This is a genomic window from Streptomyces sp. NPDC059002, from assembly GCF_042740435.1.
GTDB lineage: Bacteria > Actinomycetota > Actinomycetes > Streptomycetales > Streptomycetaceae > Streptomyces.
On sequence record NZ_JBHYJI010000010.1, the window covers coordinates 1 to 54,814 of the forward strand.

Annotated in this window: 54 protein-coding genes and 1 tRNA gene (1 of these 55 cut by a window edge); 17 read left to right on the plus strand and 38 right to left on the minus strand. The window is 71.9% G+C overall.

All coding sequences use genetic code 11. The annotated features are described in order from the left end of the window. Positions 1-92: 92 nt before the first annotated feature. The 6 genes from ACFWZ2_RS11630 to ACFWZ2_RS11655 form a co-directional block, all read right to left on the minus strand. The gene (locus tag ACFWZ2_RS11630) at positions 93-947 is read right to left on the minus strand and encodes an oxidoreductase (protein WP_384544873.1); all 855 of its coding nucleotides are present in this window, start codon (positions 945-947) and stop codon (positions 93-95) included. Further along, positions 944-1,894, minus strand: a complete 951-nt coding sequence (locus ACFWZ2_RS11635; protein ID WP_384544874.1) for an aromatase/cyclase — start codon at positions 1,892-1,894, stop codon at positions 944-946. The genes ACFWZ2_RS11630 and ACFWZ2_RS11635 overlap by 4 nt, the downstream gene beginning before the upstream one ends. A gap of 50 nt (positions 1,895-1,944) precedes the next feature. Further along, positions 1,945-2,730 (minus strand): 3-oxoacyl-ACP reductase FabG, encoded by a 786-nt coding sequence (gene fabG / locus ACFWZ2_RS11640; RefSeq protein ID WP_384544875.1) that lies wholly within the window; start codon positions 2,728-2,730, stop codon positions 1,945-1,947. Between the two features lie 333 nt (positions 2,731-3,063). Beyond that, complete coding sequence (locus ACFWZ2_RS11645) at positions 3,064-3,435, minus strand: hypothetical protein (RefSeq protein ID WP_384544876.1); 372 nt, start codon at positions 3,433-3,435, stop codon at positions 3,064-3,066. A 344-nt stretch (positions 3,436-3,779) separates the two neighbouring features. Next, entirely contained in the window at positions 3,780-4,634 is an 855-nt protein-coding gene (locus ACFWZ2_RS11650; protein WP_384544877.1) for a helix-turn-helix domain-containing protein, read from the minus strand. Between the two features lie 10 nt (positions 4,635-4,644). Continuing rightward, on the minus strand, positions 4,645-5,397 hold the full coding sequence (locus ACFWZ2_RS11655; RefSeq protein ID WP_384544878.1) for a DUF6879 family protein: 753 nt from the start codon (positions 5,395-5,397) through the stop codon (positions 4,645-4,647). Positions 5,398-5,565: 168 nt separating this feature from the next. On the opposite strand from ACFWZ2_RS11655, the gene ACFWZ2_RS11660 reads away from it, so the two are divergent. The 3 genes from ACFWZ2_RS11660 (at position 5,566) to ACFWZ2_RS11670 (ending at position 7,689) form a co-directional block, all read left to right on the plus strand. Beyond that, the gene (locus ACFWZ2_RS11660) at positions 5,566-5,787 is read left to right on the plus strand and encodes a hypothetical protein (protein ID WP_384544879.1); all 222 of its coding nucleotides are present in this window, start codon (positions 5,566-5,568) and stop codon (positions 5,785-5,787) included. 61 nt (positions 5,788-5,848) lie between these two features. Next, positions 5,849-6,232, plus strand: a complete 384-nt coding sequence (locus tag ACFWZ2_RS11665) for a hypothetical protein (RefSeq protein ID WP_384545055.1) — start codon at positions 5,849-5,851, stop codon at positions 6,230-6,232. Positions 6,233-6,549: 317 nt separating this feature from the next. Beyond that, the gene (locus ACFWZ2_RS11670; protein ID WP_384544880.1) at positions 6,550-7,689 is read left to right on the plus strand and encodes a recombinase family protein; all 1,140 of its coding nucleotides are present in this window, start codon (positions 6,550-6,552) and stop codon (positions 7,687-7,689) included. Positions 7,690-8,187: 498 nt separating this feature from the next. Here ACFWZ2_RS11670 and ACFWZ2_RS11675 read toward each other — a convergent pair. Beyond that, positions 8,188-8,272, minus strand: a tRNA-Leu gene (locus tag ACFWZ2_RS11675). A gap of 187 nt (positions 8,273-8,459) precedes the next feature. On the opposite strand from ACFWZ2_RS11675, the gene ACFWZ2_RS11680 reads away from it, so the two are divergent. The 3 genes from ACFWZ2_RS11680 (at position 8,460) to ACFWZ2_RS11690 (ending at position 11,134) form a co-directional block, all read left to right on the plus strand. After that, complete coding sequence (locus tag ACFWZ2_RS11680; protein WP_384544881.1) at positions 8,460-9,785, plus strand: M20/M25/M40 family metallo-hydrolase; 1,326 nt, start codon at positions 8,460-8,462, stop codon at positions 9,783-9,785. 169 nt (positions 9,786-9,954) lie between these two features. Further along, positions 9,955-10,188 carry a chaplin ChpH gene (gene chpH, locus ACFWZ2_RS11685; RefSeq protein ID WP_384544882.1) on the plus strand — a complete coding sequence of 78 codons (234 nt, stop codon included), beginning with the start codon at positions 9,955-9,957 and terminating at the stop codon, positions 10,186-10,188. A 139-nt stretch (positions 10,189-10,327) separates the two neighbouring features. Beyond that, positions 10,328-11,134: a chaplin family protein gene (locus tag ACFWZ2_RS11690; RefSeq protein ID WP_384544883.1), complete on the plus strand. Its 807-nt coding sequence runs from the start codon at positions 10,328-10,330 to the stop codon at positions 11,132-11,134. Positions 11,135-11,221: 87 nt separating this feature from the next. On the opposite strand, the gene ACFWZ2_RS11695 is transcribed toward ACFWZ2_RS11690, so the two are convergent. After that, positions 11,222-11,410, minus strand: coding sequence for a DUF5703 family protein (locus ACFWZ2_RS11695; protein ID WP_127911640.1), 189 nt, complete (start codon positions 11,408-11,410; stop codon positions 11,222-11,224). Between the two features lie 47 nt (positions 11,411-11,457). On the opposite strand from ACFWZ2_RS11695, the gene ACFWZ2_RS11700 reads away from it, so the two are divergent. Beyond that, positions 11,458-12,228, plus strand: a complete 771-nt coding sequence (locus ACFWZ2_RS11700) for a hypothetical protein (protein ID WP_384544884.1) — start codon at positions 11,458-11,460, stop codon at positions 12,226-12,228. A gap of 78 nt (positions 12,229-12,306) precedes the next feature. On the opposite strand, the gene ACFWZ2_RS11705 is transcribed toward ACFWZ2_RS11700, so the two are convergent. Both ACFWZ2_RS11705 and ACFWZ2_RS11710 read right to left on the minus strand, forming a co-directional pair. Beyond that, the gene (locus ACFWZ2_RS11705; RefSeq protein ID WP_384544885.1) at positions 12,307-14,556 is read right to left on the minus strand and encodes a helix-hairpin-helix domain-containing protein; all 2,250 of its coding nucleotides are present in this window, start codon (positions 14,554-14,556) and stop codon (positions 12,307-12,309) included. Further along, a complete protein-coding gene (locus ACFWZ2_RS11710; protein ID WP_384544886.1) occupies positions 14,553-15,533 on the minus strand; it encodes an aldo/keto reductase in 981 nt (326 codons plus the stop codon). Before ACFWZ2_RS11710 ends, ACFWZ2_RS11705 begins: the two co-directional genes overlap by 4 nt. 141 nt (positions 15,534-15,674) lie before the next feature. Here ACFWZ2_RS11710 and ACFWZ2_RS11715 point away from each other — a divergent pair, with 141 nt between their 5' ends. Beyond that, a complete protein-coding gene (locus ACFWZ2_RS11715; protein WP_384544887.1) occupies positions 15,675-16,730 on the plus strand; it encodes an LLM class F420-dependent oxidoreductase in 1,056 nt (351 codons plus the stop codon). Positions 16,731-16,958: 228 nt separating this feature from the next. Further along, a complete protein-coding gene (locus tag ACFWZ2_RS11720) occupies positions 16,959-17,762 on the plus strand; it encodes a ferritin-like domain-containing protein (protein ID WP_384544888.1) in 804 nt (267 codons plus the stop codon). A gap of 5 nt (positions 17,763-17,767) precedes the next feature. Here the strand turns inward: ACFWZ2_RS11720 and corA are convergent, their stop codons facing one another. Next, positions 17,768-18,766, minus strand: coding sequence for a magnesium/cobalt transporter CorA (corA, locus tag ACFWZ2_RS11725; protein WP_384544889.1), 999 nt, complete (start codon positions 18,764-18,766; stop codon positions 17,768-17,770). Between the two features lie 60 nt (positions 18,767-18,826). On the opposite strand from corA, the gene ACFWZ2_RS11730 reads away from it, so the two are divergent. The 5 genes from ACFWZ2_RS11730 to ACFWZ2_RS11750 all read left to right on the plus strand — a co-directional run bounded on the left by ACFWZ2_RS11730 (position 18,827) and on the right by ACFWZ2_RS11750 (position 25,565). Beyond that, entirely contained in the window at positions 18,827-19,513 is a 687-nt protein-coding gene (locus tag ACFWZ2_RS11730; RefSeq protein ID WP_384544890.1) for a histidine phosphatase family protein, read from the plus strand. A gap of 103 nt (positions 19,514-19,616) precedes the next feature. Next, positions 19,617-20,207 (plus strand): DUF3090 domain-containing protein, encoded by a 591-nt coding sequence (locus ACFWZ2_RS11735; RefSeq protein ID WP_384544891.1) that lies wholly within the window; start codon positions 19,617-19,619, stop codon positions 20,205-20,207. Next, positions 20,171-21,001 (plus strand): SCO1664 family protein, encoded by an 831-nt coding sequence (locus ACFWZ2_RS11740; protein ID WP_384544892.1) that lies wholly within the window; start codon positions 20,171-20,173, stop codon positions 20,999-21,001. The genes ACFWZ2_RS11735 and ACFWZ2_RS11740 overlap by 37 nt, the downstream gene beginning before the upstream one ends. Before the next feature lie 92 nt (positions 21,002-21,093). Then, complete coding sequence (mshC, locus tag ACFWZ2_RS11745; protein WP_384544893.1) at positions 21,094-22,323, plus strand: cysteine--1-D-myo-inosityl 2-amino-2-deoxy-alpha-D-glucopyranoside ligase; 1,230 nt, start codon at positions 21,094-21,096, stop codon at positions 22,321-22,323. 146 nt (positions 22,324-22,469) lie between these two features. Continuing rightward, positions 22,470-25,565 carry an NPCBM/NEW2 domain-containing protein gene (locus tag ACFWZ2_RS11750; protein WP_384544894.1) on the plus strand — a complete coding sequence of 1,032 codons (3,096 nt, stop codon included), beginning with the start codon at positions 22,470-22,472 and terminating at the stop codon, positions 25,563-25,565. Positions 25,566-25,644: 79 nt separating this feature from the next. Here the strand turns inward: ACFWZ2_RS11750 and ACFWZ2_RS11755 are convergent, their stop codons facing one another. From ACFWZ2_RS11755 to ACFWZ2_RS11770, 4 genes are all read right to left on the minus strand, one after another. After that, positions 25,645-26,178, minus strand: a complete 534-nt coding sequence (locus ACFWZ2_RS11755; protein ID WP_384544895.1) for a hypothetical protein — start codon at positions 26,176-26,178, stop codon at positions 25,645-25,647. Positions 26,179-26,232: 54 nt separating this feature from the next. Continuing rightward, positions 26,233-27,990 (minus strand): S8 family peptidase, encoded by a 1,758-nt coding sequence (locus tag ACFWZ2_RS11760; RefSeq protein WP_384544896.1) that lies wholly within the window; start codon positions 27,988-27,990, stop codon positions 26,233-26,235. 312 nt (positions 27,991-28,302) lie between these two features. Next, positions 28,303-29,379: a PAC2 family protein gene (locus tag ACFWZ2_RS11765; RefSeq protein ID WP_384544897.1), complete on the minus strand. Its 1,077-nt coding sequence runs from the start codon at positions 29,377-29,379 to the stop codon at positions 28,303-28,305. 153 nt (positions 29,380-29,532) lie between these two features. Beyond that, a complete protein-coding gene (locus ACFWZ2_RS11770) occupies positions 29,533-30,204 on the minus strand; it encodes a FadR/GntR family transcriptional regulator (protein WP_384544898.1) in 672 nt (223 codons plus the stop codon). A 208-nt stretch (positions 30,205-30,412) separates the two neighbouring features. Between ACFWZ2_RS11770 and ACFWZ2_RS11775 the strand changes: the two genes are divergently transcribed. After that, positions 30,413-30,964, plus strand: coding sequence for a MarR family winged helix-turn-helix transcriptional regulator (locus tag ACFWZ2_RS11775; RefSeq protein WP_384544899.1), 552 nt, complete (start codon positions 30,413-30,415; stop codon positions 30,962-30,964). Here the strand turns inward: ACFWZ2_RS11775 and ACFWZ2_RS11780 are convergent. The 11 genes from ACFWZ2_RS11780 to ACFWZ2_RS11830 are packed head-to-tail and all read right to left on the minus strand — an operon-like array spanning position 30,934 to position 40,863. Further along, positions 30,934-31,959: a Rieske 2Fe-2S domain-containing protein gene (locus tag ACFWZ2_RS11780; RefSeq protein ID WP_384544900.1), complete on the minus strand. Its 1,026-nt coding sequence runs from the start codon at positions 31,957-31,959 to the stop codon at positions 30,934-30,936. The two genes, ACFWZ2_RS11775 and ACFWZ2_RS11780, sit on opposite strands and share 31 nt — an antisense overlap. Position 31,960: 1 nt before the next feature. After that, positions 31,961-32,185 (minus strand): recombinase-like helix-turn-helix domain-containing protein, encoded by a 225-nt coding sequence (locus tag ACFWZ2_RS11785; RefSeq protein ID WP_384544901.1) that lies wholly within the window; start codon positions 32,183-32,185, stop codon positions 31,961-31,963. 19 nt (positions 32,186-32,204) lie between these two features. Continuing rightward, entirely contained in the window at positions 32,205-33,143 is a 939-nt protein-coding gene (locus tag ACFWZ2_RS11790) for a PDR/VanB family oxidoreductase (protein WP_384544902.1), read from the minus strand. 12 nt (positions 33,144-33,155) lie between these two features. After that, the gene (locus ACFWZ2_RS11795) at positions 33,156-34,787 is read right to left on the minus strand and encodes a thiamine pyrophosphate-binding protein (protein WP_384544903.1); all 1,632 of its coding nucleotides are present in this window, start codon (positions 34,785-34,787) and stop codon (positions 33,156-33,158) included. A 9-nt stretch (positions 34,788-34,796) separates the two neighbouring features. After that, positions 34,797-35,582, minus strand: a complete 786-nt coding sequence (locus ACFWZ2_RS11800) for an SDR family oxidoreductase (protein ID WP_384544904.1) — start codon at positions 35,580-35,582, stop codon at positions 34,797-34,799. A gap of 19 nt (positions 35,583-35,601) precedes the next feature. Further along, entirely contained in the window at positions 35,602-36,351 is a 750-nt protein-coding gene (locus ACFWZ2_RS11805) for an SDR family oxidoreductase (protein WP_384544905.1), read from the minus strand. After that, positions 36,344-36,865 carry a cupin domain-containing protein gene (locus ACFWZ2_RS11810; protein ID WP_384544906.1) on the minus strand — a complete coding sequence of 174 codons (522 nt, stop codon included), beginning with the start codon at positions 36,863-36,865 and terminating at the stop codon, positions 36,344-36,346. The genes ACFWZ2_RS11805 and ACFWZ2_RS11810 overlap by 8 nt, the downstream gene beginning before the upstream one ends. After that, positions 36,856-37,659 (minus strand): alpha/beta fold hydrolase, encoded by an 804-nt coding sequence (locus tag ACFWZ2_RS11815; RefSeq protein ID WP_384544907.1) that lies wholly within the window; start codon positions 37,657-37,659, stop codon positions 36,856-36,858. Before ACFWZ2_RS11815 ends, ACFWZ2_RS11810 begins: the two co-directional genes overlap by 10 nt. Beyond that, positions 37,656-38,453 (minus strand): aspartate dehydrogenase domain-containing protein, encoded by a 798-nt coding sequence (locus tag ACFWZ2_RS11820; RefSeq protein ID WP_384544908.1) that lies wholly within the window; start codon positions 38,451-38,453, stop codon positions 37,656-37,658. Before ACFWZ2_RS11820 ends, ACFWZ2_RS11815 begins: the two co-directional genes overlap by 4 nt. Further along, positions 38,450-39,355, minus strand: a complete 906-nt coding sequence (locus ACFWZ2_RS11825) for a VOC family protein (RefSeq protein WP_384544909.1) — start codon at positions 39,353-39,355, stop codon at positions 38,450-38,452. The genes ACFWZ2_RS11820 and ACFWZ2_RS11825 overlap by 4 nt, the downstream gene beginning before the upstream one ends. Positions 39,356-39,375: 20 nt before the next feature. Beyond that, positions 39,376-40,863, minus strand: coding sequence for an aldehyde dehydrogenase family protein (locus tag ACFWZ2_RS11830; RefSeq protein WP_384544910.1), 1,488 nt, complete (start codon positions 40,861-40,863; stop codon positions 39,376-39,378). Positions 40,864-41,202: 339 nt separating this feature from the next. Here ACFWZ2_RS11830 and ACFWZ2_RS11835 point away from each other — a divergent pair, with 339 nt between their 5' ends. Continuing rightward, entirely contained in the window at positions 41,203-42,597 is a 1,395-nt protein-coding gene (locus ACFWZ2_RS11835) for an MFS transporter (RefSeq protein ID WP_384544911.1), read from the plus strand. Between the two features lie 24 nt (positions 42,598-42,621). Here the strand turns inward: ACFWZ2_RS11835 and ACFWZ2_RS11840 are convergent, their stop codons facing one another. The 8 genes from ACFWZ2_RS11840 to ACFWZ2_RS11875 are packed head-to-tail and all read right to left on the minus strand — an operon-like array spanning position 42,622 to position 50,839. After that, the gene (locus ACFWZ2_RS11840; RefSeq protein WP_384544912.1) at positions 42,622-43,389 is read right to left on the minus strand and encodes a ferredoxin reductase; all 768 of its coding nucleotides are present in this window, start codon (positions 43,387-43,389) and stop codon (positions 42,622-42,624) included. Continuing rightward, positions 43,382-43,999, minus strand: coding sequence for a sulfite oxidase-like oxidoreductase (locus ACFWZ2_RS11845; RefSeq protein ID WP_384544913.1), 618 nt, complete (start codon positions 43,997-43,999; stop codon positions 43,382-43,384). The genes ACFWZ2_RS11840 and ACFWZ2_RS11845 overlap by 8 nt, the downstream gene beginning before the upstream one ends. Next, the gene (locus tag ACFWZ2_RS11850; RefSeq protein ID WP_384544914.1) at positions 43,996-45,351 is read right to left on the minus strand and encodes an amidohydrolase; all 1,356 of its coding nucleotides are present in this window, start codon (positions 45,349-45,351) and stop codon (positions 43,996-43,998) included. Before ACFWZ2_RS11850 ends, ACFWZ2_RS11845 begins: the two co-directional genes overlap by 4 nt. 49 nt (positions 45,352-45,400) lie before the next feature. Beyond that, complete coding sequence (locus ACFWZ2_RS11855; RefSeq protein WP_384544915.1) at positions 45,401-46,171, minus strand: nucleoside phosphorylase; 771 nt, start codon at positions 46,169-46,171, stop codon at positions 45,401-45,403. Next, positions 46,168-47,106: an ABC transporter permease gene (locus ACFWZ2_RS11860; RefSeq protein ID WP_384544916.1), complete on the minus strand. Its 939-nt coding sequence runs from the start codon at positions 47,104-47,106 to the stop codon at positions 46,168-46,170. The genes ACFWZ2_RS11855 and ACFWZ2_RS11860 overlap by 4 nt, the downstream gene beginning before the upstream one ends. Next, positions 47,106-48,197, minus strand: coding sequence for an ABC transporter permease (locus ACFWZ2_RS11865; protein ID WP_384545050.1), 1,092 nt, complete (start codon positions 48,195-48,197; stop codon positions 47,106-47,108). Before ACFWZ2_RS11865 ends, ACFWZ2_RS11860 begins: the two co-directional genes overlap by 1 nt. Before the next feature lie 46 nt (positions 48,198-48,243). Beyond that, positions 48,244-49,797 carry an ABC transporter ATP-binding protein gene (locus ACFWZ2_RS11870; protein ID WP_384544917.1) on the minus strand — a complete coding sequence of 518 codons (1,554 nt, stop codon included), beginning with the start codon at positions 49,795-49,797 and terminating at the stop codon, positions 48,244-48,246. Continuing rightward, the gene (locus tag ACFWZ2_RS11875; RefSeq protein ID WP_384544918.1) at positions 49,781-50,839 is read right to left on the minus strand and encodes a BMP family ABC transporter substrate-binding protein; all 1,059 of its coding nucleotides are present in this window, start codon (positions 50,837-50,839) and stop codon (positions 49,781-49,783) included. Before ACFWZ2_RS11875 ends, ACFWZ2_RS11870 begins: the two co-directional genes overlap by 17 nt. A 325-nt stretch (positions 50,840-51,164) precedes the next feature. Between ACFWZ2_RS11875 and mtnA the strand changes: the two genes are divergently transcribed. After that, positions 51,165-52,232, plus strand: coding sequence for an S-methyl-5-thioribose-1-phosphate isomerase (gene mtnA / locus ACFWZ2_RS11880; protein WP_384544919.1), 1,068 nt, complete (start codon positions 51,165-51,167; stop codon positions 52,230-52,232). Between the two features lie 143 nt (positions 52,233-52,375). Here the strand turns inward: mtnA and mtnB are convergent, their stop codons facing one another. The 4 genes in view from mtnB to ACFWZ2_RS11900 are tightly spaced (at most 59 nt apart) and all read right to left on the minus strand, a layout consistent with a single transcriptional unit that may run on beyond the window. Beyond that, complete coding sequence (mtnB, locus tag ACFWZ2_RS11885; RefSeq protein ID WP_384544920.1) at positions 52,376-52,990, minus strand: methylthioribulose 1-phosphate dehydratase; 615 nt, start codon at positions 52,988-52,990, stop codon at positions 52,376-52,378. Beyond that, positions 52,987-53,715, minus strand: coding sequence for an acireductone synthase (gene mtnC, locus ACFWZ2_RS11890; protein ID WP_384544921.1), 729 nt, complete (start codon positions 53,713-53,715; stop codon positions 52,987-52,989). Before mtnC ends, mtnB begins: the two co-directional genes overlap by 4 nt. Next, complete coding sequence (locus ACFWZ2_RS11895) at positions 53,712-54,314, minus strand: acireductone dioxygenase (protein WP_384544922.1); 603 nt, start codon at positions 54,312-54,314, stop codon at positions 53,712-53,714. Before ACFWZ2_RS11895 ends, mtnC begins: the two co-directional genes overlap by 4 nt. Positions 54,315-54,373: 59 nt before the next feature. Next, positions 54,374-54,814, minus strand: the 3' portion of a protein-coding gene (locus ACFWZ2_RS11900; protein ID WP_384544923.1) for an LLM class flavin-dependent oxidoreductase. The gene runs 624 nt beyond the window's last position; 441 of the gene's 1,065 nt are visible here — the last part of the coding sequence; its start codon lies off the right edge, out of view; the stop codon is at positions 54,374-54,376.

Here is a 54,814-nt window from a genome sequence, read left to right on the forward strand (position 1 = left end):
GGGGGCGGGGGCCGGCGGGGGCCCCCGCGCCCCCGGGGGGCGGGGGGGGCCCCCCGGGGGGGGCCCCCCCCCCACGGCCGGGGGGACGACGGTCACCCGCCCTCCCCGGCAGGGAAGTCCGTCGACCGGGCGAGGGAGTCCCACTCCTCCCACTCGGCAAGGCGGTCCCGCAGCACGCCGGGTGCCAGGTTCGCCGCGTTGTCGCCCAGCAGGATCCGCAGCGGCGGCTTCTCCGCGGCGACCAGCTCCAGCAGGGCCGCGCCCGCCTTGCGCGGGTCGCCGGGCTGCAGGTGCGCGAAGGCACCGGACAGGCCGTGCCGCCGCTTGGCGAGCACGGAGTCGTAGGCGGACTTGGGGGTGGCGCGCACCATGCTTCCCGCGCTCCAGTCGGTGCGGAACTCGCCCGCCTCGACCAGGGTCACCCGGATCCCGAAGTGCGCGACCTCCTGCGCCAGCGTCTCGCCGACCGCCTCGAGGGCCCATTTGCTCGCGCAGTACATGCTGAGGTTGGGATACGTGGTGACACCGGCGATGCTGGACATCTGCAGCAGATGCCCGCTGCCCTGCCGCCGCATCACCGGCAGCACGGCCTGCGTCACCCACAGGGCGCCGAAGAAATTCACGTCGAACTGGTCGCGCAGCTGCCGCTCGCCGACCTCCTCGACGGCACCCGCCAGGCCGTAGCCCGCATTGTTCACCAGCACGTCGATCCGGCCCGCCCGCTCGGCGGCCTCCGCCACCACGGAGAACACCGCGGCCCGGTCGGTGACGTCGAGCGTCAGAGGCACGACCCGGTCGCCGAACCGCTCCACCAGGTCGTCCAGGGTCTCGCGGCGGCGTGCGGTCGCGACGACCGTCGCACCGGATTCGAGGACCACTTCGGTGATGGCCCGGCCCAGTCCTCTGGAGGCACCGGTGACGAACCACACCTTCCCTTCGGCGCTCATCGCCCCGCCCGCCGCTCGGCGTGGTTCTTGGCGTGGTTGAGGGTGGCGAGGCTGTTGGTGCTGAGCGCCGTGTGCACATACCGCCTGGCGTCCTCGACCGTGGCGTCCGCGCCGAGGATCCGGGCGATGTTGTCCGGATTGAGGGTCACGGTGTGCTGGGACGACGCGGTGACGCCCCGGTCGGTCTCGCTGAACGTCCAGTAGCCGGTGTGCAGGGTCATCAGCGCCGGCAGGGTGGTCTGTTTGTAGGCGATCTTCCCGTGCGGGAACGTCACCCGGTACGACTTGGTGGTGTGCACCGAGCCGTCCTTGGCGCGGGTGTCCATCTCCAGCTCCTGCAGCCCCGGCGTGTCCTCGGTCAGCCGGACCGTGGCGACGTGCGGCAGCCGCTCGGGCCACAGCTGCGCCTCGTTGACGAAGTCGTAGACCTCCTTGGCCGGTCCTTCGACGTCCACGGAGTCCTCGAAGGAGAACGTCAGGTCCTCGGTGGCGTGCGCGCGCTCGACGTTGGTCTTCAGGGCGGCAAGTTCCGAACGGGAGTTGCGGTCCACCGCCTCGTCGATCCACTCCAGGCTCTTCGGGTCGTCGTCGACGGCCCGGTAGTCGTGCAGCAGCCGCACCCGGGAGCTGGTCCCGGTCAGCGGCTCGATGACCCAGGTGCCGCCCATCGCGGCGACCGGCGGGGCGGGGATCTCCTGGCGGAAGGTGATGCGCAGCCGGTCCGGGTCCAGCGTGCGGCGGGACGTCCAGTTCTTCGCCTCGCCGTTGGCGGTGGCCCAGATGTGGATGCGCTCCTCGGTGCTGCTCTCGGCGGTCCGGTCGACATAGATCGTCGGCGGGAAGATCCGCGGCCAGTTCTCCACGTCGGCGATGAGCCGGTAGACGGCGGCGGCCGGCGCCGAGACGGTGATGTCGTGTTCCACTTCCCGCAGACCTGGCTGCGACATGCTGCTGCTCCTCGCGTTGCGCGACCCTCGGGTCGACTCATGGGGGTGGGTCAGAAGTTGCCGAGGCCGCCGCAGACGTTGAGGGCCTGGGAGGTGATCGAGGCGGCCGTGTCCGTGGCCAAGTAGCCGACGAGACCGGCCACTTCCTCGGGCGTCGAGTAGCGGCCGAGCGGGATCTTCGTCTGGAACTTCTCGAGGATGGCCTCCTCGGTGGTGTCGTACGCGGCGGCATAGCCCTGCCGCACGCGCTGCGCCATGGGCGTCTCGACGTATCCCGGGCAGACCGCGTTGACGGTGATGCCGGTGGGGGCGAGCTCGTTGCCCAGCGCCTTGGTGAAGCCGACCACGCCGTGCTTGGAGGCCGAGTACGGGGCGCCGAGCACCACGCCCTGCTTGCCCGCGGTGGAGGCGATGTTGATGATCCGGCCGCGGTTCTTGTCCCGCATGCCACCGGTGGTCAGCACCTCGCGCGTGACCCGGAAGACACCGTTGAGGTTGGTGTCGATCACCTCGTGCCACAGCTCGTCGGCGATGTCGGCGGTCACTCCGCCGCCGCTGCGGCCCGCGTTGTTGACGACCACGTCGACCGTCCCGAACCGCTCCACCGCCTGCCGCACCCAGGCCTGCACGGTCTCGGCGGACCGCACGTCGAGGACGGCGCCGTCGACCTCCAGGCCCTCTGCGGTCAACTCCTTGACCGTCACGGCCACGTTGTCGGCGTCCCGGGCGCCGATGAACACCCGGTGCCCCGAGGCACCCAGGACCCGGGCCACCTCCAGGCCGATACCGCTGGTCGCGCCCGTGACGAGGGCGACGCGTGTGTGCTGCTCAGGCATGAGAACTCCTCGACGTGTCGACTGATGCCGCACGCGGAGGATGTTTTCCGCCTCTGGAGTGGTGCTCGAAGACCCCTTGGAGCCGGAAAGAGGCCATGATCGCGGCCGGGTACGGGAGGGGATCGCCGCCCTGCACCCGGAAACGCAAAAGACCCCAGATGAACTGGGGTCTCAGCTGGTGTCCGAGGGGGGTCTGATTCAGTACACCAGCGCACTGACCAGGTGTTCTCGACTGAAGTTGGACACTGAAACTACGTGGTCTTGAGCATGCCGACTGCGAGTTGCATGAACCTACTGCTTGCCCGGAGCGCACCACCCCGCGCGGCCCGAGGGTCACTTGATGACAAAGTCTGCGAGGGCGACGATTGCTGACAACATTCCCGTCGCGACACCGAACGACGCACTCATCTGCTGCCGGTCAGCCGTGAGCACGGCACTGCGGTGCTGCCCACCTCCCCCCGCCCCGAACAGCACCTTCACCCCTTGCCACTTGTGCTCTCGTATCCAGCATCCGCGCAGCATCCCCTGCGCGTTGTTGCGGCACCTTCCCTGGCGGCCTATGGCGATGCACGTCAGTGGCGCCTGCAACAGGAAGTAGAGAACAGACACTACGGCCAACAGGATGAACAGCCCCGGCCCGATCACGCCTGCGGCCCAAGCCAGAATCCCGAGCACCAGGATCACTACACCCCAGCGCTTCTTCACGAACTCTCCAAGCCCGCCCATACCCATGGACGGTAGGACGTGCGCGGTGATGCTGGCAGAGCGTAACCGGGGGCTCGTTGAGTGGAGCAGTTGCGCCCGTGCGCTCATGGTGCGACGAATTCGAGCACCGGGAGCTTGGCGGGACATAACGAGGCCACCGGTAGCTGACCAGCGGGGCGTTCGCGAGATCGCCGCGCCCCGATCGCCGATCCCCCTGCCGTTCGGCCTACCTATCCCTCTTCCCGCTAGAGAGGTAGACCCCATGTAGTGGCTTGGCCCTGGCAGGGCAGCGGCTTGCCCCTTCCTGCGATTGCTGCGACTCGTACCGGTACAGCGGTACGCAGTTATCTGTGTGTACCGAGCGTGCGTCGCGCCGCGTTGATGACGTTGTGTGCATCGGCGCCGTAGACCGCGGAGTCTCGCATCGCCTTCCAGACGCGCAGATACGTTGCGATGCTGTCGGCGTCGTCGACCCACAGTTCTGCGTGCCAGGTCTCGGTGACCACCTGCCGGTCGTCGTAGATCCAGAAGCCCACGCCCGGCGGCTGCTTGAGCGAGGCGCCGAAGGGGACGATCCCCAGCTCTACGGTGTCCATTCCGATGATGCCGGTGAGGCGGTCGAGTTGGGCGGCGAGCACTGCTGGCGAGCAGATCAGAGCGTGCAGTACGCCCTCCCACATGATGATGTGGTAACGCCTGCCTGCACCGTAGAGGAGTTGCTGACGCTGCATGCGGGAGCGCACGGCGTCCTCGATGTCCCGTGGTGACTGGTGCCGTTCGGCGGAGCGAGTGAGGACCGCGCGTGCGTAGTCGGGAGTCTGGAGGATGCCGACCACCCAGGAGGATTCCCACGCACGCAGCACCCTGGCGTTGGTCTGGGCCTCATTGTGCGCGTCCTGGACGGCCCGGTGACCTGCCGCGAGTTGGCGACGCCAGGAGCGGATGTGTGACTCGAACCCTGCGAGGCGGGCCCGGAGTTCGTCGAAGGCACCAGGTTGGCCGGTTGCCTGAGCCCAGGCCTGGAGATCCTCGGCGGTGGCCGTCTGCTTGCCGTTCTCCAGCTTGCTGACCTTGGACTTGTGCCATCCAAGTTGTCGGGCCAGTTGGTCGCCGGTGAGTCGGCCTCCAGGGCGCGAGAGCCGTAGTTCGCGAAGCCGTGTCCCCAGGGCCTCTCGCGCCTGCTGAAAGTCGGTACTCACCGGTGCGCACTCACTCCCTTGTGGTCAGCCGTGCCGCGAATTCCTGGTATGGGATGGCGTAGTGCTGCGCAACATCGCGCAGCCGGTTGTACTGGTTGACGGCCGCTGGCTCGGTGATCAGCTCGGCACCCGTGAGGTTGTCATCGTCGTCGAAGATGCACCGGGCGACGATGTGGGAGTCGAAGATCCAGAAGTCCTCGTCCGGCAGATTGACGCGCTGGGCGTCGGTGCGCCACATGTTGCGGACGTCCTCGCCGAGCGCGGCGTTCTTCTCCGCGTGCGCCAGGAGGTACAGCTGCCCCGTGGTGGGAGGGCTGTCGACGATGCGGACGCGCCCAACCACCGCTCCGTCTGAGGTCTTTGGGCGGATGGTGCGGCCCCACCGGGAATCGAGATCCCATGTCGGGGTCTCGCCGCGTACGAACTGGGCGTAGGTTTCGGTTGCTTCGTCGACCGCGTAGCGCCTTCGCATCTCCAGGTGCCACGCGCTGTGCTGGAAGTTCTCGAAGAGCCGGGCGAACTGGTTCGGGTCGAGAACCCGTGGTGCGGAATCCCGGTCGCGCGGCCCGAAGTCGATCAGTGTGTTGCGCGGGACGACGATGGCCACCTCATCCTCGTCGAGGTGCTGAAGCTGGGCCAGGTCCTTGGGGTCGGTGAGTTGCGGTCCGTGAATGATGATCTGGCCGGTGTCGAGGTCTTCGTGGATCGCGGGGCAGCTCCCTTCGCCACTCCCTGTGCCGTTGAAGCGCAGTCGTCGCGCCATGATGTGCCCCTTTCGTCGGGCTGAATCACAGCTTCGCTCGCTGTTGCGCCGGTGAGCCATGGCACTCATGGCTCCCTGGAAGGAACTTCCCGCAACCTCAGAACCTCGTCAAGCAACTTCCAGCAACCTTCCTGGAGTGCCCAACCCCCTCTCCCTAGCGTCCTGTTCATGGCCACTATCCACGAGCCGCAGGATCACGAAGCACACGACGTCGATCCACATACGGCGGTTGAGGAGTTGAGGGCAGCACTGGCCGAGGCGGACATCGTCTTCCCCTCACTCGGGGTCGACCACGCGTCGCCGCGTCTGGGGCTGGTGAACCTGGGGCGTGCTCGCGCGGAGGTGGCGATACGCCTGGCTGACCGACTCCGGCGAGGGGGCCGTGAATGACATGTGTGTGCAACCCGTCGGCGCCTTGGTAGTCGACACCGAGAGAGACAGGCTCGGCCGCGTGATGGGGCATGAGGGCCCCTATGTTCAGCTTCGCCCTCCGGGGGGTGGCCGCGAGTGGGATGCCAAGCCCGAGAACGTACGGCTGGCGGACGAGAACGACCGCCTGCGTGCCAGCATCGTGGAAGTGAGGCTGAAGGCCGCGAGGACCGTCGGCATGAGCGAGGACGAGCCCGCGGTGCCCCTGCCGGACCCGGCCACGCTGAACAACCTGCAGCTCACCGAGCAGGCCTGTGTCCTGTGCGGCAAGCGGCTGTTCCGTGATCGCTTCCTCAGCACGGTGGCGTACATGGAGCGTGGCCGGAAGGTGACGGCCCAGCTGTGGGCGTGCGCCCCTGACTGCGATGCCAGCGCCACCACGCCAAGGCCGCCAACCAGCTCTTAAAGAACGCCTAACACGGTCAAAAATCCGCCTGAAAAACGGCCTTTCCCTGTGTGGCCCCCAGCTCCGAGCAACGCCCCGCGAACGCTCGGGCCGCACGGTTTGCGGGGCCGGAGGCTTGCCGTGGACCGGGCGCAGGACAACCCTCGAACTGCCCAGCAGCGTGCACCCGCCGGGCGCGAGAGTCTGAGTCTGACGGTGGCCGTGCCTGAGCATCCACCCCAGCTCACACCGCAGGTGGCCGCCGCGCTGTGGCGGCTGATCTCCAAGGTGCAACACACCTCATCCCCCAAGAGTGACGGCGAGAGGGAGGCAATCTGATGCTCCGCTTCGCGTTCTACGGGCGGGTCTCTACCGAGGATCAGCAGGACCCTGCCGCCTCCCGGGCTTGGCAGTTGACCCGTGCGGCGGCGCTGACGCAGGTGCACGGGCCAGTCGTGGCCGAATACTTCGACATCGGCCAGTCCCGCGCGATCCCGTGGAAGCGCCGCCCCCGCGCCGCCGCCCTGCTGGCCGCACTCGCCCGCCCCGGCCGGGATTTCGACGCCGTGGTGATCGGGGAGCCGCAGCGTGCCTTCTACGGCAACCAGTACGGCCTCACCTTCCCCCTCTTCGTCCACTACGGGGTGCAGTTGTGGGTGCCCGAGGTCGGCGGTCCCATCGACCCTGAATCCGAGGCACACGATCTGGTGATGTCGGTCTTCGGCGGCATGAGCAAGGCCGAACGCAGCCGCATCAAACTCCGCGTACGCACCGCCATGGCCACCCAGGCAAGGCTGGAGGGCCGCTATCTCGGCGGCCGCCCGCCCTACGGCTACCGCCTTGCGGACGCGGGCCCGCACCCCAACCCGGCCAAAGCCGCCCAGGGCATACGCGCCCACCGCCTTGAGACCGACCCGGCCACCGCCCCAGTGGTGCAGCGGATCTTCACCGACTACCTCACGGGCTACGGCATCTACGCCCTCGCCCAGCGCCTGACCGCCGAGGACATCCCCTGCCCTTCGGCCGCCGACCCGCAGCGCAACCACCACCGCTCCGGCACCGCCTGGTCCAAGAGCTCTGTCCGGACCATCCTCACCAACCCCCGCTACACCGGCCACCAGGCCTGGAACCGCCAGCGCAAACTGGAGACCTTGATCGACGTCAATGATGTCGGCCTGGGGCACACCACCACCCTGCGCTGGAACCCCAAAGACCAGTGGATCTACTCCGAACACCCCGCCCACCCGGCCCTGATCAGCCGCGAGCTCTTCGACGCAGTCCAGGACCGTCTGGCCTCCCGCGGGCCGCCTCCACCGGCCGTGAGGTCCGCACCCGCCACCCCTACGCCCTCAAGGGCCGGATCTTCCATGCCCAGTGCGAGCGGCGCATGCAGGGCAACTGGGTCCACGGGCGAGCCCACTACCGCTGCCGCTTCCCCGCCGAGTACGCCCTCGCCAACCGCCTGGACCACCCCATGAACGTCCAACTGCGCGAGGACGTCCTCCTGCCACCTCTGGACGCCTGGCTCGCCCAAGCCTTCGCCCCCGAACAGCTGGTCCAGTCCCTGGCTGCGCTCGAAGAAGCACAGCCCGCCACCGACCCCCGCACCGAAGCTCTGCACCGCGAGATCGCCACCTGCGACCGCAAGCTCACCCAGCACCGCGCCGCCCTGGAAGCCGGCGCCGACCCCGCCCTGATCGCCACCTGGTCTCGCGACGTCCAGGCCCGCCGCCTCACTGCCCAAGCCACTCTGGAGCGGCTCACCGCCGCCGAGGCGCAACCGCTCCCACGAATGACTCGCACTGAGATCAAGAACCTGGTCGACGCCCTTGGTGGCCTGTTCACCATCCTGGAATCCGCCGACCCGGCCGACAAAGCCGGGATCTACCGTCAGCTCGGTCTGCGCCTCACCTACGACCACCAAACACGAACGGTGCTGACCGAGAGTCGGCCAGCACCGGTTGGTGTACTGATTGTGTCCGAGGGGGGACTTGAACCCCCACGCCCGATAAAGGGCACTAGCACCTCAAGCTAGCGCGTCTGCCATTCCGCCACCCGGACTAGGTGTCTGTCTTCGCGGGGTGTTCCCCGCGGCGACAGAGAGAACATTACCAGGCTTCAGGAGGTACTCGATCACCCCTCCGTCCGCTGTGAACGGCTGATGACGACACCCGCCCGGCCTTGGGTGCGGAGCCCCGGAGAGAGAGGATGAGGGGGACCACCAGCAGCGAATGCGGGAGGAGCCAGCGTGAGCGGGTCCAGCACGGGCAAGGCCGTCACCGGTGAGGACGAGGTCGTCGACCTCTGTCGTGAACTGATCCAGATCGATACGAGCAACTACGGCGACCACTCGGGCCCGGGGGAGCGCAAGGCCGCCGAGTACGTGGCCGAGAAGCTCGCCGAGGTCGGGCTCGAACCGAAGATCTTCGAGTCCCACCCCGGCAGGGCCTCCACCGTCGCCAGGATCGAGGGCGAGGACCCGTCGCGGCCCGCGCTGCTCATCCACGGCCACACGGACGTCGTGCCGGCCAACGCCGCGGACTGGACGCACCACCCCTTCTCCGGGGAGATCGCGGACGGCTGTGTGTGGGGCCGTGGCGCCGTCGACATGAAGGACATGGACGCGATGACCCTCGCGGTCGTCCGTGAGCGGATGCGCAGCGGCCGCAAGCCTCCGCGCGACATCGTGCTCGCCTTCCTCGCGGACGAGGAGGCGGGCGGCACCTACGGCGCGCGGCACCTCGTCGACCACCACCCCGACCTCTTCGAAGGGTGCACGGAGGCGATCAGCGAGGTCGGCGGCTTCTCCTTCACCGTCAACGAGAACCTGCGGCTCTATCTCGTCGAGACGGCGCAGAAGGGCATGCACTGGATGAAGCTGACCGTGGACGGCACCGCCGGTCACGGTTCGATGATCCACAAGGACAACGCGATCACCGAGCTGTCCGAGGCCGTCGGGCGCCTGGGGCGGCACAAGTTCCCGGTGCGGGTCACCAAGACGCTGCGGCACTTCCTCGACGAGCTCGGCGACGCGCTCGGCACCGAGCTCGACCCGGAGAACATGGACGAGACGCTCGCCAAGCTCGGCGGCATCGCCAAGCTCATCGGCGCCTCGCTGCAGAACACCGCCAACCCGACGCAGCTCGGCGCCGGTTACAAGGTGAACGTGATCCCCGGGCAGGCCACCGCGCACGTCGACGGCCGCTATCTGCCGGGCTACGAGGAGGAGTTCCTCGCCGACCTGGACCGGATCCTCGGCCCGAACGTGCGGCGCGAGGACGTGCACGCGGACAAGGCCCTGGAGACCACCTTCGACGGCGCCCTGGTGGACGCCATGCAGACCGCGCTGCGGGCCGAGGACCCGATCGCGCGCGCCGTGCCGTACATGCTCTCCGCGGGCACGGACGCCAAGTCCTTCGACGACCTCGGCATCCGCGGCTTCGGTTTCGCACCGCTGAAACTGCCGCCCGAGCTGGACTTCGCGGGCATGTTCCACGGTGTCGACGAGCGGGTCCCGGTGGACGGCCTGAAGTTCGGGGTGCGGGTGCTCGACCGTTTCATCGACGCTTCCTGACGGGATCCATCCGCTTTGCACGCTGAAACGACACTCCAATAATCGTCAGCGCGTGCGTACTTGACTGAAAAGAGTGAAAGGAACCATAGGCTCGTAGCCCCATAACTTCCCCCTCGTTACAGGTGGTGCAGTCCGCGGCTGGGACTGCATTTGCCAACAAGGAGGAACAATGATCAAGAAGGTCGTCGCTGCTGCGGCTGCCACTGGTGGTCTCGTGCTCGCTGGTGCGGGCCTCGCCGCTGCCGACGCCGGTGCCCAGGGTGCCGCCGTGAAGTCCCCCGGTGTCGTCTCGGGCAATGTCGTCCAGGTGCCCGTGCACGTTCCGGTGAACGCCTGTGGCAACACCATCTCCGTGGTCGGGCTGCTGAACCCCACCTTCGGCAACACCTGCATCAACAAGTGACGTTGTTGTGCCTCACCCCTTGAGGGTCTGAGTCCGTCGGCCCCGGAGTGCGCGCCATGCACTCCGGGGCCGACGGGCATTCCGCGCCCGGGCGAGGACGCCCGGGTGTCTTCCGGAAGGTAAAAGGCAGGGAACAGCTATGCGACAGGTCACGCGCAAAGGCCTGATCACCGTGGCGGCCGCGACCGGCGTGCTCGCGGTGACCGGTGGCTACGCGCACGCGGACTCGAGTGCCAACGGCAGCAGTTCGCAATCCCCCGGCGTGCTGTCGGGCAATTCCGTTCAGCTCCCGGTTGACGTTCCGGTCAACGTGTGCGGCAACACGGTGAACGTCATCGGAGTCCTCAACCCCGCGGCGGGGAACAACTGCGCCAACACCTCCGGCCACGGAGGCGGCAGCGGTTCGCACAAGCCGACGGGCGGCGGGTCCCAGGCATCGGGTCACACCAGCGACTCACCCGGTGTCGCCTCGGGCAACGACGTACAGCTGCCGGTGAACGCACCGGTGAACGTCTGCGGCAACAGCGTCACCATCGGCGGCCTCGGCAACGCGACCGCGGGCAACGACTGCACCAACGACTCGGGCGAGGCGGTGACCCCGCCCGGCAACAAGCCGCCGGGGAAGCCCGAACAGCCCGGGAAGCCGGAGCAGCCGGGCAACCCGGAGCACCCCGGGAAGCCGGAACAGCCGGGCAACCCGGAGCACCCCGGAAAGCCGGAACACCCGGGCAAGCCCGAACGGCCCGGCAGCCCGGAGAAGCCGGAGAACCCGGTCGACCGGGGCACGCCGAACCACCCGGGCACGCAGATCGTCACGCCGCCCGAGGGAACCTCGCAGCTCGCGCAGACCGGCAGCTCCCTGCCGGTCGGCCTCGCGCTGCCGGTGGGCGCGGGCGCACTGCTCGCGGGCACCGTGCTGTACCGCAGGGCACGGGCCTCCGCCTGAGTCACCCTGCGTCCGAGCACGCCGAACGGAGCGGGCCCCGCCGTCGCGGGGCCCGCTCCGTGCGTCCTGCTCAGCGCACCTCTCAGCTCACCAGGTGGCCCTCACCTGGCGGATGATCCGCCGTTTCAGCCGCACTCTGCGGCTGCCGTCGGGGTGCAGACTCAGACGATCCAACTCCCAGTGTCCGTACTCTGCGTGGTCCGTCAGCAGACGTGTGGCTTCCTTGCGGGTGACCCCGCGCGGTACATACACGTCGACAAATTCGTATTCCGGCATCGCATCTATTGTGCGGGCATGGGCCCGGTACGGATAGCGTCTGCACTATGTCTGATGCTGCGCAGCCCACCGCTGCCGAGGTACGTGCCGCCGCCGAGGCGGTCAAGACCGCGCTCGACCGCCACCTGGCCGCGGTCGAACGCAGGTCGGGCGAGGACGATCCGGCCGTCTACGAGGCGTTCAACGAACTCGCCGCCGCGGCCGAGGAGTACGACGAACTCCTCTACGACCGCTACGACGAGGTCACGCCCTTCGAGATCCCCGGCACGGAGGACGCGCTGCCGCCGTACCAGGGCCCGGAGGAGGCGAACGCGCTGAGCGTGCTGATCCGCCGTGACTACGCGGTGGTGGAGCCGCAGCGGCTGCTCGCCCAGGCCCAGCGGGTCGCCGACCTCGACGCGGGCGGCGAAGCCGACGGCAGCGGCCCCGCCGACACCGTGCACGGGGCGCTCGGCGTCCTCTTCGGCGAGTTCGAACCGGACGAAATCGCCTCCCGGCACAAGGAGTTCGGCCTGGAGGAGGGCGACTCCACGCTCTGGGTCACGGCGGCGGACACCCCCGCGGAGCCGGGGGAGTGGCTCGACGCCCCCTTCGACCAGGCCGATCCGCACCGCGTGGTGTGCCGCTTCGACGTCAGCGCGGTCTTCGACGACGAACTGGACGACGACGCCCTGGACGGTGTCGACGTGGACGTGGACATCGACCCTGACCTGGCGGTGCCCCTCGACGAGGTCGACGACATCGACGAGCCGGACGACCCCGACGATTCGGATGAGCTGGACACGGAGGGCCGGGGCGCGCGCGACGCCGGCCGCTGACGCAGGCCACCATGCACAGGCGCGCCGCTCCGGCGGGGGAGCGGCGCGCCTGTGCGTCTCAGGGGAGAGCGGGCCGGATCAGACGGCCACCGACGGCACCTGCGGGCGCAGCAGCGTCTGCAGCCGCGTCGTACGGTCCTTCCACAGGCGCTCGGCCACCGCGCGCGGCAGCGCCTGCTCCACGCCCTGCACCACCGAGAGATGGCGCTCGGCGCGGCCGAACGCGGTGTAGACCCACGGCCTCGTCAGAACCTGCGCCGCGTCGCCCGGCAGCACCACGACCACCGCGGGCCAGCGCAGCCCCGTCGCCTGGTGCGCGGTGAGCGCCCACGCGTGCCGCACTTCCTGCTCCACCCGCTCCTTGCGTACGACGACGGGGGCGCCGTCGCACTCCAGGTGCAGCCCCTCCGCGTCGGCCCGCACCACCCGGCCGAGCGTCGTGCGGCCCGCCGCCGGGACGTGCGCGACCCGGTCGCCGGGGTCGAAGCCGCCGAACCGGCCGGGGCCCGGGTTCAGCCGCTCCTTCAGCGCGGCGTTGAGCGCGCGGGTGCCCGCGGCGCCGCCGTGCCCGGGCGTGATGACCTGCGTCTGCTCGGCGGGCACCCCGATCGCCCTCGGCACCGAGTCCGCGACGAGCTGCACGGTGCGGTGGATCGCCTCGGCGGCGTCGCGCACCGGGACGATCACGACCTCCTTGCCGGGCGCGTCGACCTGGTTCAGCTCGCCGATGCCGATGCCCGAGACCAGCTCGCCGACGGGGCCGGGGTCCGGGGTGCGCGAGACGATCTGGGGGCAGCAGCGCGCGGCGAGCAGATCCGCGAAGACCCGTCCGGGACCCGCCGACCACAGCACGCCCGGGTCGCCGCTGAGCACCAGGCGGGCGCCGTCGGGCAGGGACTCCACGAGCATCGCCGCGGTCTCCACGTCCAACTGCGGTGCGTCAAGGACCACGAGGAGGTCGAGGGCGAGCGCGCCGTCCGCGTCCCGCCCGGGACCCTGGGCCCCGGCGAGCAGCCCCGCCACGGTCACCACGGCCGCCTCGTCCACGCCCGGCGCCCGCGCGAGGCGGCGGCGTCCGTCGGCGCTGTGGGTGGCCGCGCACACCCGCAGGCCGAGCGCCGCGGCGGCCGCCACCAGGGCGGCGGGCTCGGCCCGTGCGCTCTCGCCGCCGCTGTGCAGCACGAGGCCGTGTCCGGCGGCGGCGCGGATCAGCTCGGCGGCGGAACCGGACGCCTCGGCGGCGGCGGTCTCCCAGCCGTCGGTCCCGGGGCCCGAAGTCTCGTCCTTGGAGAGGGAGTTGATCACTCGGGCGAGCCCGTCGGCCAGGCTCTCCTCCGCCAGTGCGTACCGCTCGAGGCCGATCAGGACACGGACCGGGCGCCCGGCCTCGCCGTCCTCGTCGCCCTCGCCGTCCTGTCCTTCCGCATCGTCCGAGCGCTGGACCGGCACGTCCGCGCCCTCGATGGCGTCCTGGAAGACCAGGGCGTCGCCCTCCGCGACGGCGCTCTGCACCGCAGCTTCGGGATCCGGCACCGCGCGCTGTCCGAGCGCGGCGGTCAGCGCCGCGGCGTCGAGTGCGGTGTGCCCCGCGGCCGCGGCCTGTTCGAGTAGCCAGACGGTGATCGCACGGCCCCTGCGCTCGTCGTCGGGCCCGCAGGCGGCGCCGAGCAGCGCCCGCGCGAACCCGTCGGCCTGCTCGGTGCGCACTCCGGGAACCCGCAGCAACTGCCACGGGTCCTCCCGCAGTCGGTCCTCCGCGCCCTCGCCGAGCGCGGCCGCCGTCGGCTCCGCGAGCGCGGCGGGCGCGCCTCCCTCGGCGAGCACGGCCCGCACCGCGTCGACGGACTCCGCGGCGGGCGCCGACGCGGGCGCGGGCTGCTGTGTGCGCACGGGTTCGGCCGCGGGGGAGGGGGCGGGCCTGCGCGGCGCGGGCTCCGGCTCCCGGAAGGCGCTGGCGACGGGCTTCTCGCCGCTCTCCACGGCACGCACGGCGGCCAGCAGGTCGGCGGCCGTCCCGCTCAGCTTCGCCCCGGCGTCGATCGGCCCTTCCTTCGACGCCTTGCGCTGCTCGATCCGCTCCCGGAGCTCACGCTGCGCGGCGATCTCGGCCTCGGTCTCCGACAGCTCGGCGCTCTTGCCCTCACCGTCAGCGCCGTCAGCGCCTGCTGGGCTGTCGGCGCCATCCGTGCTCTCCGCCGCGTCCGCGTCCGCGTCCCGCGTCTCCGCGTCTCCCGCGTCAGGGGCGGCGTCCGGCGTGCCCGGCCCGGCTTCGTCCGCGGCGGCGGTCTCCGCTTCCTCCGCGGCAGCGGCTTCGGGCTCCGTACTCACAGCGTGCTCCAGTCTTGATCGGGATAGCGGTGCACGGGCGCCGACACATCGTCGAGCGCCTGGCAGATCTCGTCAGGAAGACTAAGGGTCTCCACTGACAATGCGGCCGTGAGCTGCTGCGCGTTGCGCGCGCCGACGATCGGGGCCGTCACTCCGGGGCGGTCGCGCACCCAGGCGAGGGCGACCTGGAGCGGGGTCGCCGCGAGGCCGTCGGCGGCGGTGGCGACCGCGTCGACGATGCGGCTCGCCGTGTCGTCCAGATACGGCGCGACGAACGGCGCCAACTGGTCGGACCCGCCGCGCGAGTCGGCCGGGGTCGAGTGGCGGTACTTGCCCGTGAGCACGCCGCGGCCGAGCGGCGAGGAGGGCAGCAGTCCGACGCCGAGGTCGACGGCCGCGGGCAGCACCTCGCGCTCGATGCCGCGCTGCAGCAGGGAGTACTCCATCTGCGTACTGGCGAGGCGGGTGCGGGTGCCGGGCGCGGCGAGCTGCCATGTCGCGGCCTTGGCCAGCTGCCAGCCGCAGAAGTTGGAGACGCCCGCATAGCGGGCCCGGCCGCTGCTGACCGCGATGTCGAGGGCCTGCAGGGTCTCGTCCAGGGGGGTGTCCTGGTCGAAGGCGTGCACCTGCCACAGGTCGACGTGGTCCGTGCCGAGGCGGGCGAGCGAGGCGTCAAGGGCGTCGAGCAGATGGCCGCGCGAGCCGTCGACGCGCCGCTCGGGGTCGGGCACGCTGCCCGCCTTGGTCGCGATGACCAGGTCGTGCCGCGGGACGAGACGTTCCATCAGGCGTCCGAGCAGGTACTCGGCCTCCCCGTCGCCGTACACGTCGGCCGTGTCGACGAGGGTGCCGCCCGCCTCCCAGAACGCCTTCACCAGGTCGGCGGCGTCGTTCTCGTCGGTGTGCCCCCAGGTGAGGGTGCCGAGTCCGATGCGGGACACACGCAGGCCGGTCCGGCCGAGATGCCTCTGCTCCATGGGCGCTGAGATTACTGTCCTGGCCCGTGCGGCGGGCGGGCCTGTGGACAAAGAAGCGACTGTGGAGAACTCGGCCACCCGCGCGCTACAGTCCCGGGCACAGGGACGTTACTCACGAGTACAGCGGTAAGGGGATCGGCCATGCAGCTCGGGATCAACCTCGGCTACTGGGGCGCCGGGATGGACGCGGACAATCTCGCCGTCGCCAAGGAGGCCGACCGGCTCGGCTACGCGGTCTGCTGGGCGGCGGAGGCGTACGGCTCGGATGCCGCGACGGTGCTTTCCTGGGTCGCCGCGCAGACCGAACGCATCGACATCGGATCCGCGATCTTCCAGATCCCGGCCCGCCAGCCCGCGATGACCGCGATGACGGCGGCCACCCTCGACTCGCTCTCCGGCGGCCGCTTCCGCCTGGGCCTCGGCGTCTCGGGCCCGCAGGTCTCCGAGGGCTGGTACGGCGTGAAGTTCGACAAGCCGCTGGCCCGCACCCGCGAGTACGTCGAGATCGTCCGCAAGGCGATGACCCGCGAGCGCCTCTCCTACGAGGGCGAGCACTGGACGCTGCCGCTGCCGGGCGGCCCGGGCAAGCCCATCAAGCTGACCGTCCACCCGCAGCGCGAGCACATCCCGCTGTACGTCGCGGCGATCGGCCCCAAGAACCTGGAGCAGACCGGCGAGATCGCCGACGGCGCCCTGCTGATCTTCCCGGCCGCCGAGCACCTGGAGGAGACCGCGATCAAGCACCTGCGGGCCGGGCGCGCGAAGGCGGGCAGGACGATGGAGGGCTTCGACATCGTCCCGACGCTGCCGCTCGCCGTCGGCGACGACTCCCAGGTGGACGCCCTCGCGGACATGTTCCGGCCGTACACCGCGCTGTACGTCGGCGGCATGGGCAGCCGCAAGCAGAACTTCTACAACCAGCTCGCGCAGCGCATGGGGTACGAGAAGGAGGCCGCCGAGATCCAGGACAAGTACCTGGCGGGCGACAAGGACGGTGCGGCCGCCGCGGTGCCGCAGCAGCTGATCGATTCGACGACCCTGCTGGGTTCGGTGGACCGCATCGCCGAGCGGATGCAGGCGTACGCGGCGGCCGGGGTGACCACGCTGACGCTGGCGCCCGCGGGCTTCACGCTGGAGGAGCGGCTCACCGCGCTGCGGGCCGGCACGGAGGCCCTGGAGCGTGCCGGACTGGCATAAGGCGGGAGGCGGGGGAGTTTCTGCGGCCGTGGTGGGGGCTCGGGGGGTCTTCCCCGCCACGGCCGTCACGGGGAACAACGCGTCACGGGGCCCTCGGTTACGGCCTCCGGATGCCGCCGCCGTCCTTCGTTCGGCGGAGCTGACCTGTACACCTGTTGCCCGGTGGTGAACCTCGCATTTGACTATTTCTTTGCGGAGGTTCGCGCAGCGGACATGGAGGTGCCAGTGATGCTTTCGGCCAAGAGTGTCTTCGAGGAAATCCTCGACAACGACGAGTCGTTCCGGCTCTTCTGCTCCATCGCCGCCAGCGGCGAGGCACAGGGCGGCTGGGAGAACGGCCGCATCGCCGCGCTCGTCCCGCGGGACGAACGCGCGCTCGCCCCCAAGATCGCCCGGCACGGCGCCGACGAGGACAAGCACGGCCGCATCTTCACCGCACTGCTGAAGAAGCGCGGCCTCGACCCCGTCGAGGTGCCGCACGAGACCGACTACACGATGCTCCTGGAGAAGCACGGCATCGGCCTCGCGCATGAACAGCTGAAGGCCGACGAGCCGCTCACCGTGCGGGACATCGTCACCTACCTCTCGCACAGCAGGGTCACCGAGCAGCGCGCCTCCGAGCAGATGCGGCTGCTGCTCAAGCACTTCGCCGACCACCCGGACATCGGCCGCGCGGTGCGGATGATCTCGCACGACGAGGACAACCATCTGGCGTACTGCCACGAGGAGTTGCTGCGCCTGGCCCGCGCCGGGCACGGCCGCGCCATCCAGCGCACCCTGCGCGAGTGCGCGCTCGCCGAGATCCGCGTCTACCGCGATGTGAGCCTCGCCGTGATGGACCACATGGGGCGCATCCTCGGCTGGCCGCCGGTCAAGCGGCAGGTGCTCGCCGCGGGCATCCACGGCATGTACGCGTACGAACGGTTCGTCGGCTGGCGGCGGATGGTGTCCCTGACGATGCCGCAGCGGCGCGACGCCCTGGGCGGCCCCGCGACGTCGGCACCCGGCTTCGCCCAGGGCACCTCTCCGTAGCCGCGCTACAGCCAGCCGCGGCGCTTGAACATGCGGTACAGGCCGAATTCGAGGACGACCATCAGCAGGATCACGGCCGGGTAGGCCCACCACCAGTGCAGCTCGGGCATGTGGTCGAAGTTCATGCCGTAGATGCCCGCGATCATCGTGGGGACGGCGGCCATCGCGGCCCACGCCGAGATCTTCCGCATGTCGTCGTTCTGCCGCACGCTCATCTGCGCCAGATGCGCGGACAGGATGTCCGACACGAGCCGGTCCAGGCCCTCCACCGATTCGTTGACGCGCGTCAGATGGTCGTTGACGTCCCGGAAGAAGGGCTGCGCCGCGTCGTCCACGAAGGGCACGGCGGGCGCGAAGGGGCCCGCTCCGGAGAGGCGGCCCAGAGGCAGCGCCAAGGGACCTGTGGCCCGGCGGAACTCGAGGATCTGCCGCTTGAACGTATAGATCCGCGAAGCGGTGTGCCGGGATCCGCCGCCGTCCGGCGAGAAGACCTCCGTCTCCAGGACCTCCAGGTCGGCCTGGAGTTCGTCGGCGACCTCCAGATAGTGGTCGACCGCGGCGTCGGCGATCGAGTACAGGACCGCCGTCGGGCCGTGCCTGAGGACGTCGGGGTCCGCCTCCAGGCGGTGGCGCACGGCCCCCAGGGGCGCGCCCTCGCCGTGCCGGACGGTCACCACGAACGAGTCGCCCACGAACACCATGACCTCGCCGGAGGAGACGGCGTCGCTGTCCGGCTCGTACACGACCGGCTTGATGACCATGAACAGCGAGTCGTCGTAGACCTCGAGCTTCGGCCGCTGATGGGCCTTGAGGGCGTCCTCCACGGCGAGCGGATGCAGCCCGAACTCCTGGCTGACCTTGTCGAACTCGGCCTCCGACGGCTCGTGCAGACCGATCCAGACGAACGCGTCGCCGGTGGCCCGCGCCTCGTCGAGGGCATCGGAGAAGTCCTCGGGGCCCTCGGTCCGGCGCCCCTCGCGGTAGATGGCGCAGTCGACGATCACACGGGCATTGTTCCCAACCCGCACAGGGGCCGCACCCCGCGGGCGCTTAGGCTGAGCCGCATGCCCACGTTGATCCTCGTCCGGCACGGACGTTCCACCGCCAACACCGCGGGGCTGCTCGCCGGGTGGACCCCCGGCGTGGCCCTCGACGAGCGGGGCGCCGCGCAGGCCGCCGCGCTGCCGGAGCGGCTCGCCGCCCTGCCGATCGCCGAGGTCGTCACGAGCCCTCTGCAGCGCTGCGCGGAGACCGTGGCGCCGCTGCTCGCCGCCAGGCCGGGTCTGCAGGCGCACACCGAGGACCGCATCGGGGAGTGCGACTACGGCGAATGGTCGGGCCGCAAGCTCGCCGAGCTGGCCGACGAGCCGCTGATGGAGGTCGTCCAGCGGCATCCGTCGGCCGCGGCGTTCCCCGGCGGCGAGTCCATGCGGGCGATGCAGACGCGGGCGGCCGAGGCGGTCCGCGAGTGGAACGCGCGCGTGGAGCGTGCCCACGGCGAGGACGCCGTCTATCTGATGTGCTCGCACGGCGACATCATCAAGTCCCTTGTCGCGGACGCCATCGGGCTCCACTTGGACCTCTTCCAGCGCATCTCCGTGGAGCCCTGTTCGGTCACCGTCATCCGTTACACGCGGCTGCGGCCCTTCCTCGTACGCCTGGGGGACACCGGGGACTTCGGGTCCCTCGCGCCCCGCGAGGAGCCGCCGAGCGGCGACGCGACGGTCGGTGGCGGTGCGGGCGCACCGTGATCGTCGCCCGCAGTAGGGTGAAGCGGGCCGAAGCAGGCCCGTAGCCGTCGTGCCACCGGTCGTGGCACGAGTACTTGCAGTCGATCCCAATGGAGAACAGGACGTGTCCCGTCAGGTGTTCCTCTACGACCCGCCGGAGCGTTTCGTCGCGGGAACGGTCGGGCTGCCCGGACGGCGTACCTTCTTCCTCCAGGCCTCCGCCGGTATCAGGGTGACCAGCGTCGCCCTGGAGAAGACCCAGGTGGCCGCGCTCGCCGAGCGCATGGAAGAGCTTCTCGACGAGGTCGTACGCCGCAGTGGGGGCAATGCCGCCGTGCCGGCCGTCGCGCCCGCCGAGATCACCGACAGCGCGCCGCTCGACTCCCCTGTGGAGGAGGAGTTCCGCGTCGGCACGATGGCGCTCGCCTGGGACGGCGAGGAGGAGCGGATGATCGTCGAGGCGCAGGCCCTCGTCGAGCTGGACGCCGAGTCCGAGGACGATCTCGCCGAGGCCGAGGAAAGGCTCCTCCAGGACGAGGAGAACGGCCCGCCGATGCTCCGTGTCCGGCTCACCGGCGCCCAGGCCCGTGCCTTCGCCAAGCGCGCCCTCGACGTCGTGAACGCCGGCCGCCCGCCGTGCCCCCTGTGCAGCCTGCCGCTCGATCCGGAAGGACACGTATGCCCGCGCCAGAACGGATACCGGCGGGGAGCGTGACCGCCGACCCCGTCACGCTCCTCACCCGCGGGGAGCTGACCGTGCGCGGGCAGATCCGTGAGGCGTCGAACGCGGTGCTCTACTGCACGGTGGCGTACGAGGGCCGGGAGGCCGCCTGCGTCTACAAGCCCGTCGCGGGGGAGCGGCCCCTGTGGGACTTCCCCGACGGCACGCTCGCGGGGCGCGAGGTCGCCGCGTACGAGGTGGCGCGGGCGATCCCCCAGGAGGGCTGGGACCTGGTGCCGCCGACCGTGCTGCGGGACGGGCCCTACGGAGAGGGCATGTGCCAGCTGTGGATCGAGGCGTCCGACGAGACGGAGCTGCTCGCCCTGGTCGACGGCGACGAGCCGGGCGACGGCTGGAAGGCGGTCGGCTTCGCGCGGGTCGACGAGGAGCGGACCGCGCTGCTCGTGCACGCCGACGACGCGCGTCTGCGGCGCATCGCCGTGCTCGACGCGGTGATCAACAACGGCGACCGCAAGGGCGGCCACCTGCTCGCAGCCGACGGCCGATTGCACGGCATCGACCACGGGGTCACGTTCAACGCCGAGGACAAGCTGCGCACGCTGCTGTGGGGCTGGGCGGGCGAGCCGCTGACCGAGGAGGCCGTCGAGGTCCTCGGGGCGCTGCGTGACGCTCTCAAGGAGGGCGCGGACCTCGCGGAGCGCCTGACCGGCCTGATCACCCCCGCGGAGGTCGACGCCACCCGCGCGCGGGTCGCCGCCCTCCTGTCCTCGGGGAAGCACCCGGAGCCGGGCGGGGACTGGCCCGCGATCCCCTGGCCACCGGTGTAACCGGGAGGAATCGGCCGGGCGGGCGCGGGCCCGGCCGAATCTCCTTGATCCCCCACTCGTATGCGGATGCCTCGTCCGGTTAGGCTCAGGGCATGCATGCCTGGCCCGCTTCTGAGGTCCCCGCCCTTCCTGGCAAGGGCCGCGACCTCCGGATCCACGACACCGCGACCGGTGGACTCGTCACCCTCGACCCCGGTCCCGTCGCCCGTATCTACGTCTGCGGCATCACTCCGTACGACGCGACCCACATGGGTCACGCGGCGACCTACAACGCGTTCGACCTCGTGCAGCGCGTGTGGCTCGACACCAAGCGGCAGGTTCACTACGTCCAGAACGTGACCGACGTGGACGACCCGCTCCTGGAACGCGCGAACCGCGACGGCAAGGACTGGGTCGAGCTCGCGGAGGGCGAGACCGCCCTGTTCCGCGAGGACATGACCGCGCTGCGTCTGCTGCCGCCGAAGCACTACATCGGAGCCGTCGAGGCGATACCCGGCATCGTGCCGCTCGTCGAACGGCTCCGTGACCTGGGCGCCGCCTATGAGCTCGAGGGCGACATCTACTTCTCCGTCGAGTCCGACGCCCACTTCGGGGAGGTGTCCGGGCTCGACGCGGCCGCCATGAAGCTGCTCTCCGCCGAGCGCGGCGGCGACCCGGACCGCCCGGGCAAGAAGGACCCGCTCGACCCGATGCTCTGGATGGCGGCCCGCGAGGGCGAGCCGAGCTGGGACGGCGGCACGCTGGGCCGCGGCAGGCCCGGCTGGCACATCGAGTGCGTCGCCATCGCCCTGGACCACCTGGGCATGGGCTTCGACGTGCAGGGCGGCGGCTCCGACCTCGCCTTCCCGCACCACGAGATGGGCGCCTCGCACGCCCAGGTCCTGACCGGCGAGTTCCCCTTCGCCAAGGCGTACGTCCACGCGGGCATGGTCGCCCTGGACGGCGCGAAGATGTCCAAGTCCAAGGGCAACCTCGTCTTCGTGTCCAAGCTGCGGCGCGACGGCGTGGACCCGGCGGCCATCCGCCTCGCCCTCCTCGGGCACCACTACCGCGCGGACTGGGAGTGGACCGACGCCGTTCTGGAGGAGGCCGTCGAGCGGCTCGGGCGCTGGCGTGCGGCGGTGTCCCGTCCCGACGGGCCGTCCGCCGAGGCGCTCGTCGAGGAGATCCGCGAGGCCCTCGCGAACGACCTGGACGCGCCTGCCGCTCTCGCGGCGGTCGACCGGTGGGCCGCGGCGCAGGCTGCCGCCGGCGGGACGGACGAGGGCGCGCCCGGCGTGGTCTCGCGTGCCGTGGACGCGTTGCTTGGCGTGGCCTTGTAGCAGTCGCCCGTGCTGAGGTCGATCGCCCTTCGGGCTCGTCCTCAAACGCCGGACAGGCTTTGAACCATCGGGGCCGCTCCTGAAGTCCAGGAGCGGCCCATCAAAGTCCATGGCCACGGAGGTCGTTGACGCGCTAGACCTCCGCCATGAGATCTCGCACCCGCTTCAGATCGGCGGCGGCCGCCGCCCTCGTGGGCCTGCTCGTGGCCTTCGTGGGGCCCGGCGGCACCGCACGAGCCGCCGACGAGCCCGCGACCACCGTCGGCGACGTCACCGCCTTCGACGCCGAAGGCCCCGTCTATCACTTGACCGCGGGCAAGGCCGAGGCCCGCGTCAGCTTCGTGTCGGCCGAGACCTTCAGGCTCGAACTCGCCCCCGACGGGAAGTTCACCGACCCGACGGGCAAGGACATCGTCCTGCCGCAGGGTGCGGCGCCGCGCACCAAGTGGGCGGACAAGGGCGACCGTTACGAGCTGAGCACCTCGCAGGTGACGCTGCGCGCCTACAAGTCTCCGCTGCGCTTCGCCCTGTACCGCGCCGACGGCAGCCGCGTCTGGGCCGAGTCCAAGGGCCTGTCCTGGACGAAGGACGCCACGACGCAGAGCCTGGCACGCGGCGCCGACGAGCAGTTCTACGGCGCCGGGATGCAGAACGGGCGCGGCAACACCTCGCACCGCGGCAAGAAGGTCGAGGTGAGCGTCGACTACGAGTGGGACGACGGCGGGCATCCCAACTCCGTGCCGTTCTACCTGTCTTCGGCCGGATACGGCGTCTTCCGGAACACCTACGCCCCCAACACGTACGACTTCGCCGAGCCCGTGACGGCCACCGCGAAGGAACGGCGCTTCGACGCCTACTACTTCGCGGGGCGCGGCGGCGACGCGGCCAAGGACGTCATCGGGCAGTACACGAAGCTCACCGGGAAGCCCTTCCTGCCGCCGGTCTACGGCATGGAGATCGGCGACGCCGACTGCTACCTGCACAACGCCAACCGCGGCGAGCGCCACACCCTGGACTCCCTGAAGGTCGCCGACGGCTACGTCGAGAACGACATGCCCAACGGCTGGATGCTCGTCAACGACGGCTACGGCTGCGGCTACGAGAACCTCGCCGAGACCTCCAAGGGCCTGGCCGAACGCAGGATGAAGATGGGCCTGTGGACCGAGGACGGCCTGGACAAGATCGCCGAGCAGGTCAAGGCGGGCCAGCGCGTCGCCAAGCTGGACGTCGCCTGGGTCGGCGACGGCTACAAGAAGGCCCTCGACGGCTGCAAGGACGCGTACCAGGGCATCGAGGACAACAGCGATGCCCGCGGCTTCACCTGGGCCCCGGAGAGCTGGTCGGGCGCGCAGCGCTGCGGCGTGCAGTGGTCCGGCGACCAGAGCGGCAGCTGGGAGTACATCCGCTGGCAGATCCCGACGTACGCCGGGTCGACCATGTCCGGGCTCGCGTACACGACCGGCGACGTCGACGGCATCTTCGGCGGCAGCCCCAAGACGTACGTACGCGATCTGCAGTGGAAGATGTTCCTGCCGGTCACGATGACGATGGACGGCTGGGCCGCGAGCGACAAGCAGCCCTTCCGGTACGGCGAGCCCTACACCTCCATCAACCGCACGTACCTGAAGCTGCACGAATCGCTGCTTCCCTACCTGTACTCGTACGCCCACGAAGCGACGAAGACCGGTGTGGGCGCCGTACGGCCGCTGGCCTTGGAGTACCCCCATGACCCCAAGACCGCGACCGACGCCGCCAAGTACGAGTTCCTGACCGGCGAGGACTTCCTCGTGGCGCCCGTCTACAAGGACACCACCACCTGGGACGGCATCTATCTGCCCAAGGGCACCTGGACCGACTACTGGACCGGGCGCACCTACCAGGGGCCGACCACCGTAGACGGCTACAGCGCGCCCCTCGACACGCTGCCCCTCTTCGTCAAGGGCGGTGCGACCGTGCCGATGTGGCCGGGCGGCATCCGCTCCTACGAGGACAGGACGGCGGACTCGCCGCTCGCCTGGGACATCTACCCGCAGGGGAAGTCGTCCTTCGAGCTGTACGAGGACGACGGCGTGACCCGGCAGCACCGCGCGGGGAAGTACGCCGTCCAGCGGGCGGACGTGCGGGCGCCGCGCTCCGGCGCGGGTGACGTGAGCGTGCGGATCGGTGCGAGCAAGGGCGAGTTCGCCGGGAAGCAGAGCACGCGGCCCTACGCGTTCACGCTGCACACCGGGGACGCGCCGAGCCGCGTGGAACTCGACGGCCAGCGCCTGCCCGAGCTCACGTCGCAGGACGCGTACGACGGCGCACGGCAGGGCTGGTTCTACGACAGGGACGACCGCGGCGGCGTCGTCAAGGTGAAGACGGCCGCTCGACGCACCGATCGGGCCTTCCGGTTGACGCTCGACGACACCAGCGCGGTCGGCGGTGCCGTGCCCGGGGCGCAGGCCGCCGTGCATGTTCCCGCGGGCCAGGAACTCGGCGCCGGTACGCCGGGGAAGCTCGCCGTCGACGTCACCGCGGGCACGAAGGACGCCACCGGGGTCGATGTCACCCTCGACGTGCCCGAGGGCTGGACCGCGGGCACCTTCGAGGCCGACCGGATCCCGGCGGGCAGCACGCGCCGCGTCGAGGTGGCGCTCACCCCGGCCAAGGGCGCGGACCCCGGTGAGAAGACGCTCACCGCGTCCGCCCGCTACCGCTCGGCGGGCCAGGAGCGCACCGCCACCGGCCGGTTCGCCCTCGGCGTGATGCCGGAGGCGCCCGACAAGGACACCTGGGCGAGCGACATGGTGTGGCTGAAGTCCACCAACGGCTACGGTCCCGCCGAACGCGACCGCAGCAACGGCGAGTCGGGCGCCGACGACGGGCATCCGCTGACCCTCGCGGGAAAGACGTACGAGAAGGGGATCGGCACGCACGCCGACTCCGTCATCGAGGTCTATCCGGGCGGCCGCTGCTCGCAGTTCACCGCGGACGCGGGCATCGACGACGAGATCAACGGCTATGGCGAGGTGGCCTTCTCGGTCGAGGCCGACGGCAAGGTGCTGTGGACCTCGCCGAAGGTGACGGGCGCGTCGGCGACCGTGCCGGTGGACGTCGACGTGCGCGGCGCCCGGCACGTGGTCCTGAAGGCGACGGACACCAACGGCTCCAAGAGCGGGGACCACGCGGACTGGGCCGCGGCCAGGTTCGCCTGCGAAGAGCAACAGGGGATAGGAACAGGGGATAGGAGCAAGGGATAGGAACAGGTGAGCGGCGCCGGGCGGGAGGTCTCCGCCCGGCGCCGCCGTTCACCGCGGTGCGTCGTCCCTCAGGCCGTCATCACCTGGTGATCACGATCGCGAGGAGCAGGCTCGGGTTGGTCGTGTCGTAGTAGCCGATCACGGTGTGCCCGAAGGCGAAGGCCTCCTGCACCTGGTCGTGGGTGGTGTCCAGCGGGTCGACGTACACGCGCCAGCTGTTGTCGATGAGCAGATAGAGCAGGGGAGACTGGCCGGGCAGCGGCTGGACGAGGTCCCAGTACGCCGTCGCGATGCCCGACGTGATGTTCTGCGTCGAGATCTGCGGGGCCTGCGCCTGGGGGACCTGCTCCGCGCCCATCTGCTGCAGCAGGCCTTGGAACGGCTGCTGCTGACCGAGCTGCTGGAGCTGCTGCTGCAGGTGCTGCGGGACCTGCTGGCCCTGGATGCCCTGCTGGCCCTGGATGCTCGGCGGGCCGAACGGCTGCCGCTGTCCGATGCCCTGCTGGCCGAACGGCTGCTGGCCGTACTGCTGCGGCGGGGCCGTGCTCGGTCCCTGCTGGCCGTACTGCTGTCCCTGCTGGCCCAGTTGACTCATTTGCGGGGTGGTGCTCATGCGGGTGCCACCTTCCCTCAATGGTTGTGGTCCTTCAGCAGTGCTGGTCGTGCTTCAGCCCGTGACGACCAGGCCGACGACCTCGTCGTCCGAGAACCAGACGCGTACGTCCGGCTGACCCCCGGCGAAGGCGGCGTGCACCGCCTGACGCATTTCGGGGGACGGGTTGTTGAGGTTGCGCCACTCCCCGGCAACGAACAGCCGCAGGCGCGGCGGGAGTTCGGGGGGATAGGGGAGGAGTTCGTCCCAGTACCGCTCGGCGCGGCCCGAACCGACCGCGGACGGCAGCAGGTTGGTGACCGCCGACTTGAGGTCGGGGCGGTTGCCGATCCGCTGCGAAGCGGGCCTGCCCGGGGCGTCCTGCTGCGGCGATCCGGTGGAGCGCAGCACCGCGCGCGCCCGGTCCGGCGTCATCGGCTGCTGGCCCGAGGCCTTGAGCATGCCCTGCAGCGCCGCGAGGGCGCCGACGACGATCGGTGACGCGGAGGACGTGCCGGAGAACGTGTCGGTGTACCAGGCGATCTCCTCGGCGCCGCCCTGCAGATCGCCTGGCCGGTCCCAGAAGCCGCCGGTCGTGGTGGTCTCGCGGCCCCAGCCCTGCGCGTCCACGCGGGCGCCGTAGTTGGAGAACGCCAGGCGCGAGCGGTCGGGTCCGTGGTCGCGGCCGTGGGTGCCGGGCGGCGGTGCGCCCGCGCCGACCAGGACCGCGCCGGAGGAGCGGTTGGTGGGGTTGAACGGGTTGCGCCACCAGGACGGGAACCCGTCGGGCCTGCGCTCGTACGCCGCGTCGTCCAGGGACTCGGCGCCGTTGCCCGCCGCGCCCACGACGAGGACGCCCTTGGCGGTGGCGTAGCGCACCGCGGCGTAGTCGTCGGGCCACCACTCGATGGCGATGTAGCCCTTCTGGTCGTCGCGCGGCTCGAAGTCGAACTTCGGTCCCGGACGGTGCAGTTCGAGCAGGATGATGTCGCCCGGGTGCAGCCGGTCGGCCGCCGCGTGGATGGTGGCCGCCGTGCCGAGCGGCTGGAAGGAGGCGGCCGCGGTCACGGCCTCCGGCGCGATGCCGGTGATGCCGACGTTGTTGCGGTCGCCGCCGATGACGCCGATCACCGCGGTGCCGTGGTTGCGCCAGGCCACGTCCTGGATGGGCGTGCCGATGACGAGGCCCGCGAGCTTGGCGGCCAGGTCCTCGTGGCGCAGCTGCCAGGAGCCCTCCACGTCGATGACGGTGACGCCCTCGCCGGAGCCGCCGAGCCGCTGCCAGGCCCAGCGGGCGTCGATGCCCTCGGGGGCCGGGTTCAAGTAGCCCTGCCTGCTGGTGAAGTCGGGCGTGACGGGCATGCCCTCCTTGCGCTTCCTGGCCGCCTCGTCGGGGTCCTGCGGCCGGAGCGGCGAGGGCTCGATGGAGGCGGGGACGGCGCCCGGCTTGACGTACGCCGTGTCGATGCCCGGCAGCGCCGCGATCCGGGAGCGCAGTTCCTCGGCCCGGTCGTCGCCGCCGCGGACGCGGTAGAAGAGCGCGAGGTCGGGCAGGTCCTCCTCGCCGGCGCCCGAGGGGGCGGCGGCGTGCAGCCGCTCCTCGCTGCCGAACAGCGGCTCCAGGGAGAGCTGTTCGTCGGTCAGGAACATGTTCAGGGCCGACACGTCGGAGCCTGACGCCGAGCGGATCTCGCGCTCCCCGGCGCGCAGCCGGGCCTCGGGCCGTGCGACGACGATCAGTTCCCGCTCGGCTCCTCGGTAGGTGAATCCCATTCCGTCGGGGCCCGGGCCGCTGGCTCCGGGGTCCCGCGCCGGGTCTGCCTGGTCGGTCATCGCTTCACCGCTCCCTTCGGTCCTTGCCGGTGCCGTGCTGTGCGCAGCCGCGCCTTCGGGGCACACCTTGCTACTGGCTCGCCGACTCGTCCACCCCCCTTTTGCGCAACGGAGTTTGAAGGGATGTTGAAGAGGGAACCCCGGGCAATTGGTCCGGAAAGCGATGTCACGCCCTCATCAGGCCAAAGACGTACGAGGTGTCAGGGGTGTGCGGGGTGGGGGCGACGCGAAGGGGCGGCACCCCCGTGGGTGCCGCCCCTCGCGTGAACGGTGTGCCGCGCGGCCGTGCCGGGCGGTGATGCCGCGGTCGTGTCAGTCGTCCGAGGACTCGGCCGTACCCGCCTCGCCCGGATCGTCGCTGTCGTCGCCGCTGCCGTCACCGCTCCCGGCGCTCTGCTCAGGGCCCTGCTCGGGGCTCTGCTCCGGCGGCCGCTGCGAGGGCTTCGGCTTCGGCGGGCGGGTCCGTTCGCTGGGCGTATCGCGCAGGTAGGCCGCGCCCTCGCCGTCCGTGGCGTGGCCGCCCGGCTGGCCGGGGCCCGCGGGTCCGCCGCCGTCGCGGCGGCGCAGATAGCGCTCGAACTCGCGGGCGATGGCCTCGCCCGACGCCTCGGGCAGCTCGGCGGTGTCCCGCGCCTCCTCCAGGGACTGGACGTACTCGGCGACCTCGCTGTCCTCGGCGGCCAGCTGGTCCACGCCCAGCTGCCAGGCGCGCGCGTCCTCGGCCAGCTCGCCCAGCGGGATGCGCAGGTCGATGAGGTCTTCGAGGCGGTTGAGGAGCGCCAGCGTGGCCTTGGGGTTCGGCGGCTGCGAGACGTAGTGCGGGACGGCGGCCCAGAGGCTGACGGCGGGGACGCCCGCGTGCGTGCAGGCCTCCTGGAGGATGCCGACGATGCCCGTCGGGCCCTCGTACTTGGTCTCCTCCAGGTCCATCGTGCGCGCCAGGTCCGGGTCGGACGTGACACCGCTGACCGGGACGGGGCGGGTGTGCGGGGTGTCGCCGAGCAGCGCACCCATGATCACGACCAGTTCGACGCCCAGTTCGTGCGCGAAGCCCAGGATCTCGTTGCAGAACGACCGCCAGCGCATGGACGGCTCGATGCCCCGGACCAGGACGAGGTCGCGCGGCTTGTCGCCGCCGACGCGCACCACCGAGAGGCGGGTCGTGGGCCATGTGATCCTGCGCACCCCGCCGTCGAGCCAGACGGTCGGACGGTTGACCTGGAAGTCGTAGTAGTCCTCGGCGTCGAGCGCCGCGAACACCTCGCCCTTCCACTCCTTGTCGAGATGCGCGACCGCGGCGGAGGCGGCGTCGCCGGCGTCGTTCCAGCCCTCGAACGCGGCCACCATGACCGGGTCGACCAGCTCGGGAACCCCCTCGAGCTCGATCACCCAGGCCTCCTTCCGACGTTCCCTTGCGTACGCCCCAACCTTACGGCGTCGGCGGGGGCCCTCCGCAGCCCCCTTGCGTGGGGGAGTGACCGGAACACTGCCCAGGTCATCCGCGCGTCACTCATGTCCTGCGGTGGTGTGTCCCGCACGGTTTCAGAGTGTGGAGCGCAGCCACTGCTCCACGCTCGCGATGTGCACCGTCGCCCAGGACCTGGCGGCCTCCGCGTCGCGGTCGCGCAGCGCGGTGAGGATCGCGCGGTGCTCGTGCAGGGTGCGGCTCACCGCGTCCTCCTGGGTCAGGCCGCGCCAGACGCGGGCCCGGGTGGTGGGGCCCGACAGGCCGTCCAGGAGGGAGCAGAGCACCGAGTTCCCGGCGGCCTGCACGATGCCGCGGTGGAACTCCAGGTCGCAGGCGACCAGCTCCTCCACGGAGGGTGCGGCGCCGAGCGCGTCCAACTGCTGGGTCAGCGTGTCCAGTTCGGCCTCGGTGATGTGCACGCTCGCCATCGCCGTCGCTGCCGGTTCGAGGATGCGGCGCACCGCGAGGAACTCGAGGACCGTGTCGTCGCGGTGGAAGTCGACGACGAAACTCAGCGCCTCCAGGAGGAGTTGCGGGTCCAGGCTGGTGACGTAGGTGCCGTCGCCCTGGCGTACGTCGAGGATGCGGATCAGCGAGAGGGCGCGCACCGCCTCGCGCAGGGAGTTGCGCGAAAGGCCCAGGTCCGCGGCGAGTTCACTCTCCTTGGGCAGCCGGTCGCCGGGGCGCAGCGCGCCTGAGACGATCATGCCCTTGATCTTTTCGATGGCCTCGTCGGTGACAGCCATGGGGACCTCGCCTCAAGAGTCATAAGAGCCGGACGACATCGGAGCCGGAGAGACCTCCGATGTATGCGGCGATTATGGCCCGTGGCACAGCCGTTGCGCACCAGGGTGAGGGGATTGCCCGCATTCCTTGAGGGCTAAGATTTCCGTACGGCTCCGGCGCACCGCCGGACGGCACGACCGAGGGCGGTCGCGGGAGGGCAGGCGGCAGATGGCCGGGAAGAAGGCGGCGCAGCAGCCGGACGCGGTGGCGTCGATCATCGAGGACTGGGCGCGCGAGCGGCCCGAGCTCGACACCTCGCCCCTGGAGGTCCTGGCCCGCCTGCACCGCACGTTCCTGCGCTACAACACCCGGCTGACCTCCGCGATCGAACGGCACGGGCTCGCGGTCGCCGGATTCGACGTGCTGACCGCGCTGCGCAGGGCCGGGGCGCCGTACCGCCTCACGGCGGGGCAGCTCGCCGACTCGGGCCTGGTCTCGTCGGCCGGGGTGACGCTGCGCATCGACCGTCTGGAGAAGGACGGCCTGATCGTGCGCGAGCGCGACGCGGAGGACCGCCGCGTCGTCCACTCGCGGCTCACCGACGCCGGGCTCGCGAAGATCGACGAGGTGTTCGCCGAGCATCTCGACAACGAACGCCGGATGCTCGGCGGACTCTCGCCCGCCGAGTGCCGCCAGCTGGCCCGCCTCATGTCCAAGCTGGAGCGGTCCATCACGGAGTCCGACGCACCTCAGGAAGCGGACGACCGAGGCAGGGCCTGAGCCGCCGCCTCCGCGCGGTACATGCGGCGCAGCCGGACCACGCCCAGGTCGTGCTGGTAGAGGTTCTCGCGCTGGTCGGCGTCGGCCGGCATGGCCTCCAGCATCACCCGGTCCTGTTCGAGGACCTGCCAGTGGCGCTCCTCGATGAGGGTCTTGTAGAGGAAGCGCCAGGTGTCGCGCCGCCAGCCCTGGACGCGGCGGTAGCGCCAGAAGAAGACGCCTGTGCGGTGCTCGTCGACCGGGCAGACCATGCCGACGATCCCGAAGGGGCCGCCGGGGCCCGCGGACGGCGGGTACGGAATGGTCAGGTCCACCCAGTCGACGCCGGTGCGGCACAGCTCGACCCAGTCGAAGTTGACGCCCCGCTGGTCGGTCTTCTCGAAGAAGTAGCCGCGGTCCGTCTCGCGGATCCGGAACTTGGCGGTGGTGTCGCCGTCGTACATGGTGTGCGACTCGTGGTGGAGGAACGCGCCGTGCATCGGGTCGAGGAGGTTCTCCACCGCGAACCGCCAGGGGCCGTTCCATTCCGCGTAGCAGAGGATCGCGTCGACGTCGGGGTCGGTGAGCGGCTCGGGCAGCGTCAGTTCGGCCGGTTCGGGGTGGCGCTCGTCGCCGAAGTACGCGAGGACGGCGCCGCCGGCCTCCCGCACGGGCAGCGAGGTGACGAGCTTCTTGCCCTCCAGGTTGCAGCCCGGCAGCCCCGGCACGGACGAGACGGTGCCGTCGGTCTCGACCTCCACGCCGTGGTACCAGCACGCCACCCGGTCGCCCAGGTGCTTGCCCAGGGACAGGGGCGCGCCGCGGTGCGGGCAGCGGTCGGCGAGCATCGAGAGGGTGCCGTCGGAGCGGCGGAACAGGAGCCACTGCTCGCCGAGCGCCGTCACCTTGCGCATCGCGCCGGGCGCGACGAAGGAGGAGGGGACGACGGGGTGCCACTGGTTGCGCAGCCCCGTGGCGTGGATGTGCTCGGCGGAGTCGTGCACGGACAGCGTCATCTCAGGCTCCCAGTCGGTTCATCTCGGCGCGGAAGGACTCCTCGGTCCAGGGCGCGCCGTCGGGCGCGTGGACCTGGCGGGCGTTCAACCCGCCGACGACGTCCGCGAGTTCATGGCCCTCCTTGGTGAAGACCTCTTCGAGGGTCGCGGCCAGCTTGTACTCGTACGGGGTCGGCTCGTGCGTACGGGACTGGTGGGCGTCCAGGTACGGCCAGGTGGTGGTCACTGTTGCCTCCGGTGGGGAATTACAGGTCGAGGACGAGACGACCGGACGCGCAGCGCGAGACGCAGATCATCATCGAGGTGTTGGCCGCGTGCTCGGCCTCGCTGAGCAGGAAGTCACGGTGGTCGGGCGTGCCGTCGAGCACCCGGGTCTCGCAGCTGCCGCAGATGCCTTCCTGGCAGGAACTGCTGACCGTGATCCCGGCCGCCTGAGCGGCCCGCAGGACCGAGGTGTCCCCGTCGACGGAGAGGGTCACGCCGGAGCGGCGGCACTCCACCTCGAACGCACAGTCACCCCCGGTGCGCTCCACGGCGGGCGCCGCGAACCGCTCCACGCGCAGCCGCCCGGCCGGGCAGGCGGACTCCACGGCGGCGAGCAGCGGCTCAGGGCCGCAGCAGTACACGAGCGTGCCGTCGGACAGGCCGTCGAGCGCGGCGGCCGGATCGATGTGACCGTGCTCGTCCTGCGGGACGAGCGTCAACACGCCGTCCAGGGCCGCGAGCTCATCGGTGAAGGCCATCGAGGAGCGGGTGCGCCCGCCGTAGGTGAGCCGCCAGGGCACACCGCGCCGCGCCGCCTCGCGGGCCATCGTGAGGATCGGGGTGATCCCGATGCCGCCAGCGACGAACACATAGGCCGACGCGTCCTCCAGGGGGAAGTGGTTGCGCGGCTCGGACACGGTGACGGTCTGGCCGGGCCGCAGCCGCGTATGCACATGGTGCGAACCGCCGCGCGAGGCGGGCGCGTTGAGTACGCCGACGCGGTACACCGAGAGGTCGCGCGGATCGCCGCACAGGCTGTACTGGCGGATCTGCCCGCCCACGTGGACGTCGAGGTGTGCGCCGGGCGCCCAGGCGGGCAGGGGCTTGCCGTCCGGGTGGGCGAGCTCGACGGAGAGGACGCCGTCGGCCTCCCACGTCATGCGGCGCACCCGCAGGTCGATGAGGGGCTCCGAGGTCATGGCTGGGCCTCCCTACGCGGCGGGGATCGTCACGGGCGGGGTGAACGGGCTCTTCATCGGGCCGAGGCGGGCCAGGTCGACCTCGACGAGGGCCGGCCCTTCGGAGGCGACGGCGTGCCCGATCACGGGGTGCGCGTCCTCCTCGGCGGCGATCCTGGCGTAGGGCAACCCGCAGGCCCGCGCGAGGAGTTCGAAGTCGGGCGTGGCGAGGTCCACGCCCGAGCGGCGCTCGCTGTAGCGGTCCTGCATGTTGCGGAGCACGCCGTAACCGCCGTCGTTGAAGACGATCAGGGTCAGGCGCGGCCGCTCCTGGGCGAGGGTGAGCAGCTCGCCCAGGTGCACCGCGAGGCCGCCGTCGCCCGCGAGGACCACCGTGGGCGCCCCGGGCCGCGCGAGCGCCGCCCCGATGCCCATGCCGAGGCCCTGTCCGATGCCGCCGCCGCGCGGGAAGACGTTGTCGCGCGGGTCGTACATCTCCAGGAGCCGGTTGCCCCAGCTGCTGGACGGGATGGTCACGTCGCGGGCGATCACCGCCGCGCGGGGCAGCGCGGCCCGGATCGCCGCGCAGATCGCGGCCTGCGGCCCGATGGCGTCGCGCAGGTTCGCGCGTACTTCCTCGCGCACGGCGGTGACGCGGGCGTCCCAGCCGGATTCGCCGGTGGTGTGCCGCGCGTACGGAAGGAGTGCCGTGAGCACCTCGGACGCGTCGCCGCACAGGGTGTGCCGGGCCGGGTAGACGCGGCCGAGCGCGGCCGGGTCGATGTCGATCTGGAGGTGGGCGGCGGGCAGTTCGAGTCCGTAGTCGGCGGTCTCGTTGGACCGGAAGTGCGTGCCGACGGTGAGGAGCAGATCGGCGTCGGCGAGCAGCGCGCGTGTCGCGGGCGCCGTGGCGAAGTTCCCGATGACGCGCGGGTCGTCCTCCGGGACCGTGCCGCGCCCCGAGTTGGAGGTGAGGAGCCCCGCGCCGGTGGCGTCGAGCAGCGCGGCCAGCGGGGCGCCCGCGCGGGTGGCGCCGCCGCCCGCCCAGACGAGGGGACGCCGCGCCGACGCCAACAGCTCGCCCGCGGCGGCCAGTTCGGCACCGACCGGCGCCGTGAGGATCGGCTCGGGTATGTCGATGGCGGCATCGGTCTGCGCCGCGTACTGCAGGTCCACCGGCCACTCCACGCTCGCCGGGCCGCCCGGCGCGGCGAGGGCGGCACGGGCCGCCTCGCGCAGGACGCGCCCCGCGGCCGCGGCGGACGGCACGGTCGCCGCGTACGCCGACACGGCCTTGAGCATGCCCAGTTGGTCCTTGGTCTCGTGGATGAAGCCGCGCCCGCTGCCGAGGTACGCGCTCTCCACCTGCCCCGTGACGTGCAGCACGGACGTGCCCGCGCTGAGCGCCTCGACGAGCGACCCGGCGGCGTTGCCCGCCCCGGTGCCGGTCGAGGTGAGGGCGCAGCCCAGTGAGCCGCGGGCCCGGCCGTGGGCGTCGGCGGCGTTCACCGCGGTCGCCTCGTGCCGCACGGGCACGAAGCGCAGCTCCCGGTCGACGGCCTCGACCAGCGGCAGATTGTGCACGCTGACGATGCCGAAGACCGTGTCGATGCCGAGTTCGCGCAGCACGGCGACGAGGAGATCGCCTCCGTTGTCGTAATGCATGAGGGCTCCTCAGAGGATGCCGCGGCCGACTCCGCCGCAGACGTCGATGCTGGTTCCTGTGATGTACGAGGCGCGCGGCGAGAGCAGCGCGACGATCGCGTACGCCACCTCGTCGGCCCGCCCGAGCCGTCCGAGCGCGATGCCCCGGTCGGCGGCCAGCTCGGCCTGCCACTCCTGGTAGCCGAGCCCGGAGCCGGCGGCGGCGTGCCGGCGCGTCCACTGGCCGGTGTCGACAAGCCCCAGGCAGACGGAGTTGACGCGGATGCCGTCGGGGGCGAGGTCCGCCGAGAGGGACTTGGAGAGGTTGAGGATGCCCGCGCGGGCGGCGCTGGTCGTGATCAGGCGGGGCTCGGGCTGTTTGGCGAGGACGGCGTTGACGTTGACGACGCAGGCGGCGGCCGAGGCGCGCAGCCACGGCAGGGCCGCCTGGAGGGGGTTGAGGACGCCCGTGAACTTCAGCTCCAGCTCGTCGCGCCAGTCCTCGGCGGTCGCGTCGGCGAAGCCCTTCATGCGGGACTGCCCCGCGTTGTTGACGAGCCCGTCGATGCCGCCGAACTCCGTCGCGGCGCGGTGCGTGAAGTCCCGTACGGCAGCGGCGTCCCGTACGTCGCAGACGCCGGTGAGGAGACGGTCGCCCGCGCCCAGCTCGGCGGCGGCCCCGGCGAGCCGGTCGGCGTCGCGGCCGCAGGTGGCCACCCGTGCGCCCTCGTCGAGCAGGGCGCGGACCGTGGCCAGGCCGACGCCCGAGCTGCCGCCGGTGACCAGGACGGTCCGTTCGGCGAGGCCCAGATCCATAACTGATGGCTCCTGTGGGTCAGTTCATGGTGAAGCCGCCGTTGACGGCGATCACCTGTCCGGTGAGATAGCGGGACTCGTCGCCGAGCAGGAAGGAGACGAGGCCGATGAGGTCGTCCGCCCGCTGCGGGCGTGAGATGGCGCGGTTCATGCGGTACAGCTCGTGCCGTTCGGCGGGGACGGAGTCGGTGGCCTCGCCCTCGGTGATGCCGGGCGCGACCGCGTTGACGGTGACGCCCCGGTCGCCGAGCTCCCGCGCCATCGCCCGGGTGAGCGCGATGACGGCGCCCTTGGAGGCGATGTAGTGCGCGAGGCGGGGCGAGCCGTACAGCGCGGCGTCGGAGGTGAGGTGCACGATCCGGCCGCCGTCCCCGTGCGCGAGGAGCTGGGGGAGCAGGGCCCGGGAGACCAGCCAGGGGCCGCGGGCGTTGACCGTCATGATGCGGTCCCACGCCGCGACGTCGATGTCCTGGAACTCCTTGCCGCCGACGCCGTTGGCGAGCCCCGCGTTGTTGACGAGACCGTGCAGGTGCCCCAACTCGCGTACGGATGCGGCCAGTTCGTCGACCGAATCGGGGTCGGCGACGTCCGCGCGCACGAAGTGGGCGTCCAGGCCCCGCGCCCGCAGCCCGGCGGCGGCCCGCTCCCCGCGCGCGGCGTCGAGCTCCGCGACGACGACCCGGAAGCCGTCCTCGCCCGCCCGGCGGGCCATGGCGAGTCCCAGGCCGCGGCCCGCCCCGGTGACGACGACGGTGCGTCGGTCAGCCACGGGTGACGCCGTGCATCGGCGAGTACTCGGGGTACGACGGCACCTGCGGCTTCTGTGTGCCGATGACGACGCAGAACAGGGCGTCGGTGTCGCCCTCGTTCTTCAGGGAGCGGGTCACCCCGGCCGGCACGACGATCATGTCGCGGTAGCCGAGCGTGCGGTACTCGACCTCGTCGGGCCCCCGGTGCACGCCGACGCGGACCTCGCCCTCCAGGACGAAGAAGGCCTCCTCCACGTCGTGGTGGGTGTGGGCGGGGCCCTCGGCGCCGGGCGGGAGCAGCATGTTGGAGAAGGTGAAGCCACCGGACGGCAGGATGCGGCCGTCGTCCTCGTGGTTGCCGGTGGCGCCGGAGCCGACGTAGCGGATCTGGCCGCGCCGGTACTGCGGGCCCGCCTTCTCCTGGAAGGAGAGCGTGTCGAAGTCCGCGACGCGGGACGTCCTGGTGGCGATGAGCGAGTCGGTGTAGGCGGCGAGGTCGTCGCCGTTGTCGTACGCGGTGGTGGTCAGCGGCATGGCGCAAACTCCTGTTCGGGAAGGCGGGCGGTGATGCGGAGGTGGGAGAGCACCCAGGCGTTGAAGCGCCCCGGCTGCTCCTGGTTGGCCAGGTGACCGGCGTCCTTGACGATCACGTAGGCGGTCTTGTGCAGGGCCCCGGCGATGACCTGCGAGGCGTCGACGCCGGTGACCCGGTCCTGGTCGCCGCAGAGGACGAGGGCGGGCGCGGTGACCGAGGGGAGCTCCGGGCGCAGATCGGCGGTGGCCATCGAGTCGGCGGCGTACGCGTATCCGGGCAGCCGCACCGAGGCGGCCATGGTGTCGACGACCCGCCGCACGAGGGCGGGCGGCGCGTCCGGCGAGACGAGCCGGGGCCCGCGCCGCTCGGCGAAGTCGCGCGGCCCGAGGGCGGCCAGCTCGGCGGCCCGCTGCCGCATGCCGTCGGCCTTCGCGGGGTCGGTCCCGGAGCCGGGGCCGGAGTCCGCGACGATCAGCGAGTCGACGAGGTCCGGGTGCCGGACGGCGAGCCGCAGCGCGATCACACCGCCCCACGAGACGCCGAGGACATGCGCCGAAGCGCCGTACGAGCGGATCACGTCGGCCGCCGCGTCCGCGAAGCCGTCGAGGTCCAACGGCCCGCCCGGATCGGGGGACTTGGCGTATCCGGGGGCGTCCCAGGCGAGCACCCGTACGTGGTCGCGGAGCCCGTCGAGCTGGGCTGCGAACGCGGCCGACGAGGAGCCGATGCCGTGCAGACAGAGCAGCAGGGGACCTGCGGATCCGGCCTCCTCCACATGGACGCGGACGGTCACAGGATCTGCCCCGTCCGCCCGGCGAGCGCCGCGAGGGAGCGCAGCACCGCGTGCGGCACGACCTGGCTGGTCGCCGGGTTGGCGGGATCCGGCAGATGGGCCACGTCGAAGCGGTACGACCCGTGCGCGCCGGACGCCTCGACGACGTGCCGCGTGTGGTGCGCGCCGGGATCGGCGACGACGCGGACCCGCACGGCGTCCAGGTCGCCGACGGCGAGCGCGACCGACGCCGCCACGTTCGTGGACTTCGGGAACTTCACCGGGACCTCGCGCGCGGTGCCGCACATGACCTCGACCGGGCCTGTCGCCGACCGCAGCCGGGACAGCAACTCCTCGTCCATCCACGGCTGTTCGAGCGTGCCCGGCAGCTTCGTGGTGGTCAGGCGCACCTCGTCGAGCGGGCCGAGCGAGCGCACGGCCTGCAGCAGATCGAGGCCGCCGACCGCGCCCCCGGTGAAGTACACCCGGCCGGGACCCGCCGCGCGCAGCCGCTCGGACAGTTCCTCGTCGGTGAGCGCGCCGGTCGAGGCGATCAGCAGATCGGTCCCGGAGGCGAGCACGCGCTCGCCCCACTCCCGTACGACGCCCTGCCCCGCCGCCTCCACGATCAGGTCGCAGCGCTCCAGGGCCTCGTCGAAGGAGACCTGCGGCGCGGGCGCCGCGTCCCCCAGCGGGCGGTTGTCGACGACGCACACCAACTCGGCGCCGGGGATGCGGTGTTCAGTGAGGGCCGTGCCGACGGCGCGCCCGATGGCGCCCCAGCCGACAAGGCCCACGCGCAGTGTGCCGTTCATGTGAGTGCTCCTTCCGGGGAGCCCGCCATGTGGCAGCGGATCTCCTGGGACGGCGGGCCCGCCGTGCCCCACAGGTCGGACAGCTCGGGCACCCGCCGCCACACCTTGGCGATCCAGCGGTCCTCGACGACCTGCGCGACCTCGGAGGTGTACTCGCAGACGAGCCCGGTCGGATCGGTGAAGTAGGAGAAGGTGTTGTTGCCGGGACCGTGCCGCCCGGGCCCCCACTGCGGGACGACCCCGTGGTGGCGCAGGCGCCCGAGGCCCCGCATGAAGTGGTCCACCGAACTCATCTCGTACGCCACGTGGTTGAGGGACACCCAGTCGGCCTGGTTGAACGCGACGCAGTGGTGGTCGGCGTTGCAGCGCAGGAACGCCATCTGGTGCTCGGACCAGTCGGAGACGCGCAGCCCGAGCACGTCGACGTAGAAGGCGACCGACGCGTCGATGTCGGGGGTGTTGAGGACGGCGTGCGTGACCCCGACGGGGACCGCGGCGTCGCGGCCGCGGGGCGCGACCGCCCAGGTCTGCGCGGACAGTTCGACGAGGCGGCCCTCGTGGTCGTGGAAGCGCAGTCCGTAGCCGCCGCCGACCTGGTCGAGCGGTCCGGGGCCCGCGACCGGGACGATGCCGCGTGCCGCCAGACGGCGCGCCGCCTCGTCGATCTCGGCCGGGGTGGCGACCGCGAACACCAGGCGGCCGAGCCCGGTCCGCTCCGAGCGGGTCAGCTGCAGGGCGTGGTGCTCCTCGCCGGTGCCGCGCAGCCAGCTCGTGCTGTGCCCGGACTCGACGACCTCCAGGCCCCAGGCGTCCTCGTAGAAGTCGGTGGCCTCCGCGAAGGAGGGGGTGAGCAGCTCGACCGAGCGCAGGGCGTGCAGCCGGGCTATCGGGGGATGGGACATCGGGTACTCCGGGGGTGAGGTCAGGCGGCCCAGGGCAGCGGGGTCTCGGCGGTGCCCCAGTACAGGGACTTCTGGCGCTGGTAGGAGCGGATGCCGTCGCGGCCCTTCTCCCGGCCGAGACCGCTGTCCTTCATGCCGCCGAAGGGAGTGGAGATGCTGAACTGCTTGTACGTGTTGATCCAGACGGTGCCCGCCTCGACCCGGCGCGCGATCCGCCACGCGGCCCGGTGGTCCCGGGTCCAGATCCCGCAGGCCAGGCCGTAGAAGGAGGAGTTGGCCCGGCGCACCAGATCCGCCTCGTCGTCGAACGGCAGGGCGACGAGGACCGGGCCGAAGATCTCCTCCTGGCAGACGCGCGCGGAGTGGGGCAGACCGTCGATGACGGTGGGCAGGTAGTACGCCCCTTCGCGGTACTCCGGGCCGTCCGGGGCCGCGCCGCCGCACAGCACCCGGGCGCCCTCCTCGCGCGCCAGATCGACGTGCGCGGCGACCGCGTCCCGGTGGCTGTGGTGCACCAGCGGCGCCACCTGGGTGTCCGGGGCGGTGCCGGGTCCCACCCGCAGCGCCCGGGTGCGCTCGACCAGTTCACCGACGAACCCGGCGTACAGCTCGCGCGCCACGAACAGCCGCGAACCGGCGACGCAGGACTGCCCGCTGGAGGAGAACACCCCGAACATCACCCCGGCCAGGGCCTGTTCGACGTCGGCGTCGGCGAGGACGACCGTCGGCGACTTGCCGCCGAGCTCCAGCGAGACGGGCATCAGCTTCTCGGCGGCCGCGTGCGCGATCGTCCGGCCGGTCCGCGTGCCGCCGGTGAAGGTGACCTTGCCGACCCGCGGATCGCGCACGATCGCGTCGCCGACGACGCTGCCGGGCCCGGGAAGCACGGACAACAGGGCGGCGGGCAGGTCGAGTTCGGCCAGGGCGCGGCCGACGATCCGGCCGAGCGCGAGCGAGATCAGCGGGGTCCACTCGGCGGGCTTGAGGAGCACCGCGTTGCCGCCGGCGAGCGCGGGGGCGAGCTTCTGCGCGTCGCTGGCGACGGGGGAGTTCCAGGGGTTGATCGCGCCGACGACGCCGATCGGCTCGTACACGCTCATCGTGACGTAGTCGCCGCGCGAGGGCGTGAGGGCCTCCTCCGCGGTCTCCAGGGCGGCCGCGGTGTAGCGGAACGTCCCGGCGGCGCTGGCCACCAGGGCGCGGGTCTCGGCGAGCGTCTTGCCGGTGTCGGCGGTCTGCAGCGCGGCGAGGTCGTCGGCCGCCTCGTCGATCAAGTGGGCGACGCGGTGCAGGAGTTCGGCGCGCCGGTGTGGCGGCAGATCCCGCCAGCGGGGGTCGGCCGCGGCGCGGGCCGCGGCCTCGGCCGCCTCGGCGACCTCCTCGGCGGTGACCGCGTGCACGGTGGCGAGCGCGCGTCCGGTGGCCGGGTCGACGGTCTCGGCGGGGGCGCCCGCGCCGCGCCGCCAGCGGCCCGCGATGAGTGCCTCGTCGGCCGGGATGCGGGGCATGAGGAGCCTCCTTGCGGAGCGGGGTCCGGGGGACCCATGGAGGGGTGAGCGTCCGATGTGCGCTCGACGCTTGAGTAAGCGCTAGAAATCTAAGGGCTTAAATATCTGCGACGCAAGACCCCATGTCTGAACGGTTGTCGACGATTTCCCTGCGGAGACCCTTGACGGGCTCCGGCGTGCGGACGGTACAACTTAAGCGCTAAGAGACTTTGCGCTTATGCGCCGCTCCACTCGGCCTGCGGCCCGCTTGCCCGTGCCACCCGGCCCGCCCCCCTCTCGCCCCACCCCGCCGCCCCCCGCTCGCCCCCGTCCCCGCCCCCTCAGCAGCGGAGTACCCGCATGACGATCGACGCCTCACCGGACCACGCACCGGACCGTGCCGTCCGGACCGCCATAGCCGCCCGCTTCGAACGCCTCCCCCTGTGCCGCTGGCACGTCACCGTCCGCCTCATCGTCGGCGCGGTCACCTTCTTCGAGGCCTTCGACCAGCTCCTGATCGCCTACGCGCTGCCCGAGCTGCGCCACGAGTTCCACCTCGGCACCTCCCGGGCCACGCTGCTGCTCACCGTCGGCTCCCTCGGCATGCTGGTCGGCGCGCTGCTCTCCGGACGGCTCGCCGACCGCGTCGGCCGCGTCAAGGTGATCGCGCTCTGCGTCGCCGTCTCCAGCGTCGCCAACCTCGCCCTCGCCGCGGCCCCGTCCCTCGACCTCTTCATGGGCCTGCGCTTCATCCAGGGCCTGGCCATCGGCGGCGAGGTGCCGGTGGCCGCCACGTTCATCGCCGAGATCACCCGCAGCCACCGGCGCGGCCGCTTCGTGCTCCTCTACGAACTCGTCTTCCCCGCGGGCCTCACCGTCGGCGCGCTCGTCGCCGCCTGGGTGGTGCCGATCCTCGGCTGGCGCTGGATGTACGCCATCGCCGCGCTGCCGGGCCTGCTCTGCATCCTCGTCCGGCGCAAGGTGCCCGAGTCGCCGCGCTGGCTCGCCGACCACGGCAGGGCGGCGGAGGCGGCCGAGGTGATGACCGGCATCGAGGCGGAGGTCGAGCGCGTCACGGGCGAGCCGCTGCCGCCGGTGCCGGAGACGGCGCCCGCCGCCGCACCCCAGGAGGCCGCGACCGGTGGCCTGCGCGGACTGTTCAGCGGCCGCTACCGCCGCCGCACCCTCGTCATCGGAGTCCTCTGGTTCACCGGCTACTTCGTCAACTACGGCATCACGTCCTGGCTGCCGACGATCTACCAGAACCGCTACGACCTGTCCCTCTCGGACGCGCTCCTCTTCTCCACCGTCACGTCCTGCGCGGGCCTGCTCGGCTGTCTCGTCGCCGCGCTCACCGTCGACAGGGCAGGGCGCAGACGCGTCATCACCGGCTGTCTCGGCGGGGCTGCCGCGATGTTGCTCGTGCTCGCGGTCCTCGGCGCCCGCACCCCGGCCGAGGTGCTGATCTGGACCTCGCTCGCCGCGGTCTGCTTCTTCGGCTCCAACATCTGCCTGTACCTGTACACGCCCGAGCTGTTCCCGACCCGCATGCGGGCCCTCGGCAGCAGCGTGGGCGGCGCGATGAACCGGCTCGGCGTGATCCTCGGACCGATCGTCGTGGGCGCGGTCTACGCGGGCGGGAACGTGTCGACCGTGTTCGTGATCCTTGCCGCGGTGGCCGTCGCCGGTGCCGTCGTCGCGGCGCTCGGCGCGGAGGAGACGGCGGGGCGGCGCCTGGAAGAGGTCTCCCCCTGACACCGGTCCCACCGCCCGGGGCGGTCAGCCGAAGCGTTCGATCCTGATCCGGTCCACCGGCTGGCCGCCGTCCACCAGGAGCCGCGACGCGTGTTCCGCGAAGCCGTTGGAGCCGCAGATGTACGCCTCCCAGCCGCCGTCGGGCTGCCCGGCGCCGAGGAAGGGCGCCAGGCGGGCCGCGTCGATGCGGCCTTCGGAGCGGGTCAGGACGGCGGTGGTTTCCGCGCCGTACTCGTCCGCGTAGATCAGGTCCTCGGACGTACGGGCCGAGACGATCAGACGCAGCGGCACATCGAGCCCCGCGTTCCTGTGGTGGCGGACCATCGACATCAGCGGCACCACGCCCGAACCCGCGCCGAGCAGCAGCGCGGGACGGTCGCCAGGCCAGGCGAAGAAGCCGGACAGCGGCCCGCGCACCTCGACCGTGTCACCGACGCGGGCGACGGTGTGCAGATGCCCGGACACCTCGCCGTCCGGCACATGGTCGAGGGTCAGCTCGATCTCGCCGCTGTCGTCGGGCGCGGAGGCGATCGAGTAGTGCCGCTGGGCGATGTAGCCGTCCGCCGCGGTGAGCCGCAGCATCAGGTGCTGGCCCGGCAGATGACCCTGCCACTCGGGCACGCTGAGGCGGAACGTCGAGGCGGCCGGGGTCTCGCGGCGGATCTCCACGACGGTCGCGCGCTGCCAGGTGGCGGCCGCGCGATTGCTGACCGCGATGCGCCCGGGCACGGCGAAGCGGGTCGGCGGCACGAAACCGCCGCGGGGGTACGAGGGGTGGGCGATGTCAGTCACCGGCGTAGCGCTCCTCCGCCCACGGGTCGCCCCGGTGGTGATAGCCGTTCTGCTCCCAGAAGCCCGGCTCGTCGCGGTCCAGCAGGCGCAGCCCCGCCACCCACTTGGCGCTCTTCCAGAAGTACAGGTGCGGGACGATCAGCCGGGCCGGGCCGCCGTGCTCGGCGGGCAGCGGCCCCTCGCCGTACTCCCAGACGATCCACGCCCTGCCGTCCGTCACATCGGCGAGCGGCAGGTTCGTGGTGTAGCCGGTGTGGGAGTACGCGACGAGGTGCGTGGCGCCGGGCAGCGGGCCCGCCGCGGCCAGGAACGAGTCCAGGCTCACGCCGCCGAAGCGCACCCCGAACTTGGACCAGCTGGTCACGCAGTGGATGTCGCCCCGGTACTCGGACGCGGGCAGCGCGTGCGCCTCGTCCCAGGTCCAGGTGTGCGGCGTCGCGACGAGACCGTCGACGCGGAACGTCCAGTCCGCGGCGGCCAGTTGCGGGGTCACCTCGGCGGACAGGACCGGCCAGCCGTCGGCCGCGTCGTACTGTCCCGGCGGCAGGCGCGGGTCGCGGTCGGCGGCACGGGCACGCCCGGCGAAGCCGCGGGTGGGCTGGAACGTCATGCCGTGCGCGCCGCCTCGGTGCTCGTCGCCGCCTCCTGGAAGGCCCGCAGGACGTCCGCCTCGTCCAGCGTGCGCAGCTCGCGCCCGCGCATCAGGACCCGCCCGTCCACGACCGTGTCCCGCACGTCGGCGGCCGCCGCGGCGTACGCGAGCGTCGACCACGGGTCGTGCCGGGGCGCCAGGTGCGGCCGCGCCAGGTCGACGACGATCAGGTCGGCGCGCTTGCCCGCCTCCAGGGAGCCCAGCTGGTCGCCGAGGCCGACGGCGCGCGCCGCCTCGATCGTCGCCATCCGCACGGTCTGCTCGGCGCCGACCGCCGTGGGATCGCCGCCCGCCTTGTGCACGAGCGCCGCGACCTTGATCACGCCGAACAGGTCGAGGGTGTTGGAGGCGACCGCGCCGTCCGTGCCGAGGCCGACGGTGACGCCCGCCGCGAGCAGCTCGGGCACGCGCGCGATGCCGCAGCCCAGCTTCAGGTTCGACACCGGGCAGTGCGCGACCGTCGTACCCGTGCGGGCGATGGCCGCTATCTCCGCGTCCGTCAGGTCCACGGCGTGCGCGAGCAGCGTGTCCGGGCCGAGCAGGCCGAGCGAGTCGAGCAGCTCCACGGGCCGCATGCCGTGCAGCGCGAGCACGTTCTCCACCTCGGCCGCGTTCTCGGCGGCGTGCACGTGCAGCAGCGCGCCGTGCTCCCGGGCGAGCGCGGCGATCGCCGTCAGCTGCTCGGGGTTCAGGGTGTACGTGGAGTGCGCGCAGACCACCGGGCGGGTGCCCGGCGCCGGCGTGTACGCCTTGAGGTGCTCGGCCGCCCAGTCGAGCCGCTCCGCGTAGGGGCGGCCGTCCGGCGGTCCCGGCACGTCCATGAACGTGGGCCCGGTGAGCAGCCGCCACCCCGCGTCACGGGCCACGGACAGCGCCGCCTCGTGGAACCAGAACATGTCGAGCGCGGTGGTGACGCCGCCGCGCACCGACTCGGCGACGGCGCCCCGCATCGCGGCCGCGACCGTCTCCGGCGAGAGGATCTCCGCCTCGCGCGGTATCACCCGCTCCAGGAAGCCCTGCAGCGTCACGTCGTCGGCGATGCCCCGCATCAGGTTCATCGCGAGGTGCGTGTGCGTGTTGATGAGGCCGGGCAGGACGAGGCAGCCGCGCGCGTCGATCTCCTCGGCCGCCTCGTACGTCGTGCGCAGCCGGTCGGCGGGGCCCACCTCGACGACGCGGCCCCCGCGCACGGCGACCGCGCCGTCCGCCACGACGGTGCCCGCGGCGTCGACGGTCAGTACGTCGCCGCCGTGCACCAGCAGGTCGATGGAGCCGCCGCGGTCCTGGGCCGGCAGGTCAGTGGTGTGCATCGGTTCCGTTCTCCCTGGTCGCCACGGTTCTTCCTGTCGCCACCGGCGGTCAGCGCTCGGCCGAGGCCAGCAGGCGCAGCGCGTCCAAGGTTATCCGGGCGCCCCGGGCGACCCCTTCGGCGACCACGTCGCGGTGCGGGTCGTACGCACCGGTCGACAAGGGGTCCTCCGCGTCGACCAGCTCGTCGGCGTTCGCGCCGTCCACGACCAGGGCGCCGCCCGCCGTCAGGCCGTGCGTCGAGGCGAAGACGTACAGCGCGGAGAGCTCCATCTCGATGGCGGCGATCCCGGCCCGCGTGTAGGCGTCGCCGGGCAGCGGCAGGAAGCCCGGCTGGAACGCGGCCCGCGTCCACACCACACCGCGGTGGTACGGGGCACCGGCGGCCCGCGCCGCGCGCTGCAGGGCGATGACCGCCTCCGGGGCCGAGAACGCCGGGTACTCGGCGGGGATCAGCTGCTGCGTCACCCCGTCGTCGCGGACCGCCGCGTCCGCGATGACGAGGTCGCCGTCGCGGATGCCGGGGCGGATCGCGCCCGCGGTGCCGAGCCGCAGGATCGTGGTGACGCCCGCCTCCGCGAGTTCCTGGAAGAGCAGGATCGCGCCGGGGGCGCCGACGCCGTGCGAGGCGACGACGACCTCGGTGCCCTGCCAGCCGCCGGTGAAGACGCGGTACTCGCGGTGGTACGACACCTCCTTCGCGTCGGAGAGCAGGTCGGCGACGGCGGCCGCGCGCCCCGGGTCGCCGACCACGACGGCCTGCGCGGGCAGGCCGGTGCGGGGGACGCGGGTGATGGGCAGCGGGTCGGTCGAGGACGTCATGAAGAGGCTCCTACCAGAGACTTGGGGCGCTTGCGGCGCCTGCCGCGCGCGGTGGATCCGCGGCGCGCCGTGGACAGGAAGAGGGCGATCAGGGTCACCACGTAGGGGGCGGCGTCGGTCGCCTGCTGCGGCAGGCCGTTGCCCTGCAGCCGGAAGCCGACCGCCTCCGCGATGCCGAAGAGCAGCGCGGCGAGCAGCACCCCGACCGGAAGGGCCCGGCCCAGCATGACCGCGACCACGGCGATCCAGCCGCGGCCCGCCGTCATGTTCTCCGAGAACAACGTGACGTTCCCGAGGGCGAGTTGGGCGCCCGCGAGACCGCACAGCAGGCCACTGGTGAGCACGGCCGCGTACTGGTACTTCGCCGGGCTCACGCCGAGCGTCGCGGCCGCGTCGGGCGCCTCGCCGACCCCGCGAAGCCGCAGCCCCCACGGGTGGCGGGCGAGGAACACGGCGGCGACGGCGACGGCCGCCCACGAGAGGTACACGAGCGCGGAGTGCCCGGAGACGGCGGGCCCGACGAACGGGACGGCCTCGATGCCCGGCAGGCCGATGCCGCCGAGGCCCGCGAGGCCCGGGTCGGAGAAGGTGCCCTGCACGCCGAAGACGGTACGCAGCAGGAACCCGGTCAGGCCGACCGCGAGCAGGTTGAGCGCGACACCGAGGACGACGGCGTCACCGCGCAGGCTGATGGTTCCCACGGCGAGGATCATCGCGTACGCCGCCGATGCGAGGGCGCCGAACAGGACGCCGAGCCAGGCGCTGCCGGTGGACCAGCTGCCCGCGACCGCGCTGAAGCAGCCGATCAGCATCATGCCTTCGAGGCCGATGTTGAACACGCCCGCCCGCTCGCAGACCGCGCCGCCGAGCGCGGCCAGCAGGATCGGGGTGAGGGCGAGGAGCGCAGAGTGGAAGAGCGCGGAGTCGACGGACATCAGAGGGCCCCCTTGGTGCGTACGGTCTGGTCCGCGGTCGCCTCGGGGACGCTCTCCGCGGCGGCCGCCGGGCCCGTCCCCGGGGCCTTCCTCGCCGCGCGCCGCCAGGTGAACCGGAGGCGCGCGGCGAGGAAGACGATGACGACGGCCTGGAGCACCTGCGTCAGCTCGCGCGGCACCTCGGTGGCCCGCTCCATGGCGAGCCCGCCGACCTCAAGGGCGGCGAAGAACAGCGCGGCCAGCGCCGTGCCGAGCGGCGCCGCCGAGGCGAGGAGCGCGGCCGTCAGGCCCGTCCAGGTGTGCCCGGCGGCCGTCAGCGACCCGTCGATGAAGCGGTACGGGAAGCTGAGCACGCCGATCGCGCCGACCAGGCCCGCCACCGCCCCCGACAGACCCATCAGGCGCAGCGTGAGCCGGGGCGCGTCGACCCCCGCGTACGCCGCGAAGCGCGGATTGAGGCCCGTCATGCGGATCTCGTAGCCGGTGGCGGTGCGGGCGTCGGCGAACACGAAGACACCCGCGGCGAGCACGACGAGCAGCAGTCCCACCGTGACCGTGGAGGACCCGAAGGCGGGCAGCTCGACGCCGTCCGGCAGGCGCCTGGTCTGCGGCAGGCTCGACCCCTCCTCCTTGAGCGGGAAGCGCGCGAGATAGGAGGCGAAGGACATCGCCGGGTAGCCGAGCAGCAGGCTGCTCACCAGGAGCGGTACGCCGAACCGGTTCTGGCAGACCGCGGCGAGCGCGGCATAGGCGGCGCCCGCCAGCATCCCGGCGAGCAGCGCGGCGACCACCAGGAGCGGCGCGGGCAGCGGCACGTACAGGCCGGTGGCCGCGGCGGCGATGCCGCCAAGGACCAACTGCCCGTCGCCGCCCAGGTTCAGCAGCCCGGCCCGCATCGGGATCGCGAGCGCGACGGCGAGTCCGAGGATGCTGGTGCCCGTCGTCAGCGTGGACCCGATGCCGTCGGGTCCGAGCGCGCCGCTGACCACGGAGCCGTACGCGCCGAGCGGATCGGCGCCCGTCCCGACGAGGAACAGCGCGCCGACGAGCACGGCGGCGACGACGGAGTGCAGGGCGGGGGAGCGCAGCATCCGCCCCACGGGCGAGCGCCCGCCGGAGAGGCTCTCGACGGCCATGTCAGGGGGCCTCCTTGCCGGGTGGGGGAGTGGCGGCGAGGGCCTCGGGGGAACCTCCGGGCGCCCCGCCCGCCATCGCGAGCCCCAGCGTCCGCTCGTCGGCGTCCTCGCGCGGGTACTCCGCCGCGACCCGCCCCTCGTACATCACGAGGACCCGGTCCGAAAGGCCCCGGATCTCGCTCAGTTCGGCCGAGACGAGGAGGATCGCGTGGCCCGCGTCGCGGTGGGCGATCAGCTGGTCGTGGATGGTCTGGATGGCGCCGATGTCGACGCCGCGGGTGGGCTGCTCGACGATCAACAGGGGGGAATCATGGGCGAGTTCGCGGCCGATGACCAGTTTCTGGAGGTTGCCGCCGGACAGCGAGCCCGCCGGGTGCCCGCTCGATGCCGCCTTGATGCCGAAGCGTTCGATCAGGACGCGCGCGTGCTCCCGCAGCCAGCCAGGCCTGAGCAGGCCGTGGCCGCGGTGGTGGCCCATGGCGAGGTTCTCCGCGACGGTCGCGGCCGGCGCGGTGCCGACCGCCGTGCGGTCCTCGGGCACGTACGCGAGGCCCGCCGCACGGCGCCGCGCGGCCGTCGCGTCCGTGATGTCGTGTCCCGCGAGCGTGACCCGGCCCGCGGTCACGGGGCGCAACCCCGCGACGGCCTCGACCAGTTCGGACTGGCCGTTGCCCGCGACGCCCGCGATGCCGACGATCTCCCCGGCGCGCACCGTGAGCGACACGTCCCGCACCGCGTCCGCCGTCAGACCGGCGACCGAGAGGACCGCACCGCCGGGCGAGCCCGCCGGATGCACCCGGTCGAGTTCCACCGCGCGCCCCGTCATGGCCGCCGCGATGCCGTCCGCGCTCGTGTCGGCGGTCCGCAGCCGCGCGGCGACCCGCCCGTCGCGCAGCACCGTCACCGCGTCGCTGCCCTCCATGACCTCGCGCAGCTTGTGCGTGACGAGCAGGACGGTGCGGCCCTCGTCGGCGAGGGAGCGAAGGACCCGGAAGAGCGCGTCCGCCTCCGCGGGGGTCAGCACCGCCGTCGGCTCGTCGAGGATGAGCGTACGGGCGCCCCGGTAGAGGAGTTTGAGGATCTCCACCCGCTGTCGTACGCCCACGGGAAGGCCCGCGACCTTCGCCGCGGGATCCACGGCGAGCCCGTGCGCGGCGGCGAGTTCGGCCACCCGCCGCACCGCCTCCGCCCGGTCGGTGAGACCGAAGCGGCGCGGCTCGGCGGCGTACACGACGTTCTCGGCGACCGTGAACGAAGGGAACAGCTTGAAGCTCTGGTGGACCATCCCGAGCCCGGCGGCGATCGCCTCGCTCGGATTCGCGAAGGACACCTCGCGCCCGTCGAGCAGGATCTGCCCGGCGTCCGGGCGCCGCAGCCCGTACAGGACGGACATCAGGGTGGACTTGCCCGCGCCGTTCTCACCCATCAGGGCATGGATCTCACCGCGCAGGACGGTCAGGTCCACCCGGTCGTTGGCGAGCGTGCCGGGGAACTCCTTGGTGATGCCGCGCAGTTCGACGGCCGGAGCGTCGGCCACCTCAGGCGGCCGGGTCATCGACGGTCAGCTTCCCCGCGACGATGTCGTCGCGCAGCTTCTCGACGCGCCGCAGCACGTCCTTGTTGGCGGGCTTCGCGATCAGGCACTTCGAGCCGGCGGCCCCCGGCTCCAGGCCGGTCAGCGACATGCCGCCCTCCTTCAGGCCGTACGACACGGTGGTGCCGCCCTTGCCCGACAGGATCTGCGCGATGCCCTTCTCCACGGCGACATCGGTCTTCTTGAGCACGTTGTCGACGACGACCCCGGGATTGCCGGGGCACTGGTTGGCGTCCACGCCGTACGCCTGGAAGCCCTTGCCCCGCACGGCCTTCGCGGCCTGGAACACGCCCGTGTTGCCGCCCGCCGCGGCCGCCATCACCTGGTCGGCGCCGCCCGAAGCGAGCGTCGCCGCCTGGTCCTTGGCGCGCGCCGCGTCGTTGAACGGCGACTGCCCGCCCACGAACAGCGTCCGCGAGGAGACCCCCGGCCGCACCTTCTTCGCGCCCGCCTCGAACGGCTCGCTGTAGCGCCGGAACTGCGGGGTGTCGAGCGCGTCGACCGCCCCGACCTTCTTGGCCTCGGTGAGCAGCCCGGCCTCCGCGCCCGCGAGGAACACCGCCTCGTGCTCGCGGAAGACGGCACAAGTGACGTTCTTGTACGCCTTCTTGGTGCACGCGTCGACGAGCAGGAACTGCTGCTTCGGATGGGCCTCGGCCTGCTGCGCCACGATGTCCGCGAACTCGAAGCCGACCAGCGCGACGACGTCGGGCGCGGCGTCGACCGCCGACGCCACGTTCTGCTGCCGCGAGTCGTTGTCGCTGCTCTGGAACACCTTCTGCGAGCCGCCCTGCGCCTTCGCCGCCGCCTTCACCCCGCCGACGGCCAGCTTGAGGAACTCGTTCTGGGCGACGGGATCGGGCGTGACGAGCGTGAACGCCTTCCCCTCCCCGCCCTGGTCCGAATCCCCGTCCTTGGCCGCGGCGTTGCAGCCGGTGGCGAGGAGGACGGCGCCGACGGTCGCGGCGGTGAGTCTCAGGGACGTACGCGTACGCAGGGACATGGGATCGCCTTCGTGGAGGTGCCTGGGAGCGGCCCAGACGGTGACAGGAGAGTCGTACGTGCTCGAACAGCGTCGCTCAGCGACAACAGCACATGCGTCGGCCGCAGGACACGGCGGGGCAGCGCGTGACGGTCGCTTGCGCGGTCATGGCTGTCCTCCTCGCACCGTGGATCGGATCGATCTGTCCTGGGTGGCGGTGAGGGTAACACCGGATTTCGGACAGCCGCTCGAACGTCTCGAAATGTGGTTCGAGCATGTCAGGTACGGTGACGGCACCCCTCCTCCCTTGGCCGGAATCGCCCCCTTTCATTCGGAGTTGAGCCCCATGAACAGCCAGGAACTGCGCGCCGTGACGTGGACGGCGACCGCGGCGGACGGCGGCGCGGCGTCCCCGTCGCTCTCCCTCATCGACCAGACGGCGCTCCCGCACGCCCTGGAGCGCCTCGACGTCACCACCGTCGACGGCCTGATCGACGCGATCGTCCGCCTCGTCGTCCGCGGCGCCCCCGCGATAGGCGCGGCCGGTGCGTACGGAGTGGCGCTCGCCATGGCGCAGGCCGGGCGCGAGGGCTGGGACCGGGCACGCCTGGACGCCGAGGTCGCCCGCGTCCGCGAGGCCAGGCCCACCGCGGTGAACCTGATGGTGTGCGTCGACCGCGTCAAGCCCCGCATCGACGAGGGCATCGCCGCGGTGCTCGCCGAGGCCGACGCCATCGTCCGCGAGGACCTCGCGGCCAACCACGCGATGGGCGCGTACGGCGCGGACTGGCTCCTCAAGCGCGTCGCCGCCGCGTCGGACCGCCCCCTGCGCATCCTCACCCACTGCAACACCGGAGCCCTCGCCACGGCGGGCTGGGGCACCGCGCTCGGCGTCATCCGCGAACTGCACGCCAGGGGACGGATCGAGACGGTGTACGCCGACGAGACCCGCCCGCTTCTCCAGGGCGCCCGCCTGACGGCCTGGGAGCTCGCCCAGGAGGGCATCCCGCACTACGTCCAGGCGGACGGCGCGGCGGCGGGCACGATCCTGCGCGGCGAGATCGACGCGGCGATCGTCGGCGCGGACCGCATCGCCGTGAACGGCGACACCGCGAACAAGGTCGGCACGGTCGGCATAGCCCTCGCCTGCGCCCACGCGGGCATCCCCTTCCTGGTGGCCGCCCCCACCACCACGGTCGACCTCTCCACCCCCTCCGGCGACGCGATCCCCATCGAACTCCGCAGCGAGGCCGAGGTCTTGGAGTGGTCAGGCATCCGCACGACCCCCGCGACCTCCCGCGCCCACAACCCCGCCTTCGACGTGACCCCCGGCTCCTTGGTGACCGCCCTCGTCACGGAGCGGGGTGTCCTCGAGGTGGCGGCGGGGGAGCTGCCGTCGGCCCGGCTGGGTTAGTGCTCGGAGTACTCAGCCCGTCCGGCGTTTGATGACGAACTCGGCGGAGCCGGTGATTTCCGTCGGCCCCGTGCCGGGGTCCGGGGCGGAGCCCCGTTTCGGGAAGGGGCGGGATTGGGGAAAGAACCGCCGGAGGCAAGACCTCAGCCCCGTGCCACCGCCAACTCCAAGAGCCACTCCACCACTTCCGCCCGATGCCGCGCCTCGCGAGGATCCGCCCCCCACACATAGATCCCGTGCCCGGCCACGACCACCGCGGGCATCCCGGGGCTCAACGCCGCCTCAAGCCGATCCCCGAGCACCGCCATGTCCTGACTATTGGCGATCACCGGCAACGTCACCGACACCTCATGCGTCGGATGCCCGAGCCCCTTCAGCATCTCCAGACCCTCGAAGGGGATCCCTTCGGGGGAGCGCTGCCCCATGACGACCGACGCCACCGTGTGGACATGCACGACGGCGCCCGCGCCAGTGAGCCGCACCACGCGCGCGTGCAGCGCCGCCTCGGCGGAGGGCCGCCCGGGACCCGCCGCGGCGCCCTCGCCGTCCGTCAGCACGACGTCGGACGCGGTGAGTTCCCCCTTGTCGCGCCCGCTCGCCGTGACGGCGAGCCGCAGCGGGTCACGGGAGAGGACCAGCGACAGGTTCCCCGACGTGCCGCGCATCCAGCCGAACGACGCGAACCGCGCGGCCTCCGCGGCAAGGACGGCTCCCGCCTCCGCCAGATCGAGTGCGGCGGCGGCGCTGGTCTCGGTCATGAACTGCTCCTAGCGGCAAGGGATATCCCGGTGAAGGCGGGCACCTCGGCGTGGTCGCCGAAGTCGGCGTCGGCGTACGGCTCCCCGGCCCGGCGCACACCGAGCGTCCGCCAGCCCGCGGCCCGCGCCGCGTCCAGCTCGCCGGGCCTGTCGGAGAGGAAGAGCAGCCGGGCGGGCGGGACGCCGACGGACGAGGCGATCTTCCGGTAGGAGTCCGCCTCCTGCTTGGGCCCCGCGTTCTCGGTGTCGTACAACCCGGAGACGAGGCCGAGGAGATCGCCCTCGGGGGAGTGCGTGAACCAGGCCCGCTGTGCGGACACCGAGCCCGACGAGTAGACGTACAGCTGCATCCCGTCCGCGTGCCAGCGCCGCAGCACTTCGATGACGTCCGGGTAGAAGTGCGAGACGAGCTCACCGCGGGCGAAGCCCTCCGCCCAGAGGATGCCCTGGAGCGTCTTCAGGGGCGTCGCCTTGCGGTCGGCGTCGACCCACTGGCCGAGGACCTCCTCGACGCGCGCGGCGTCGGCGCCGGGCTCGCCGATCTCGTCCCGCACTTGGGCGACGGCCCGCGCCACCTCGGGCTCCGCGCCCCGCGACGCGAGCAGCGCCCCGAAGCGTTCTCGGGCGTACGGGTAGAGCACGTCCACCACGAACCCCGTGGCGCTCGTGGTGCCCTCGATGTCGAGCACCACGGCGTCCACGGCGAAGACGTTCCGGTCCGTCACGCCGCGTACCCCGAGTGGATCTCGTCGAAGTCGGGGAAGCGTTCCGCGATCGGGCTGCCCGTGAAGGTGCCGATCCAGCCGTCCTCCTCGTGGAAGAAGCGGATCGCGGTGAACGCGGGGGAGGTGCCCATGTCGAACCAGTGCGTCGTGCCGCGCGGCACCCCGAGCAGATCGCCCTTCTCGCAGTAGACGGCGTGCACTTCACCGGCCACGTGGAGATAGAAGATCCCGGCGCCCGCGACGAAGAACCGCACCTCGTCATCGTCGTCGTGGGTGTGCTCGGCCAGGAACTTCTGCCGGGCCGCGGCGGCCTTCGCGGGCCACTCGGGGTCGGCGCCGTCGGCGGCGTCCTTGGGGGGATGCAGCGCCACGACGTCGACGGTCTGGAAGCCCTCTTCGGCGTTGAGCTTGTCGATCTCCGCGCGGTACGCGGCGAAGACGGTGTCGCTGTCCGCGTCGGCGGGCACGTCCTCGCGCACCGGCCACTGTTCGTAGCGCACGCCTATGGGGGCGAGGGCGGCGGCGATCTCCGCCGGCTCCGACGTGCGGCGCACCACGGTCTCGGGTCCGGCCTCCGGCCAGGTCGTCAGGAGGGTCATTGATCACTCCAGGGCAGGTCAGGGGTGTTCTTCGGATCGTAGCCCGCGGTGCGGAGCCGTCACGGGGTGTCCCACAGCGTGGACGGCGCCGCCCTGCGCACCACCGGCGCGATCTCCTCCGCGAACCGTTCCAGGGTCTCGATCTGCTCGGCGGGCGCGAGCCCGAAACCGTCCACCGAGATCGACTGCAGATCGTGCCCGTACACCTCGTGATAGCCGAGGATCTTGTCGATGATCTGCTGCGGGGAGCCGATGAGTTGGGGCCCGTCCGCGATCGCCTCCTCGATCGTGCGGAAGGGCGTGTTGTACCCCGCCTTGCCTTCCAGGTCGGGCCGGAAGGACTGCGCGACCTTCGCCTCGTACAACTCCTTGTAGCGGGCGACCGCCTGCTCCGCGGTGTCCGCGATGAGCAGCCCGCCCGAGCCCGCCGCGACATGAGCGCGGGCCGGATCGTGGCCGTACGCCTCGAAGCGCTCGCGGTAGTGGGCGATGAGCGAGGC

Bases quoted from the DNA above. Each gene is read 5' to 3' on its own strand.
- ACFWZ2_RS11760 (WP_384544896.1), bottom strand. From the start codon at position 27,990: ATGACCGACCAGGCAGACCCGGCGCGGGACCCCGGAGCCAGCGGCCCG.
- ACFWZ2_RS11865 (WP_384545050.1), bottom strand. From the start codon at position 48,197: ATGCTGCGCTCCCCCGCCCTGCACTCCGTCGTCGCCGCCGTGCTCGTC.
- ACFWZ2_RS11875 (WP_384544918.1), bottom strand. From the start codon at position 50,839: ATGTCCCTGCGTACGCGTACGTCCCTGAGACTCACCGCCGCGACCGTC.
- ACFWZ2_RS11720 (WP_384544888.1), top strand. From the start codon at position 16,959: ATGCTTTCGGCCAAGAGTGTCTTCGAGGAAATCCTCGACAACGACGAG.
- ACFWZ2_RS11695 (WP_127911640.1), bottom strand. From the start codon at position 11,410: ATGCCGGAATACGAATTTGTCGACGTGTATGTACCGCGCGGGGTCACC.
- ACFWZ2_RS11660 (WP_384544879.1), top strand. From the start codon at position 5,566: ATGGCCACTATCCACGAGCCGCAGGATCACGAAGCACACGACGTCGAT.
- ACFWZ2_RS11635 (WP_384544874.1), bottom strand. From the start codon at position 1,894: ATGTCGCAGCCAGGTCTGCGGGAAGTGGAACACGACATCACCGTCTCG.
- ACFWZ2_RS11845 (WP_384544913.1), bottom strand. From the start codon at position 43,999: ATGACGTTCCAGCCCACCCGCGGCTTCGCCGGGCGTGCCCGTGCCGCC.
- ACFWZ2_RS11655 (WP_384544878.1), bottom strand. From the start codon at position 5,397: ATGGCGCGACGACTGCGCTTCAACGGCACAGGGAGTGGCGAAGGGAGC.
- ACFWZ2_RS11830 (WP_384544910.1), bottom strand. From the start codon at position 40,863: ATGCCCCGCATCCCGGCCGACGAGGCACTCATCGCGGGCCGCTGGCGG.
- ACFWZ2_RS11750 (WP_384544894.1), top strand. From the start codon at position 22,470: ATGAGATCTCGCACCCGCTTCAGATCGGCGGCGGCCGCCGCCCTCGTG.
- ACFWZ2_RS11710 (WP_384544886.1), bottom strand. From the start codon at position 15,533: ATGGAGCAGAGGCATCTCGGCCGGACCGGCCTGCGTGTGTCCCGCATC.
- ACFWZ2_RS11820 (WP_384544908.1), bottom strand. From the start codon at position 38,453: ATGAACGGCACACTGCGCGTGGGCCTTGTCGGCTGGGGCGCCATCGGG.
- ACFWZ2_RS11810 (WP_384544906.1), bottom strand. From the start codon at position 36,865: ATGCCGCTGACCACCACCGCGTACGACAACGGCGACGACCTCGCCGCC.
- mtnB (WP_384544920.1), bottom strand. From the start codon at position 52,990: ATGACCGAGACCAGCGCCGCCGCCGCACTCGATCTGGCGGAGGCGGGA.
- ACFWZ2_RS11730 (WP_384544890.1), top strand. From the start codon at position 18,827: ATGCCCACGTTGATCCTCGTCCGGCACGGACGTTCCACCGCCAACACC.
- mtnA (WP_384544919.1), top strand. From the start codon at position 51,165: ATGAACAGCCAGGAACTGCGCGCCGTGACGTGGACGGCGACCGCGGCG.
- ACFWZ2_RS11790 (WP_384544902.1), bottom strand. From the start codon at position 33,143: ATGACCTCGGAGCCCCTCATCGACCTGCGGGTGCGCCGCATGACGTGG.
- ACFWZ2_RS11895 (WP_384544922.1), bottom strand. From the start codon at position 54,314: ATGACCCTCCTGACGACCTGGCCGGAGGCCGGACCCGAGACCGTGGTG.
- ACFWZ2_RS11690 (WP_384544883.1), top strand. From the start codon at position 10,328: ATGCGACAGGTCACGCGCAAAGGCCTGATCACCGTGGCGGCCGCGACC.
- ACFWZ2_RS11755 (WP_384544895.1), bottom strand. From the start codon at position 26,178: ATGAGCACCACCCCGCAAATGAGTCAACTGGGCCAGCAGGGACAGCAG.
- ACFWZ2_RS11670 (WP_384544880.1), top strand. From the start codon at position 6,550: ATGCTCCGCTTCGCGTTCTACGGGCGGGTCTCTACCGAGGATCAGCAG.
- ACFWZ2_RS11700 (WP_384544884.1), top strand. From the start codon at position 11,458: ATGTCTGATGCTGCGCAGCCCACCGCTGCCGAGGTACGTGCCGCCGCC.
- ACFWZ2_RS11795 (WP_384544903.1), bottom strand. From the start codon at position 34,787: ATGCATTACGACAACGGAGGCGATCTCCTCGTCGCCGTGCTGCGCGAA.
- ACFWZ2_RS11740 (WP_384544892.1), top strand. From the start codon at position 20,171: ATGCCCGCGCCAGAACGGATACCGGCGGGGAGCGTGACCGCCGACCCC.
- ACFWZ2_RS11800 (WP_384544904.1), bottom strand. From the start codon at position 35,582: ATGGATCTGGGCCTCGCCGAACGGACCGTCCTGGTCACCGGCGGCAGC.
- ACFWZ2_RS11860 (WP_384544916.1), bottom strand. From the start codon at position 47,106: ATGTCCGTCGACTCCGCGCTCTTCCACTCTGCGCTCCTCGCCCTCACC.
- ACFWZ2_RS11870 (WP_384544917.1), bottom strand. From the start codon at position 49,797: ATGACCCGGCCGCCTGAGGTGGCCGACGCTCCGGCCGTCGAACTGCGC.
- chpH (WP_384544882.1), top strand. From the start codon at position 9,955: ATGATCAAGAAGGTCGTCGCTGCTGCGGCTGCCACTGGTGGTCTCGTG.
- ACFWZ2_RS11630 (WP_384544873.1), bottom strand. From the start codon at position 947: ATGAGCGCCGAAGGGAAGGTGTGGTTCGTCACCGGTGCCTCCAGAGGA.
- ACFWZ2_RS11775 (WP_384544899.1), top strand. From the start codon at position 30,413: ATGGCCGGGAAGAAGGCGGCGCAGCAGCCGGACGCGGTGGCGTCGATC.
- ACFWZ2_RS11770 (WP_384544898.1), bottom strand. From the start codon at position 30,204: ATGGCTGTCACCGACGAGGCCATCGAAAAGATCAAGGGCATGATCGTC.
- ACFWZ2_RS11850 (WP_384544914.1), bottom strand. From the start codon at position 45,351: ATGCACACCACTGACCTGCCGGCCCAGGACCGCGGCGGCTCCATCGAC.
- ACFWZ2_RS11855 (WP_384544915.1), bottom strand. From the start codon at position 46,171: ATGACGTCCTCGACCGACCCGCTGCCCATCACCCGCGTCCCCCGCACC.
- ACFWZ2_RS11780 (WP_384544900.1), bottom strand. From the start codon at position 31,959: ATGACGCTGTCCGTGCACGACTCCGCCGAGCACATCCACGCCACGGGG.
- ACFWZ2_RS11715 (WP_384544887.1), top strand. From the start codon at position 15,675: ATGCAGCTCGGGATCAACCTCGGCTACTGGGGCGCCGGGATGGACGCG.
- mshC (WP_384544893.1), top strand. From the start codon at position 21,094: ATGCATGCCTGGCCCGCTTCTGAGGTCCCCGCCCTTCCTGGCAAGGGC.
- ACFWZ2_RS11835 (WP_384544911.1), top strand. From the start codon at position 41,203: ATGACGATCGACGCCTCACCGGACCACGCACCGGACCGTGCCGTCCGG.
- fabG (WP_384544875.1), bottom strand. From the start codon at position 2,730: ATGCCTGAGCAGCACACACGCGTCGCCCTCGTCACGGGCGCGACCAGC.
- ACFWZ2_RS11825 (WP_384544909.1), bottom strand. From the start codon at position 39,355: ATGTCCCATCCCCCGATAGCCCGGCTGCACGCCCTGCGCTCGGTCGAG.